This window comes from Algibacter sp. (assembly GCF_039977455.1).
In the GTDB taxonomy this organism is placed as follows: domain Bacteria; phylum Bacteroidota; class Bacteroidia; order Flavobacteriales; family Flavobacteriaceae; genus Algibacter_B.
The window spans coordinates 1-57,671 of sequence record NZ_JBDWDG010000011.1 but is presented as its reverse complement, the minus strand read 5'-3'; the positions used below and the strand labels follow the sequence as shown (position 1 = coordinate 57,671).

The following is a 57,671-nucleotide window of genomic DNA, read 5'->3' as shown; positions in this document are numbered from 1 at the left end:
CATAACCTTGATGAAATTGAGTTATCCGCTTCGTTTTATAGTCAATATTAAAGGTAGGCTTTAAATATCTTGGAATCGATTTTAAAGAATAATAAACCTTATTACTAGTTAATTTATTAAAATCCGCATTACTTAAAAGCACTTGTTCCGGCTGCTCCACAGAAACTATAAAATCTATAGGTTCTGGAATTACCTGGCTTTCAAAAAGATCAAAAAAGAAATCTCTACTTATTTTAAAACTCATAGAAATTAAACAATTATTAAATATTTAGGTTATTAATAAAACTAAGGACATTGCTTATTATATACAATACATATTACTAATACACAATAGTAAGATAAATATACATTACAAACCCGAACAAACTTCCGTTTTTATTTACCCGATATCAAAAAAATTATTCAAACGGTATATTATTGTCTGTTATCTGTAAATAATATTATTTAATAACCTCTTGTAACAAGCAGAACTCTAATGTTTAAAACTTGTATTTCATCGTTTTTATCTCCTTAATGAACTAGTATTTTTGAAAAGCTAATGTATATGTCCAATATTGCACCTCGCTATTAATTAACTAATATTAAATACAAAAAACATGAAAAAAATTATTTTTAGTATGTTAGGGATAAGTTTATTATTCCTATCGTGTGAACAAGAACTAGTTGAACGCCAAGAAGTTGACTCGTTATCCTTCTCAACTAGTTCTTCCTTGGTATCAACAAATTGCGAACCCGATTTGGAGGCATTAGATTTAAGCTTACCAGAAACTGTAACTGTAAAAACTAAATTTGCTGCTTGTAGCGATACAGGTGGAGCTTTTCTTTCATTGGATATTGCTGAAGGTGAATTAGCAAGTCTTAATAACGATGCCTACTGTGCCGATTTAGAAGGTACCATAAGCATTCCAGCTACTTACACTTATGATGTGTATTCAAGCTATGAAGACTTAAGCGGTTTAGAGCAAAGCGCTGGAGTTCCTTTATTTGAAAACGCTAGTGATTTTGATAAAATTAACTGGCTATTAAACCAAGATATAATTGGTACTGAAAGTCCGTTAGGTGGAACTTACACTTTCGGACATATTCAATGGGCAATATGGGAAATTATTGAAGGCGAAGGGAACAACTGTACTAATGATTGCGACTACTTGTCTTGCGACCCTATTGATCAATGGGATCTTAATAAAGCATATAACGAAAGTTTAGGCTTAGAGTTAGTTGCTGCTGCTGAGGCGGGAGAAGGTTTTGTTCCGCAATGTGGACAACAAATCGCTATTGTTCTAGCTTCTACAACCTCTCAATCTCTTATAATTACAGTTGATGTTCCTGAAAAAGAGATAGAAGAGGAATGTTTAGAATGTGAAGGTAATGTTACCGAATTAGAACTACAATATAATGGTGACGAGACTGCTACTATAAAAGTTGAAACTAAGGATAAAGGTGAAAACGGTAGTAAAGTTGTTTTTGAAGGAAACGTTGCTCCAGGTGATTCATTTACTATTTATGGTAATGATGAAAACGGAACTTTCGGAAAAGAAATAAAAGTATATGTAGACGGAGACGATGTGAAAATTAAAACGGACTGTTCTAAAGACATAGGTCCTGGTTTAATAATTGATGACATTGAAGTTATTAGTGGTAAGAGTTCGAATGGCGCTTATTTATGCCCAATTCCTTGTCAAGAATGTGATGGTAAAATTACACGATTAGATCTTGAATATAACGGAACAGCAACTGCTTTCATAGAAGTCGTTCAAAAGAAAGATGGTTTAGTTGCTTTTTCTGGACAAGTAAACGCTGGTGAAACATTTACCTTTTCTGGTAAAGATGATAAAGGAACTTTAGGAACCGAGATTTATATTTCTGTTGATGGTACTTTAGCGCAAAAAATACACACTAGTTGTTCTGTTGAAATTGGTGCAGGATCTGTATTTGGAGATTTCACTGTTATTGGTGGTGCAAGTCGTAATGGTGGCGAATTATGCCCTGTAGATACTCCTCCTAATGGTGGAGATGATTGTAATGAATGTGATGGTAAAATTACTCGATTAGATCTTCAATATAATGGAGCAGGCACTGATTTTATAGAAGTGGTTCAAAAGAAAGACGGCTTAGTTGCTTTTTCTGGACATGTTAGCAATGGTGACACATTTACCTTTACTGGTAAAGATGATAAAGGAACTTTAGGTACTGAGATTTATATTTCTGTTAATGGTGCTTTATCGCAAAAAATACATACAAGCTGTTCTGTAGAAATTGGTGCAGGATCTGTATTTGGAGATTTTACTGTTATGGGAGGTGCAAGTCGTAATGGTGGTGAATTATGCCCTGTCGACACCCCTCCTAATGGTGGAGATGATTGTAGTGAATGTGATGGTAAAGTTACAAGATTAGATCTTCAATATAATGGTGGCTCTGCGTTTATAGAAGTTGTTCAAAAGAAAGATGGTTTAATGGCTTTTTCTGGACAAGTTAACGCTGGTGAAACATTTACCTTTTCTGGTAAAGATGACAAAGGAACTTTAGGAACAGAAATTCATATTTATATTAATGGTGCTTTAGTGCAAAAAATACACACGAGTTGTTCAGTCGAAATTGGTGCAGGAGCTGTGTTTGGAGATTTTACTGTAATTGGCGGTGCAAGTCGTAATGGTGGCGAATTATGCCCTGTGGATACACCTCCAGTAAGCACTGAATGTGACTGTGATGGTAAAATCGTTAAGATGTCTGTTGTTTATGATGGTCCCTCTGGAGCCGAAGTAGTTGTTACAGGAGACAAAGGCGGATCTCAAACCTTTACAAACGTTCCTAATGGAGCGGTTTTAACACCAACTTTAGGTGAAGTTGGAAATTGGTGGTATTACACCGTAAACGGAACCTTGCAAGCTAGTATTCACACAAGTTGTTCTGATGATATTTTAGGTAACGTAGATGCTGAAAAAAGTATTTTTGGAAGTTTAGGAAATTTCCCTGATCCTGCAGATGACGATGGAAACAAAAATGATGGAACGTTTTACGTTACTAGTCATACTGATGATAAAGGAAACACATGTAACCTAGGTTATGTAGAAGGTCGTCCAGCCAATTCTAAAAGCTACTTAACTTTTTAAGTACTAAATATTAACAAAGATTTAGTGTATCGACACAAACCTAAAAAGCCTGAGACTTATCTCAGGCTTTTTTTTATTTATATGCGTACAAAACAACTTACAAAATCTATCCCACTCCAACAATCTAACATTTATTTATTTTTTCACCAACCACTTTTTAAGCCTTACCCCTAATACTTCAAATAATTCGTTTTATCCTTTTGCGAAATATTACAAACAAACATATCTAAAATTCCAGAACAACGTATCCTAATTACTAGAACAACAAGTAAACCTTTGAACTACTTAAGTTAAAACTTCAATAAATAAATTTGGGTATATAAAAATTAGCAGAAACCAAAACAATCGATAATTAAATTACTAAAGAGATTTTTTAACCTACCCTTTAACGGATTTATAAACAAATCAACTTAAATATACTAATTTAAAAGCAATTTAATTTAACTTTAATTCAATTGCTTTTAAACAACATTAAATTCATATATTATGAAAAAAAATATTTTAATTATTATAGGAATAGGCCTGCTATTCATTTCTTGTGAAAATGAATTAGTCGAGTTACAAGAAGAGAGTTCTGATTTATTCACGACAACTTCATCTTCATTATCAGGAACTTGCGAACCCGATCTATGGGCTCTGGAATTAAGTTTACCAGAGACAGTAACGGTGAGTACCAAATTTGCTGCTTGTAGCGAGACAGGTGGAGCTTTTATTTCAATAGATATTACTGAAGGTGAATTGGCAAGTATTAATAACGATGCCTACTGTGTGGATTTAGAAGGATCTATAAGCATTCCTGCTACTTACACTTATGATGTGTACTCTAGTTATGATAATTTAAGTGGGTTAGAGCAAAGTCCTGGTATTCCTTTATTTGAAAATGCTAGTGATTTTGATCAAATTAACTACTTATTAAATCAAGATGTTATCGGTACCGATAGCCCACTTGGAGGGAAATATACTTTTGGTCATATTCAATGGGCTATATGGGAAATAATTGAAGGAGCAGGAAATAACTGCACTAACGACTGTGATTATCTTTCTTGTAACCCAATTAATCAATGGGATACTGACAAAGCGTATAACGAAAGTTTAGGATTAGAATTAGTTGCCCTTGCTGCTGCTGGAGAAGGTTTTGTACCACAATGTGGAGATAAAATAGCAATAGTTCTTGCCTCTACAACAGCTCAATCTCTTATTATTACTATAGATGTTCCAGAAAAAGAAGTAGAAAAGGAATGTGATACTGCTTTCGCAATAGGAAATAATAATGATGGTGGAGCAAATGATGACACTACTTGTTTCATAGAAGACGGAATTAATAGATGGGGATGGACAATTGGTCCACTTTCAGTTGGAGAATACACTTATGACGTTTTTGCTGGTGCTGGCCAATGTGACACAAATAAAGGTGAATTAGTTGGTACTGCAACTGTAAATTATAGTAGTGATGGTAATGTTAATGTTACCTATGATATTAGCGCTGACTATGAAGTGAGCGAAACTCACACTTATGCAGGTAAAGCTATGTATCCTACTACTAAAAAAGGGAAAACCAACGTTGCTCCTGGTCAATTCACAATAGAGTCTAACTTATCTGGCGACATATATGTTATATTACATTCTGTAGTATGTAAATAGATAAAACTCAATGTAAATAATAATAATCTTCTTTATCTTCAAGATTAAGAACTACATTTAAATTATAATAAGGTCTGGGATAAAATTCTCAGGCCTTTTTTAATTCATTTAAATCAATAACAATTCAATTTATGTTCTTGAACTTTAATTTAGGTACGTTATTAAATTACTTTTTATTATTTAAAATTCTATATTTAAATCTTTTCTGAAGCTTTTTTTAACCCTATTTTTGTTTAAAATAACAAATCCATGATAACAACAGATCAAATTAAAGATCTAAACACCCGCCTCGACAAACTTAGGCACTATCTTTGACATAGATGCCAAACTTATAGAAATACAAAACGAAGAAGAACAAACCTTCGACCCAAATTTTTGGAATGATTCTAAAGCTGCAGAGACTATTATGAAATCACTTCGTGTAAAGAAGAAATGGGTTCAAGATTACAAAGACTTAAAAACGTTTATTGAAGACCTTGAAGTCATCTACGAGTTTTTCAAAGAAGAGGAAGCAACCTTAGCAGACGTTGAAAAGCGATACAATAAAGCCTTAGAGCTACTTGAGGATATCGAATTTAGAAACATGCTTTCTGAAGAAGGTGATAGCTTAAGTGCCGTTTTGCAAATTACTGCTGGTGCTGGTGGAACCGAAAGTTGCGATTGGGCAAGTATGCTCATGCGTATGTATTTAATGTACGCCGAAAAAAGTGGCTTTAAAGTAAAAGAATTAAACTTTCAAGAAGGTGATGTTGCCGGCATAAAAACAGTAACCTTAGAAATTGAAGGTGATTTTGCCTTTGGTTGGCTAAAAGGAGAAAATGGTGTGCATCGTTTGGTGCGTATCTCTCCTTTTGACAGTAATGCAAAAAGACACACAAGTTTTGCATCAGTTTATGTTTATCCATTAGTTGATGATACTATCGAAATTGAAATTAACCCTGCCGATATTGAGATTACAACAGCCCGTTCTAGTGGCGCAGGTGGACAAAATGTAAACAAAGTAGAAACCAAAGTACAGCTAACTCATAAGCCTTCTGGTATTCAAATTTCATGTTCCGAAACCCGCTCACAGCACGATAATAGATCTAGAGCAATGCAAATGCTTAAATCGCAGTTGTATGAAATTGAGCTACAAAAACAACTATCACAACGAGAAGATATTGAAGCAGGTAAAATGAAAATTGAATGGGGAAGTCAAATTAGAAATTACGTCATGCATCCTTATAAATTAGTTAAAGATGTGCGTACAGCTCATGAAACAGGAAATGTTGATGCTGTAATGGATGGTAATATAGATGCTTTCTTAAAAGCTTATCTTATGGCTATGGGCCAACAAGTTGAAGACGATAACCAATTATGAATAAAATAGATACTATTATTTTCGATCTTGGCGGTGTTTTAATCGACTGGAATCCTGAATATGTTTTTTTAGATGTTTTTAATAACAATAAAGAAAAAACAAAATGGTTTCTAGATCATATTTGTACTAGCGATTGGAATGAAAATCAAGATGCTGGCTACCCTATTGCTCAAGCTACTGAAGATAGGGTTGCTCTTTTTCCTGAATACGAAAAAGAAATTCGATTATTTTATGGCCAATGGACAGACATGTTAGGCGGTGCCATTGAAGGAACTGTTAACATTTTAAAAAAGTGCATAGAATCTAAAAATTATAAAGTTGTTGCATTAACTAATTGGAGTGCCGAAACTTTCCCGATTGCCTTAAATCGTTTTGAATTTTTAAATTGGTTTGAAGGCATTTTAGTTTCTGGTGAAGAAAACACTAGAAAACCTTTTGAAGATATATATAATTTAACTCTAGAACGGTTTAATATTAACCCTGAACATGCTGTTTTTATTGACGATAATCTCAGGAATATTGAAGCCGCTAATAAATTAGGAATTGATGGTATTCACTTTGAAACATCAGAAAAACTAATTCACCAATTAAAAACATTTAATATTAATTTATAATGATTACAATATATCACAATAACCGATGTAGTAAATCGCGTAAGGGATTAGCGCTTATTGAAGATTCTGGAAAACCTTTTGAGGTTGTTAAGTATCTTGACAATGTTCCTACAGCTACAGAGCTAAAAAGTATTATTAAATTACTAAATATCAAACCCATAGAACTCGTTCGAAAAAACGAGGCTATCTGGAAAGAAAATTTTAAAAATAAAGAGTTAAGTGATGCCGACATAATTACAGCTATGGTAGAATATCCTAAACTCATTGAACGTCCTATAGTTATAAATGGAAATAAAGCTGTTATAGGTAGACCAACAGAATTAATTTCTACCATTTTATAGTATCATATTCTAATAGCATTAACATAACTTTAACCTAATACCATTGCAGCTTAAGTTAAATTTGTAGTCAAATTTTTTAAAGGTTACTTATGCTTAAAAACTATGTGCTGCTAATAGCTGTATTACTATTTACTGAGTTTTCATTTGCTCAAAATTCAGAAAGAAAAGAGGTTAATATCTCTGGGTTCGCTCAAAAATCAGAAGGAAAAGAAGTTAATATCACTGGAGTTGTTTTAGACAAAGAAACAAACCTCCCGTTAGAATATGCTACTATAGCATTTTATAGTAAAACTCAAAACAAAATTATAACAGGCGGTATTACAGATGCTAAAGGAAACTTTAAAATCTCTGTTCCTTCTGGAGTTTATGATATTTCTATTGAGTATATTTCTTTTAAAACAATTACCTTAACCAATAAACAAATAACAAAACCTGAAAATATTGGCCGTTTTTTTCTTGAAATTGATGCAGAGTCTTTAGGTGAAGTGGAAATTATAGCCGAACGTACAACGGTTGAAATTAAACTTGATAAAAAAATATACAACATTGGTAAAGACCTTACAACTGCCGGTGGAACCGTTAGCGATGCTTTAAATAATGTACCTTCAGTTGCTGTTGATATTGAGGGTTCTATTAGTTTAAGAGGAAACGAAAATGTAAGAGTTTTAATTAATGGCAAGCCTTCAGCTATGGCAGGTTTTGGAGACACAAACGTTTTAAGCCAATTACCAGCCGAAGCCATAGAACGCGTTGAAGTGATTACTTCACCATCGGCCAGATATGATGCCGAAGGTACCGCAGGAATATTAAATATTATACTAAGACAAAAAGAAACCTTGGGTTTTAACGGCTCTTTAAATTTAACAGCGGGTTCTCCTGAATCTGTTGGAGTTTCAGCAAATATTAACTACCGTACAGAAAAGTTTAATCTTTTCTCTAACTTGGGCTACAGATATTTTGATTCGCCTAGAAATAGCTTTAATGATACCGAATATTTTGATAAATTAGTTGATGGTGTTACTGAATCTCCAGAATTTGAAAGAATAATAGAGGATCAAGATGTTACTCGTATAAACCGAAACTATAATGCAAGTTTAGGTATGGAATATTTTCTATCTAAAAAAACATCGTTAACTGGTAGTGTTTTTTATAGGTATGGAGAGGATGCCGATTTATCTGAAAATTATAGTGACAGATATAATAACGAAAATCTTGTAGAGCAAACTCTCAGAAAAGAGAATCAAGATGAAGCCGGCCACAACTACCAATTTGCTTTAAACTACATTACTAAATTTAATGATGCAGGTCACGAATTAACAGCCGATTTGCAATACGAAAAAGGTTCCGAAGAACAATTAATAAGCATAACTGAAGATTATCTTTTTACTAACCAAACAAATCCTGACGATATACAGAAGGAAATAGTAAATGAGATTGAAGATGAAAAAGAATATTTATTACAATTAGATTACGTACTACCATTAGGAGAAAACGCAAGATTTGAAGCTGGATATCGAGGAAACTTTAAAAACGAAATCAAAGATTATATTTTAGAACAAGAAGATATTAACGATGGTAGCTATTTTGTAAACGATACCATTACAAATGTTTTTGATTACTCCGAAAATATTAATGCTTTATATACCCAGTATGGTACTAAATATGGTAAGTTTTCTTTTCTCCTTGGCTTACGTTTAGAAAACACACAACTTAAGGGGGTCATTAATTCGAGATTAAGTGATACCGAATTACAAGAAGCATTTGGTTTCCCTATAGATACCGATTTTAACAATAATTATTTTGGCCTATTCCCTACCCTAAACTTAATATATAATATAGGAGAAAGCGAGTCTGAATCCGAAGAAAGCATAACTTTAGGTTACAACAGACGTATTAATAGACCAAGAGGATACTTTATAAACCCATTTCCTTCTCGTTCAAGTAGAACTAATGTATTTCAAGGAAACCCTAACCTACGTCCAGCCTATGCAAGTGCCTTTGATATTGGTTACCTAAAACGATGGGATAAATTAACCTTAACATCATCTATATATTATCAATATGAAACCGATTCTTTTGAACGTGTAGAAGAAAACACGGGACAACAAACCACCGACGGCATTGACATAATAAGAACAATTCCTGTTAATTTATCTTCTAATGCAAGAACTGGAGGAGAATTCGGAATTTTATACAACCCAAATAAATGGTTAAGATTAAATAGCAGCTTTAATGTTTTTCAATTTAAAACTATTGGAACATTTAATGGTGTAGATTATGGTGCAAAAAATACAAGTTGGTTTGCTCGTTTTAGTAGCAAGGTAGCATTACCTGCAAAAATCGATTGGCAAACAAATGCTAATTATCGCGGCGCTAGTCAAGATGCACAGTCCTATAATAAAGGTATTTTTAGCTTAGACTTGGCGTTTAGTAAAGAAATACTAAATGATAATGCTACTATTTCTTTAAACGTAAGAGATGTGTTTAATTCAAGAAAAAGAAAAACCCTAACCACTACAGAGTTTTTTGAGCGATATAACGAAACTCAATATAGACAACGCCAAATTAACCTATCATTTAGATACAGGTTTAATCAGCAAAAAATGCGTAACGAGCGCAGAAATAACAACCTAGATGACGATATGGATTTCGAGGGATAGAACTTCTAACGCATAAAAAAAGGGGAAACTAAATTAGTTTCCCCTTTTTTTATATAATATTTTATGTTTTAAGCTTGACGCTTAGCTTTCTTTTCTTCTCTAATTTCTTTCAATCTTTCAATTAAAGAACCTCCTATCCAATAAGGAATAACAAAAGTTAATAAAAAAATCATTAACCAAAATCCTATGGTAAGTATGGTTAAAAATGCTAAAAAGCCTAAATATTGGTCAAAATCAAACATAATTGTAAGTATCTATTTAAAATCTTACGCAAAGATAATGCAAAGTCATTTCTTATACAATATCAAAATAAGATTTATTAACAGAGTTATTCACTAATCTAAATTAGGTTGAGGAGTCATACGTAAATACGGTTTAATTTCATTAACTCCTTTAGTAAATATCTCTTTAGCATCAGCCGTTGAAATTGCTGGACTAATTACCACATTTTCACCGTTTTTCCAATTAGCAGGTGTTGCTACTTTATGATAAGCTGTTAATTGTAAAGAGTCAATAACACGTAATAATTCATCAAAATTTCTTCCAGTCGATGCTGGATAAGTAATAATTAATTTAACTTTTTTATCATCACCTATTACAAAAACCGATCGCACAGTAAGTTTACTATCAGCATTCGGATGAATCATGTCGTAAAGCTCAGATACTTTTCTATCTTCATCGGCAATAATTGGGAAGTTAACACTCGTATTTTGTGTTTCGTTAATATCCTTAATCCACCCATGATGAGATTCCAAACCATCAACGCTTAAAGCAACCACTTTAACGTTTCGCTTATTAAATTCCTCGGTATATTTTGCCACCGTACCTAATTCTGTTGTACAAACAGGTGTGTAATCTGCCGGGTGAGAAAATAAAATCCCCCAACTATCCCCTAGCCATTCATGGAAATTAATTTCACCTTCAGAAGTCTGTGCTGTAAAATTTGGAGCTTCATCTCCTAATCTAATTGTTGCCATAATTTATATATTTTATATTGAACTTTAATTTAACCCTACTAATTTAATAGAATTAAAACTCCTAATCGATACCATAAGCGTTATTTTAATGTTAAAAAGAAATTGTAATTACGTATTAAATGAATGGCTTTATGATTTTTAATAATAGTATTATTCGATATGTTTTAAAACATTGAAAATAAAAGCTTAAATGCTGTTATTTATAATAGTAAAACTCTTAAAAATGTTAAAAACAGTGCGTTATTGAAGTGATTAGTCTTTAAAGCTAGGAATAAGAGGATTAAAATAAATTATAAACGTACTCATTTTAGCATTTGAATATTCAAGTTTTCCCTGAAGCTGCTCTGTTAATATCAGAATAAGTTGCATTCCTAACGAATTTGAATTTTCAAAATTGTAATTTTCAGGCATACCCGGACCACTATCCTCATAAATTAACACGTAATAATCTAGCTCTTGTAAAATTGAAATACTTAATGAGTTGATCCTATCATTTTTAAAGGCATATTTAAAGGAGTTAGTTATTAATTCATTAATAATTAAACCTAGGTTTGAAGTAGTGTCTCCATCAAAATTTAATTCTTTGTCAATGGTAATAGTCTTCTTTAAATTTAAATCTTCTGACTTAACAGTTCGCTCAACAAAATCTATTAATTGCTCCAAATATTCTTTTGCACGTATATCCTTAAGTGATATACTACCATATAGTTTTTCATGAACTAAAGCCATAGAATTAATTCTGTTTTTACTTTGTTCTAATGCTGTTTTTACTTTCGTGTCATTACTTTCATCCTGCTGCAATGTCAAAATCCCCGAAATCATTTGCATATTATTTTTCACCCTATGGTGTATCTCTTTTATTAGGGTTTGTACTTTAGATAAATTAGTCGCTAATTCTGAATTTTGATTGCTTATTTCTTCATTTGCGATTTTTAAATTTTCATTTAGCGCTATGTTTTTTGAAAATTGATTATATATTATTATGATTAAAAAAGAAATTATAACATACCATAAATAAGCCAAAAACGCAAGGGTGTTGTTTACTTTAGGTTTATTTTTATAGGCACTACCTACCTTTAATTTTAAGTTAAAAACATTAATATCTGAATAAATATAATCGTCCTCCTTGACGTCAAAATTTTTATAATACTCTAAATCCTTATCTACATTATATATTGAAGACCCGTCGTAATAGGTTTCTCTAGTTAAATCAAAAGAATCTTCCACCCTAAATTTGTGTACAAATTCCTTACTACTATTTCCTTCATAGAAATAATCTAATAAATACTTTGCATTTATAATAGGTGTAAAATAACCTAATAAATTATTGTTTTTATCTCTTGCAGAAAAATTAAATGGAAACCCCACCCAACCTTCTCTTAAATTTATTGGAGTAAATAAGCTAATATCTTCTGTAAGCATGAGATTATTTAATTGATCAATCCTATCCTTATCCACAAAATCTTTTACCGAAACTCCTTTTAGTCGAAGAGGATCAATTTCATTTGGAGTAATAATGTATCTAAAAACATGAGTTGTATCGATATAGTTAACAATAATGGAGTTATTGAATTTAATTTCATCTAATAAATCCTTCAAAAAGGTTTGCAGTTCAATATCTGTTGGTAAAGAAGCATTGTTTTTAGTATAACTTTTTAAAGAGGAAACTAAGGTTGCATAAACATCAATACCAGCTCGAGCTCGAATCAGGGCATCGGAGTGAGTTTTCTTTAGCGTATCTTCAATTTTTTTATTCTCTGATGCATAATAGGATGAAATAAATTGATTTAAAAACAACAAACCAATTAATAAAATTGTTGTGATAACAATTTGATACTTATTTATTTTCATGTGATAAGAATACTATAAGTGCGATAAGTTAATAAAAATTTAATTGATCTTATACAAATGATTCTTTTAATTTAAATGTTGTTTTAAATTGCTAATACCTACCAAAAATTGTAATTTTGTTTTAGCATTTAATCTTCAAAAACATCATGAAATACAGAATTGAAAAAGACACTATGGGCGAGGTTAAAGTGCCTTCCGATAAACTTTGGGGAGCACAGACTGAACGCTCTAGAAATAATTTTAAAATAGGACCTTCAGCATCCATGCCACTAGAAATAGTTTATGGCTTTGCATACCTTAAAAAAGCTGCTGCTTATACCAATTGCGAATTGGGTGCATTAGCAATCGAAAAAAGGGATTTAATTGCGCAAGTATGCGATGAAATTTTAGATGGGAAGCATGACGACCAATTTCCTTTAGTGATTTGGCAAACAGGTTCGGGAACGCAAAGTAACATGAATGTTAATGAAGTTGTTGCTAATAGAGCGCATCAAATAGCGGGAAAAGTTATAGGTGAAGGCGAAAAAACAATTCAACCTAATGATGATGTGAATAAATCGCAATCCTCAAATGATACGTTTCCAACAGGAATGCATATTGCAGCCTATAAGAAAATTGTTGAGACCACCATTCCTGGTGTAAAGAAACTACGAGATACTTTAAAAAATAAATCTGAAGACTTTAAAAATGTTGTAAAAATTGGTAGAACGCATCTTATGGATGCCACGCCTCTTACACTTGGCCAAGAGCTATCAGGTTATGTAGCCCAATTAGATCATGGCTTAAAAGCCCTAGAAAACACCTTGTCTCATTTAAGCGAATTAGCGCTTGGGGGAACAGCTGTTGGAACAGGTTTAAATACACCTAAAGGCTATAGCAAACGTGTTGCAGAATACATTGCTAAATTTACAGGATTACCATTTGTTACGGCGCCTAATAAGTTTGAAGCTTTGGCTGCTCACGACGCCTTAGTAGAAACCCATGGTGCATTAAAGCAATTGGCTGTTTCCTTAAATAAAATAGCAAATGATATTAGAATGATGGCTTCTGGCCCGCGATCTGGTATTGGTGAAATTATTATACCTGCTAACGAACCAGGAAGTTCAATTATGCCTGGAAAAGTAAATCCAACACAATGTGAAGCCTTAACTATGGTTTGTGCTCAGGTTATGGGTAACGATGTTGCTGTTTCGGTTGGTGGTATGCAAGGACATTACGAACTTAACGTTTTTAAACCTGTTATGGCTGCTAATGTTTTACAATCTGCACAACTACTTGGTGATGCTTGTGCTAGTTTTGAAGAACATTGCGCTATTGGTATAGAGCCAAACCAAGAAGTGATTACCAAACTTTTAAACAACTCTTTAATGCTTGTTACCGCATTAAACACAAAAATTGGGTATTATAAAGCTGCAGAAATAGCTAATACTGCACATAAAAATGGAACAACTTTAAAAGAAGAAGCTGTTAATTTAGGATATGTATCAGCTGAAGATTATGATGCTTGGGTAAAGCCAGAAGACATGGTTGGAGGACTTAAGTAATTAAAATACTAATTGCTATAAAAAAAGACAGGCGAATTCATTCTCCTGTCTTTTTTGGTTGGTTAGTTCTATCTTTTTCTAAAATAGAAAATTTAGCCAAATATATATAAACATTATTAAATAAAAAAAGCCTCAAACTTTACGCTTGAGGCTTTTCAACTTTATAGGGATACAATGGATTATTTTAAAGTAAACTCTGAGCTAGAAACTAAATCTTTTTCATTAAAAACGTTTACTATGTAACGTCCTTTTTCAAAATCTGTGTTAGAAGTAACAAACTCACAAACATTAAGACTAGCATTTTCATAATTAAACTTACTTATTATGCTGTAGTTTAATGTTTTCTCACCAAAAGTAACTTGTTCGTTTAAGCCTAAAATATTGCTTTTAGGATCTATAACTTGCACATATAACTCTTCGTCTCCAGCTTGTACTAAAGTATTTTTAGCTACTGTAAAACAAACTCTAATTTTATCTGCTCTTCTTGCTCTTTCAGTTGGTATTAATTTTCCTGAAGTTCTTTCTATAACTCCAAAACCTTTTAAACCTATAGTATTTAGTATAGCCGCGTTAGATACAACTTCGGCCAATGCATTGTTTTGAACTAATAATGAATCTGTAAAAATAGTACGCTCTTCTAAACGAACTCGTGTACTGTCTAATGATGTTGCCAAGTATGAATTCTCAACTCTTAAAGAATCATTCTGAGCAAGTAATACATCCATTTCTTTCTGTAATGATGCATATTTACTTTTATACCTCCATAAACTCTTTACGTTAGTTTCAGAAATTTTTAAAGAATCTATTAAACCTTGAATTCGAGCTCTTGCTTCAATTAAGTTGCTATTCGAAATTTCATTCTCACCAATAGCATCATCATATTGTTTAGCCATAGCATTTAAATCATTCATAACTAACTGCTTTTCTTCAGTTAATTCATTCTGAACTTTTTTACTATTACTATATAGATTCATTGTATAAAATCCTGTTGCTAAAAATAAAACTAGCGCTATTCCTAAACCTACTTTAAGTCCTGTATTACTTTTGTTATTTTCCATAAATTCTTGTTTTAATGTTTTTAAGTCTATTTTAATTTGTGTTTAAATGCCTAAAACAAATAATGATGCACATTTAATATTCAAAATTTATTTTTTAGGATAATCTAGATTTATTTAACAAAACTACTCTAATTATGTTATTAAACAAATCCAATTAATTATCCAAATTAAGCTAGCATATTGGTATGTTAACCTGCATTTGTTAGATATACGAATAACTAGTTGGTTTAGATGTTACATAAATTTAATGGAAATAAATAAAACAATTTTTATAGGTTTTTAAAGAAGTTAAATCCTTATATTAAAAGGCCTAAACATATACACTTAAAATTTTGTTAAACTATTAATTCACGTAAATACAATTAAAGCACATGATTAATACGTTTGAAAATATTACAACTTTTAATGTATTTTCATATTCGGCTATAAGAAATAGTTTTCAAGCAAAGCTTAATACTAGATTAAAGTGAATGATACAAAGCAATTACTAAATGTGAAAGATTAAAGCAAAACAAGATGTAATGAAAACTATTATTCAATTTAAAAACCAATATGCTACACATTTTTATGCGCTTAATATTGAATGGCTACAAACTTTTTTTTATGTTGAACCTTATGATGAAGATGTATTAAGTCATCCAGAAAAGCACATAATTAACAAAGGCGGTCATATTTTTTTTGCTAAAGCTTATGAGGATATTGTGGGAACGGTTGCCTTAATGCCAACAGGAAATAAAGGCGCCTTCGAATTAACTAAAATGGCAGTATCTCCAGACCAACGTGGGCAAAAAATTGGTCAGAAACTCATGCAACATTGTATTGATTTTGCAAAACAAAACGATATCCCTAAACTTATCATTTATTCTAATAGAAAGCTTGAAAATGCTATTTATATCTACAAAAAGTATGGATTTAACGAAATTCCTGTAGAAGCTAATTGTCCTTATAAACGATGTGATATTAAAATGGAATTGGTGTTTAATAATTTGTAGGAATAACAAAATTAATTCCGTTATCAAATCTAGTACTCCCTCTACTATATAAACTATACCTAATTGTATTATTAAACTCTAAAACCTCCCTTATTCTCCGTCTTAACTGTGCATATTGCACATTACCTTTTAGAGACATTTTTTGAAACTCCTTAACATCCTTAAATTGCATATTTAATTTTGGAATGTATATTGGTTCAATTTCTATTTTATATGTACAAAGTGGTCCAAACATATTAAACCCCTCTTTAAATGTTAACCAATCATATTTATTGGTATAAAGATTTAAAATTTGAAGTAACATGTTTTTGTCTGGTTTTAAATACTTTTCATATTGACCAACAAAATCATTAAACACCCCGGTTATAAGCTCATGAAAAAGCACTTCTTCTTTAGGTCTTTTTAATAATTTATGTAACGTATTTAAAATTGCTTTTGAAAAAAGATCATCCTGGTTACTCTCTACACCTTTTTTTACTAAAAATTTTCTTTTTTTATGCTTATAAATGCCAGACCAGAATATTTCATCATAGTTAACAACCTCTATGATAATTTCTTTTTTTGATAATAATGTGAGCAGGGTTAAGTCAAATGTTTCATATAACAAATTTCCCCAAGACACTTTATCTGTTAGCGATACATGGTTATATTCAAAATTGTGATATTTGGTAAACGTATAAAGTCCTATATCATCACAATGAAAATTAATAGAATCAATTTCTAATAATGCCCTAGAACGGGTATGCTTGGAATAGAAAAAAGAATAAATTAACATTCTAATTAGAGGACTTCAAAGAATCAATCTGTCTTTGTAACCTTGCAATTTCCTCAGCTTTTTTATCCACTTGAGGAATTAAATTTATGGTGTCTTTTGCCTGCTCAACCATATCGATGGTTTTAGATTCTTCAACAAAATAATATCCTATTTTTTCGCTAGAACGCCATGCTTCATTTAATTGATCGTAAACCGTTTTATCCCATTCACTCGGGTGTTTAACATCAATCCAAACCACATCACGATATTCGCTATCTACTAATGCTAAATCTGGAGTTGCAGAACCATCAAAGTTACCTGAATCTTCGCGAACTGCAGAAATTGTTCCTAGGAAAAATAAACGTTTTCTACCAGCAATCTCTTTTATGTAAGGCCTAAATTCTACAGGTTTATTAACCGACCAATCAAATTCCTTACGGGATTCTATAACTTTTAAAGGCATGGCAGAAACACCAGCATATCCTTCTTTTTTTGATGCATGATCGTAATAATAAAAATTTTTGCTTCCATCGGCAGGTACAAAAACGCTGTATGTTAAACTTGTTCTTTCATTACCTACTGGCTCTAGACCAAACCAGTGATACAATCCGCTATAAGCCCCTGTTTTAGTGTCTGTAAAATTAAAATCGGTTACAAAAGGCTGTTGGTTTTGGTCGTCTGCAAGATTTGGAATTTTAACGGCTGTTTCCATATTCCAAGGTAATGGGTCGCTAAATCCACCTAAAAATTTTAATGATTCGGCTTGTAATCTTGATACTTTTTCGGCGAGGGTATTTTGTCCTATTAAAAACGGATACTTACTCATTTCCTCCGGACTAACATATTTTCCTTTTCCTATTAAAATACGTTCGATATAATCGTTAAAATCGTGCTCGCCGCTATCAATCACCATAACACCACCAAAAGTAGGATAAGGAAAAAAGAAGCCTTTCCATTTTATTAAACTAACCACTTCTACCCATTTACCAGAATCGTTTATCATGTAATAGGTATCGCTTGGTTCCAAACAAAACAATTGAAAAAAGTTAAAACGTTGTACTACGGCGTTATACGTGTTTCTGCTAAACTTTAAAGATTCTCCTATAGAAAATGTTACCGGAATTCTATTCTCGCTAGAAAATCTAGGAAACGGTGTAGTACTTGAAACTGCAAAAACCTCCTCGGTATTATCAGTCATTCCTTGCCACATATATTTTTCTGTAGGCTGAATGGCCATAGTCCATTTATTCTCGTTTCCAATTCTAACTAAATGTGGTAAGGACACATCTTTAGTTTCTCCAACACTTTCATTAGCCATAGAAAACACATTACGAAGTGGTTGGATACGTTCATTTTGAGTTAATGGCAATTCGTTAATTTCGGTTTTATTAAGATTATTAAATACGTTATACGTTTTCATATAGTCGTACATTTTAAAATGCCAACCTACCACATACAACATGCCAAAAAATACGAGTAATACCACTAAAATACTTAATCTTCCTCCTGTTGTTGCCGATTTCCTAAATTTTCGTAAACCTAAAAACAAAACGATACCACTAAGTAAAATGATGAAAATAAATTTTCTAACAAACAATAAAGCAGGTTGATAATCGTCTCGTAAAACAAACAGCACAATTAGTAAAACTAATGCACCAATAATGGTAGTTGTTTTTTGTTTCTTTCCTTTATTCCAGTAGTTTTTAATCATCTGTAATTTTATTTTTCATTTCCCCGAAGACGGAATACTTTTTAATTTTTTTTTGAAATTGAATTCGACTTATAGCAATCCCTTATCCTTTAAACGTTGTCTAGCACTCTTCTCCTCTGTTTTAGGTTCTATAGCAATTTCTTTCTTCGTTTCCTTAATCACTTTAGGTTTTTCAGTTTTTAAATCTTCAATAAAGTCTTTTCCTTTCTCAAAAGTATCATGAACCATATCTTCAAGAGATTCGCTTTTTTCATCAATAACTTCGCTTGATTTAAAAATAAAATTTGCTAAATAGCTACCAATTATAGTTCCAACAATCATTGATGCAAAAATGGATATGGTAGCTATATCAATTGGAATTAAAAACCGAACTACTACAATTCCTATTAAAAATAAGAAACCAACAAAAACCAATCGTAATAAAAATGTTTGTTGATAAACAAAACCAGTTTTATCATGAGGCTTCATTTGAAGTTCTTTTGAATTCATTATTTTATTAAAAAAACGATACAATCCGTTACCTTTCGATTCTCTCCAATACAAAAAGATTCCGAATAGAATAGCGCCTATAAATACGATGAGTTCTAGTGTCATAATTTTAAGTTTACAGCATGATAAAAGTGTTTTTTATTTCCTTAAAATCATGCAATTAATTTTTATACTGAGTGTTTATTTAAACAATAGAGAACGTCCTTTTAACCTTATAAACTATTAGTCTAAATTAATTATATATTGTTACTAATCGTTTCAACCACCCAATCTTTAAACGAATCGTCCCAGTTTTTAAAATTGGTATAAAACGCTTCTTTATCATACCAATACCAAAATAAAATGTCTTTTGGTGAAATATTAACCAATAATTTCCAAATTAAATCTTGATGTTTAGCATCTAAAGAAGAATGTGGTTTATGTAAAGCTTCAAATAGCTTTTCATCAACAATATCGGCAATTTTATATTGATTACTTGTTTCCAATTTCTCCAAATAGCGTTCCACACTCATTACTTTTTTTCTTGCATTAATATCAAGTTTGTTTAGATAACTTTTAAATAATATGGGGTCGTTTAAAATATCTTTTACCGGGTGTTTCACGTTTTTTAAATGCTGAGCCATTTCAAATTTCTTGATACGCTCGTAACGTTTTGTGGTCATTACTTTTTCTAAATCGTATTCTATAATAACATGATCTCTAAGTTTATTCATAAGCTCAGGTTGCTCAATATGATAAATTAAAACATCGTAATTGGTATCCTTTATGGCTTCTTTATGCCATGTTTCATCTTCAAACACAACAATAGGTTTTATAAAATCTCTTAAAACATAAACACCTCCAAAAGCTCTTGTATAAAACGAATCAGTTGCAAATTGTAACTCGTGTAAATCTAAATTTCTAGTTCTTAAATCGCCATACGATTTAGCAGATTCTAAAATTTGCTGATGCAAGGTTTCATCAATAAAATTATTACCTCGCTTAAAGGTTTCTACAAGTTTTAATTGTTCTTTTTGAACATTTTTTAAATTATCGATAAGATGAAAATTGATGGTGACTTTATCATATTTTAAAACATCTAAGGGCTCATAAAAAGCATCGATTCCTTGATCAAAATCTAAACAAATAGCACAGTCTCTAGTGATGTCTTTAATCTTTTGGTCGTGAATTTTAAAGACAAACTTCATCATATCCCTATCAAACGTATGAAACGGTAAATACACCGGTTTCCCTTTTTGAAGCGGCGAAATGATGATGCCATGCGGGTTGGCTTCCCCGTTATTTAAGTAATAAAGTTCTTCTTTTTCTTTAGCAACTTCAGGACTCCAACCCATACCATCAATGTGAAAGGTGTTTAACTTGGTTTCAGAAAAACCAAGTTTTACTAAGCATTTGTTGTAACGCTCAATAAGCTTTCCGCTTACGGGAATGAGTTCGCTCCTGTATAGGTTTGATTGTTTTAGTTTGTCCATATTCCTAATCCCACGAAAGTGGAAATCTCATTATTTTTGCAACGAGGTCAAAATGTAAATCCAAATTGATTTTTACTTTATTAATTTTCCAAAATAGATTCCTGCATTGGCAGGAAAAACAAATTTAGCCCAACAACATATGAATAATAGCATATTGCAGTAATACAATAGTTCGTGTATCTACAATTTCTCCATTATTCAACATATTTACTGCATTTTTAAAAGGCATTTCTAATACTTCAATATCCTCATGTTCAGTTTCTACACCTCCGCCTTCATTCACCTTCATAGCATCAGTATATTCCCCAATAAAAAAGTGCATTTTCTCTGTCATAACTCCAGGTGAAGAATAAGCTTCATATACCTTTTTAACGGATTTTAAACGATAACCTACCTCTTCCTCGGTTTCTCTAATAATACAAGCTTCAGGATTGTCTTTATCCAGCATACCTGCAGCAACTTCCACTAAAAAACCATCTTTATTATCATTTAAAAACGTTGGCATTCTAAATTGTTTAGTTAAAATAACCGTTTGTTTTTCTATATTATAGAGTAGAATTCCAGCGCCATCACCTCTATCGTAAACTTCGCGCATTTGGTTTACCCATTCCCCACTTGACATTAAATAATCGAAAGTGACTCTATTAAGGATATAATAGTTATCTGAAAGTAACTTGGTTTCAATATTTTTTATGTGCTTATCGCTCATTTTCAAAAGTGTTTCTAGCTTTGGTTTCTATATTTATTTGGTTGACTCTTTCATCGACTTTACGTTTAAAATCGGTATCTGCAATGGTTGCCACATTATCTAAATAACGCACCACTTCCTGTCTTCTAATCTCAGAAAAATCTAATCCTTTCATATTTCCTCGCATTAATTCTTGCAGCATATTAAACTTGGTATCATAATCTTGTTTAAAATAGATTTCTGGATTTTCAAACCAATCTTCTTCCAAATCAAAATCGGTTAATCGCAATGAAATTGCCGATTGAATATTACGTACATCTCGGGAAGAAAAAAATGGAAATACAGCCTGCATTTCCTTATACAAATTAGCATAAAATAAATGCTGATTGGTTTTAAACTGCTTTTCTACCCTATCATAAACTTCGTGAACGCGAGCTTCTGTAGGCTTATCCACGTTGCTTAAAATATCCCCCATGTTTTTTGCTAAACCTTGATCTTGCAAATAGGCGTAGTTTTCTGGTCCTTGCATGTTCACAAAATCTGGCATAGTATCGTCTAATTTACGCCACCATATATGATCTTGATCTAAAAAATCATTCTCTGTTCTTGCACCATCAATCTTGAATCGACCTTGCACACGAGAAATTACCGCCTTATCCAACATTTCTGGAAGGTTAGTAAATAACCCAATGGAACTATTACCATAATTAACAGCATAAGCACCTTCGGTATATCTTAAAAACACGCCAATAACTTCTTTAACACCCGCTGAAACACCTTGATTTGTACGTTCTTGTAAATTGTTTTCGGCATCATCAATAGGTGCAAAAATTAATTTTGTTGGATCTTGCATAGGTTTCATCCATTCCACCATTTTTTCGGCAGATCCACCTTGAAATGTAGAAATCAAGGTATCTGGCATTGGGTGGAATAAAAACGGAATATCCAAAGTATCACAATGCTCTTTTAAACGCGTTGCAATAGCTGCAATTAACATACTTTTTCCTGTTCCTGGAATTCCATACCCCATAAACACTGGCATAAATCCACCAAGTTCTTGGAATGGATTCCTTTTTACTGCAAAATCGTAACTCAACATACGCTCCGTTAAACGACGTGCAAAATGTTTTGCATCTCGATTACCGACAATTTGTTCGAACTTAATTTTATTAAATTCAATGCTTTTTGCTGTGCCTTGAAACACATTATTCCAACCAGAAATTGCGAAGTCAGATTTTTCAAGCTTATAGGTTCTATCTTCAATCGTTTCTGTGTACTCTAAACTGCTTTTTCTTAACTGAATTTCATCAATTAAAGCTTCAAAATAAACCACTGTGAAATCAACAACATCTTTATCAGATTTTATAATTTCAGGATGGTCTAAGTATTTATCAAAATAAAATAAACTACATGAAATTCCTTTTAATGGCGACATTAAAGACAATTCTGGGATTCCAGCAAACTTCTGCTTCATAACACTTAAATCGTCCGAAGCATAAGGTTTTAAATCATTTAATATTTTATAGGCGGTGGCAAACAACATAAATGCCGTTGCGGTATGCAATTTACTTTCAAACTCGCGTTTTCCGTTATTATCCAGAGCCGATTTGTTCTCGCTTAAACTTGATAATCCGGATGCATCGTAATAACTATCTTTTATCCATATTCCTAAATTAATACCTTCTTGTACCGCATATAACGTTTGGTTTAAATATATAGGAAGCGCCACAGAATCTGGTAATAATCGCTTTTTTAAAGCTAAAATAGTTTTTGATACCGAAGTTATACTCGCCGAACTGCCATTGTTAGCCCTAGACAAATACAATAAGATAGATTCATCATTGGCATCTTTATCTCTATTTTTTGCACGCGCCCCTTGCTCCCACTGAATACTTTTTAAGTAAGAAGAAGCTTCATCGCGAAGCATATCAAGTTCTGTTAATTTTATTGGAAATGTCGAATTGTGTTCCATTTTCTTTTAGAATTCAGTCTCAGTTACAGTTTACAGTGCTTCTCAGCTCTGCTTACATAACCTTAAAATCTTTATTTTTTTTTATATTTTATATCGCAATACTGAAAACTAACATTGCGATTTTAAACTCAATTTATTTTATTTTTAATCCTGAAATTTCAATAGGCGCTTTCTCCAAATCATTCATTATTTCTGGTGTTTTGTTATACAGTAATTGAATAATACGGTGTGGTGCTAAAATGTATTTTTGTTTAAAAACCTCGTCCCAACGTTGCAAGATTTGCTTACTAAAAAAACTTCCTTCTTTAAATTCACTTTTTGAAACAACTTCATTGACTCGTAATGAAATAGCATACGACTCTAAAGGGATTTCTTTTTTACCTATACTCTCTAAAATGGTGTGTGTAACCTTATGTTCGTCTTTTGCAAAAACGTTGTGTATTGGACCTAAATCTATTCGTTTAATTAGTTTTGGCGAAATTTTTGGTAATTTTCTATCAATGGTATAAGCCATGGTATCTAGGGACATATCTCTATCGGCAACTGTTTTTAAAACCTCATAAATCTCATCACGATAATCGTTAACACGATTACCATCATAATTAAAATACATGAAGCAAATAAAAGGTCGGTTATGCGACACATCGTAAAAGCTCCAACTTATTAGTAAATCGGCATCTACATCCTCTGGTGCTGTTAAAATTTTACCTTGTACGAACTTATTAAAGATGTATTGCTTATTCACTGATGTATAATAAACGATAGACGAAGCTTGAAACAGTTTACTTTTACTAATAGGCTGCTTTTTTCGCATTAGTGTGTCTAAAAACTCATCTTTAAGTGTTGCTATTGGTGTTAATTTACCAAGATATTCATCACGTAATTCTAAATCGTTAAACAAATAACGGAATTCTAAATAATTAGGAAGTCCAGAATCTGTTAAATCCACCTTCATATTATCTTCGTCATCATACATGTATTTAACCCGCATAGCTTCAATGGAATATAACAGCAAATCGCAGTATTGCTTAAAAAGCTGAACTTCTATTTTGCTACATATATGCTCTCTTTGAACGGAAACTATTAATTCTTTAAAAGCGAAATCTACCATTTTATGGTAAAAGACATATTGCGATTTAGAATCTAGAATAGCAGAATCTAATGGTGTTACTATGTGGTTAATGGACATGTTTTAATTAACAATGAATAATTAAAAATTTACAATTCTTACTAAAAACCTAAACCTAGTTGGGTTTGCGTTAAGGATTAAACGGTATGTTTGAGCTCCTCGCAGAGAGCGAGTAGTGAAAGCCTGACCCCGATTTTTCGCGGGGTAACGCCCTTATCTTCTCGACACCATCTCAATAAAAATCGGAATTACTCGATGGAACAATTTAACTTAATAAATCGTCGTCGTTAGCTTCTGGTTTTGCTGCTGGCTCTCCTGCGGGTTCACCATCATCTCCTTTAGGTGTTGTGTTTTCGGCATTATAATAATCTTCAAAAATTTCTTTCATATCAATACCGTAACGCTCAGCAAAATTCTTTTGGATTTCACCATCTTTAGCACGAATTTCTTGTAAAGCCTCGGCATAACTGCTGTAAACGCCTTGCATAACTTTTTCGTGCACAGGAATGTTATCCATCATATCTTGACGTGCTTTAGCACTTGCTGTGTGCATAGATGCTAAAGTTTCTCCAATATGCTCGTCGGTTTTAACCCCTAAATGTTCTAAAATGGCTGCAAATTCTTGATCGGTACGTGCTTTTAAAGCCACTACGTAACCATCGTAATATTTAAGACGCTCTTCGGTATCACTCTTTAATTTTGCACGATGCGTTTGTAAATTACTGCGTAAAGATGTTAATACTTTAATGGTTAAATTGTGCTTGTGCACAAAACTATCTTTACTAGCCGCTAAAGTCGTGTAGGCATTTTTAAGACCTTCAAGTTCCTCCACTTTTTGCTCTAAAGCGGTCATTTTTCCAATGGCCTCGGAATACTCGGTAGATTGTTTATCGGCAATATCTTCCAGGGCTTGACGCGCCTGCTTTAATAAAGCATAGTTCTCTTCGAGCTTTGCTTCTACTTCTTTCTTTTTAGCTAAAGCTTTTGTATGATTTTTTGAAGCTTCTACAATAGCATCTTTTAGCTTTTCTTCCACCTCTTTAATTTCAACCTCACGGTTTTTTAAACGGGTAACCGCAGCTTGCGACTTATAAGATAACTCGCTTAAAAGCGTTTGTACATCGGCACTTTCAATACGCTCTTGAAACATGGCTTTTGCCTTATTATCGGCGCCCGCTCTAGTTTTTTCGGCTATAGCAAACTCTGCTTCCTCCTTTTTGATTTTACTTTTACGTCCCCAAAGGTTATTCCACCAGGTATCTGGTTTATTTTTTGCATCTTCTAATTCTATTCTTGCACGCTCTAATGCTTTTTGTGCATCGTCAATAACCTTCTGCTCAGTTGGATTTAGTGCAGAAAATTTTTCGAACATAATACCAACTTCGTCTTGATAATCAGTTAAATCTTTTATGGCATCTAAAAGGGTTGTTCTGTCTTTTTCTGCCATATGAACCACATCGTCCAAAGTGGCATTTAATATTTTCTGCCTAGATTCTGGATCGTCTTCTTGAGACAATTTAGATTTCATTGTGTCAATGGCTTTTCCCCAATCAACATCTACTTTCTCGGTTTTTTCGCTAGAATTGGTTTCTAATAAATCAAAATCATCAGACATCTTATATTTTGTGTTTAAAGTTGAACATTATTATTAAGTAAGCAATTTCGTTAAAAATTCTGAATTTAAAAGCTTAATTCACTATTTAAACCAGCTTCAATTAAAAAATAATTCCCCTTGCTCCTTTTATAGGTATCACAAATTATTAAAATGTTACAGTTAATAAAAAATATCTGACAATTTAATAGAATAGATTATATTTGTTAATAACCGAACTCTATTTATCCCTTAAAATGCTACTTAAAATTCAACTTTCCAATTTTACTACATTCTCTCTTATAAGTGAATCAAGTATACTTATTGTACTTGTTGTAATTACTGTGTTTTTTGGCGTTATACTACTTCTTGGTGTTAGAAAATCATATAAATTAAAAAAGGAAAATGAACGCCTAGAGGCTATGGATACAAAAATTCCTGAAACTGATGAAGATAGTTATAAGGATTTCACCGATGGCCATATGTACGGTGATAACTAAAACATTATGTATATTTTGTTAACACTTTACAGCAGAATTGGATCAACTTTATTTCCACAATTATAGGAAAATATTTCCGGGAGCGTTAATAACCTTTATGAAACCTTAATCCGTTAATAAAACCATGACGTAAGGAGGCCTTTTTTAAATTGAAAGATAATGTGTCAGTACATTTAAGAAATATGAAGAAAATAACCACTATAAATCCAGCTACAGAGGCTTCTATAAAAACATATAATCGTTTAACAGATTCTGAAGTTGAAGAACAACTCGAAAAAGCAAATGTTGCATTTCAATCATGGAAAAAAACGTCTTTTACAGAACGTACTACATTGATGAATAAACTTGCTGATGTATTCGATAAACGAAATGAAGCATATGCACGATTGGCAACCCAAGAAATGGGAAAACCCATCGTTCAAGCTAGAAAAGAAATAGAAAAATGTGCCAAAATTTGTCGATATTATGCTGAACACTCAGAAGCATTATTAGCCAGTGAACCTGTTAAAACTGAGGCTAGCAAAAGTTACGTGACTTTTCAGCCTATAGGTGTTATTTTAGCAATTATGCCTTGGAACTTCCCGTTTTATCAAGTTATTCGGTTTTTAGCTCCATCGTTAATGGCAGGAAACACTGCGGTTTTAAAACACGCTTCGAATGTACAAGGTTGCGCCTTTGCTTTGGAAGATGCATTAAACCAAGCTGGATTTCCGAAGGCTATTTTTAGCAATTTAAATGTAAGTTCCGATCGTGTTGAACCTATTATAGAAAATAATCATATTGTTGCAGTAACCTTAACAGGAAGCGCACCCGCAGGACAATCAGTAGCATCAATTGCTGGTAAACATTTAAAGAAATCCGTTTTAGAATTAGGTGGTAGCGATGCTTACGTTGTATTGGATGATGCCGATTTGGAAATAGCTACTGAACTAGCTACTTATGGCCGATTACAAAACAACGGACAAACCTGTATTGCCGCAAAACGAATTATAGTTTTGGATGCTATTTACAACGATTTTCTAAAATTATTCACAGAAAAAATGAAGGCTGCTAAAATGGGAGATCCTACAGACGAAGATACGTATTACGGTCCGTTGGCTAGAATAGATTTAAGAGATGAATTGCATAAACAAGTTGAAAAAACTATAAAACAAGGCGGAAAGCTAATTATTGGCGGAACTGTTCCAGACAGAAAAGGTGCCTATTACCCTGCTACTATTTTAGCAGATTTAGAACCAGGTATGGAAGCTTTTGATGAAGAATTATTTGGCCCTGTAGCATCTGTAATAAAAGCAAAAGACGAAAAGCATGCCATTGAATTGGCAAATAATTCAAAATTCGGTTTAGGTTCTGGTGTTATTACCAAGAATAAAATTCGTGGTGAAAAAGTAGCCTTACAACTAGAAGCTGGAAGCAGCTTTGTAAATAAATTAGTCGTTTCAGATCCTAGGATGCCATTTGGAGGTATAAAAACAAGTGGATATGGTAGAGAACTTTCCGGTTACGGAATTCGAGAATTTACCAATACTAAATCCATTTGGATAGATTAAACTATTTCATGTTTTAAAACAAAAAAGGCTCACGTTTAAGTGAGCCTTTTTTTATGTTCCGAATAAAATTATCTTACTAATTTTCTGTATTTAATACGCTTTGGCATTAAATCGCCACCAAGTCGTTTCTTCTTGTTTTCTTCATAATCAGAAAAACTACCTTCAAAGAAATAAACTTGACTATCCCCTTCAAAAGCTAAAATATGTGTACATATTCTATCTAAAAACCAACGGTCGTGACTAATTACTACCGCACAACCTGCAAAGTTTTCTAAACCTTCCTCTAAGGCTCTTAAGGTATTAACATCAAGATCATTTGTTGGCTCATCTAAAAGCAATACGTTACCTTCTTCTTTAAGCGTCATAGCTAAATGCAAACGGTTACGTTCACCACCAGAAAGTAATTTTACTTTTTTGTTTTGCTCGCCACCAGAAAAGTTAAATCGACTTAAATACGCTCTAGAGTTTACCTCTTTTCCTCCCATCATAACCAACTCTTGCTCATCACTAAAGTTTTGCCAAATGGTTTTCTCTGGATCTATGTTTGAATGTTTTTGATCCACATAAGCTAGTTTTGCTGTTTCACCAACAGTAAACTCACCTTTATCTGGTGTTTCCTCGCCCATTATCATTCTAAAAATTGTGGTTTTACCAGCACCATTTGGCCCAATAACACCAACAATTCCTGCTTGTGGTAAATTAAAGTTTAAATCGTCGTATAACAACTTATCACCATATCCTTTTGCAACCCCTTTGGCCTCAATAACATTGGTTCCTAAACGTGGTCCGTTTGGTATGTATATTTCAAGTTTTTCGTCAAGTTGTTTTTGATCTTGACTCATTAACTTATCGTAATTTTTTAAACGTGCTTTTTGTTTGGTTTGACGTCCTTTAGCTCCTTGACGTACCCAGTCTAGCTCACGCTCTAAAGTTTTTTGACGCTTAGATGCTGTTTTACTTTCTTGAGCCATGCGTTTAGATTTTTGGTCTAACCACGATGAGTAGTTCCCTTTCCATGGGATACCTTCACCTCTATCCAACTCTAAAATCCAACCGGCAACATTATCTAAAAAATATCTATCATGCGTTACTGCAATTACAGTTCCTTTATATTGTGCTAAATGATGCTCTAACCAATGTACAGATTCCGCATCTAAGTGGTTGGTAGGCTCATCCAAAAGTAATACATCTGGTTCTCTTAAAAGCAAACGACATAAAGCCACACGGCGCTTTTCACCTCCAGAAAGTACAGCTATTTTTTTATCACCATCTGGAGTACGCAAGGCGTCCATAGCAATTTCTAATTTAGTATCAAGCTCCCAAGCACCTGCAGCATCAATTTGATCTTGCAATTCTGCCTGTCTAGCCATTAACTTTTCCATTTTATCTGGGTTAGAATATACTTCTTCCAATCCAAACTGGTCGTTAATTTTATTGTATTCATCAAGTATAGCAACAGTTTCGGCAGCACCTTCACGAACTACTTCCATAACCGTTTTATCGTCATCAAGCTGCGGCTCTTGTTCTAAATACCCAACCGAGTAATCTTGTAAAAAGGTTACATCGCCTTGAAAATTTTTATCAACACCCGCAATAATTTTAAGCAAAGTTGATTTTCCAGAACCATTAAGACCTAAAATTCCAATTTTAGCTCCATAAAAAAAGCTTAAATAAATATTTTTTAAAACTGGTGTGTTAGCACCAGGGAATGTCTTGGTTAAACCAGACATTGAAAAAATTACTTTCTTATCGTCACTCATTGTAATTTGAAATAATTAATTAATTTAAGAACATCGTTATACACGACCTTTTAGTGCATTAAACACCCATGCCACAGCAAAAAAACCTAAACCTACAGCACCAAAGCCCCATCCTGCAACATCGTCGTATCTAAATGCGCCTAATCCCATAAGTAAAAGTCCCATTGAAATCATTATCCATGTAGCCCATGCTAGAACAGTATTTTTATTCATCGCCATAATCTTTTCGTTTTTAAAATTGGTTAGTTGAAAAGCAAATATCGTAGTTTTAAATAAAAAAAGCATCCAATTTGGATGCTTTTTAACTATTAATCGAATTTTATTAAATAAGCGGAACTTCAATAAATAAAAGTCCGGAGTTTTCTTTAGTTTTTATTTTAAAATTTGTAGTACTGGATATGCCAATAGCATCTCTACTATTTAGCTCATTTTCATTAACGATATGATTCCCGTAAATAGTCATAACATAGACACCATGGGTTTCACTTTTTAACTGATACTCGAAAGTTTCCCCCTTATCCAAATCTATCCTTGAAATTATAGCATCTTGATGAATTTTTAAACTTCCTTCATGATTTTCATCTATAGAACTCACTAAAGTTTGAAGTTTATTTTTTCTTCCTTCGGCATCGAAGGTTTTTTGATCGTATCGCGGTTTAACCTCCTCTTTATTAGGGATAACCCAAATTTGAAACAAACTTAAATGTTCGGTGTTCGACCCGTTAATTTCAGAGTGTTCTACACCCGTTCCTGCCGACATAACCTGCACCTCACCCGGTAAAACAGATTGCCATTCATTGTGCATAGAATCTCTATGTTTAAGCACACCAGATAACGGAATGGTGATAATTTCCATGTTAGCATGCGGATGTGTTCCAAACCCCATTTTAGGTGCAATAACGTCATCATTCAGTACACGTAAAGCACCAAATTGCACTTTTTCTTTATCAAAAAAATTAGCAAAACTAAATGAATGATTAGCTTGTAACCAGCCATGATTTGCAAAACCTCTGCTTTCTGCTTTATGAATTATTGTTTTCATTGTAATACTGTTTTAAATTATCTCATTTTATCTAGTAAATTACTTAACTGTTCGGCTTCTGCTTCGCTTAAATTCTTTAAAAGTGAATTATTAAAATTAATAGGAATAGTTTCTAAAAAATCTAATCCAGCTTTTGTAATTGTAATTTTTACTACACGCCTATCTTCTGCTGAAACGCAACGTTCTATATATGATTTTGCGCACAATTTATCCATTAACCTTGTGGCATTGGGAGAACGTTCCAGCATCCTTTCTTTAATGGTTTGAACCTTTAATGGGCCTTTAGCACCTTTTAAAATTCTTAAAATATTGTATTGCTGGGGTGAAATTCCAAAAGGTTTAAAAAACTCATTTTGATAATTCGATATAAAATTTGCTGTGTATATAATATTCAATAAAGCCTTCACCTTAATGTTGGCAAATTTCGAATTAATTTCTTTTGACAAATCTCCCATAATTTATGTTATAATGCGTTTTGAAACAATGTAACTTTACTCTTTAATTCTTTGAATAATTCATTATTCGTGATCGTTCCTGCAGAAAAATTAGCTCCAAAAGAAGGGAGACTAAAATCTGAAATAATATGACCTCCCATGAAAGGAAAACGTCCCTTAGCAATTTCTAAAACTGTAGCGCCTCCTCTAGCTCCTGGAGAAGTTGCCATTAACAGCATTGGTTTCTCGCTCCATAATTTACCATCTATCCTAGACATCCAGTCAAATAAATTTTTAAACGCCGTAGAGTAAGCGCCGTTATGCTCGGCCAAAGACAACACTATACCGTTTGAAGATTTAATAGCGTCCAAAAACTTTTGAGCATTTTCCGGAATGCCATTTTCGTTTTCTAAATCAACGCCAAACACTGGTAATTCATAATCGTTTAAATCTAAAACTGTAATTTTAACATCATCAACCAAACTCGCTGTAAATTCGGCTAATTGTTTGTTAATTGAGTTTTTGCTGTTACTTCCTGCAAATGCTAGTATATTTTTCATTAATTATTTGATTTTATTACTTGTTTATTTTTTAATCTATTAAATATATAGGACATGGCTAATGCTATTAATGCTACCAGTGCTGTTCCTTGCCCTCCATCTTCCACCATGGTATGTGCAAAAAAAGCTAAAGTAAAAGCATAAAAAAAACCTGCGTACGCCCATTCCTTAAGCACCTTAAATCCTGGAGTCCAAATCGCTACCAACCCAAGTAATTTTAATATAGCGTAAGGATAAATTAAGTATGTTGGATACCCTAACCCTGTAAAAGCGCCCTTAATCATTTCATGTTTAAAAAAGTACATATTTGCTGAAAACAGCACCACAATAGATAGCACTACTGTTGCTATGTAATAGATAATTTTATTTTTATTCATTCTTCAATTTGTTAATTATAGTACAAATATAGGTTTAAAATATTTATTTTCCTAGGAATATATTTCCATGTAATATTATTTAACAAAATATTCACTTTAAATACCAAAATAGGTTTTGTAAATTCGTACTAAATTAATCAACCTATGGATATCAACTTCAATAAAAACGAAGATCATAATAAACTATTAGTATCAGAATTAAAAAAAAGACTTGCAAAAGTAAGTCTAGGTGGTGGCACTTCGCGTATTGAAAAACATAAAAGCAAGGGTAAAATGACTGCTAGAGAACGTGTTGATTATTTACTAGATCCCAAGACTAAATCCATAGAAATTGGTGCCTTTGCAGGAGAAGACATGTATAAGGAACATGGCGGTTGCCCTTCTGGAGGCGTAGTAGTGAAAATTGGATATGTAAAAGGCAAACAATGTATTGTTGTTGCCAATGATGCCACGGTTAAAGCCGGTGCTTGGTTTCCAATAACCGGTAAAAAGAATTTACGCGCACAAGAACTAGCCATTGAAAACAAATTACCTATTATTTACCTAGTTGATTCCGCTGGAGTATATCTGCCTCTACAAGATGAAATTTTTCCTGACAAAGAACATTTTGGCCGTATTTTTAGAAATAATGCTATTATGAGTAGTATGGGCATCACTCAAATAGCTGCTGTAATGGGTAGTTGTGTTGCTGGTGGGGCCTACCTTCCTATTATGAGTGACGAAGCTTTAATTGTTGATAAAACAGGAAGTATATTTTTAGCTGGAAGCTATTTGGTAAAAGCTGCCATAGGAGAATCTATTGATAATGAAACTTTAGGAGGTGCCACAACACATTGCGAAGTTTCTGGCGTAACCGATTATAAGGCCAAAGATGATGCTGATGCCTTAGATACCATTAAGAATATTATTGATAAAATTGGTGATTATGATAAAGCAGGTTTTAACCGAAATGCTTCTAAAAAACCAAAAGAAAATCCAGAAGATATTTATGGAATTCTTCCAAAAAGTCGTGCCGATCAATATGATATGTATGACATTATTAAGCGTTTGGTTGATAACTCGGAATACGATGAATATAAAGCTGGTTACGGACAAACCATAATAACTTGTTATGCTAGAATTGATGGTTGGGCAGTTGGTATTGTAGCTAACCAACGTAAACTAGTAAAAACTACAGGCTCTAAAACTAAACCAAAAGAAATGCAATTTGGAGGTGTGATTTATAATGATTCTGCCGATAAGGCGACACGTTTTATTGCTAACTGCAATCAAAAGAAAATTCCGTTAGTCTTTTTACAAGATGTCACCGGGTTTATGGTTGGTAGTAAAAGTGAGCATTCTGGAATTATAAAAGATGGTGCTAAAATGGTAAATGCTGTTAGTAATTCTGTGGTTCCAAAATTCACCGTTATTATAGGTAATAGTTATGGTGCTGGTAATTATGCTATGTGCGGAAAAGCTTATGATCCAAGATTAATTTTTGCGTGGCCAAGTGCAGAACTTGCTGTAATGAGCGGTAATTCTGCTGCCAAAGTATTACTACAAATTGAAAAAGCATCACTTGAAAAACAAGGTGAAAAATTTACTAAAGAAAAGGAAGAAGCACTTTATAATAAAATAAAAGAACGCTATGACAACCAAGTGTCTCCGTATTATGCTGCGGCAAGACTATGGACCGATGCCATTATTGATCCTTTAGACACAAGAACTTGGATTAGCATGGGCATAGAAGCTGCAAACCACGCTCCTATAGAAAAGCCTTTTAACCTAGGTATACTTCAAGTTTAATTTCTAAATCCAATTAAAATTTCGTATCTTAATGATTGAAAATCAATAGATTCAGTCATGATAACCATAAAAACACTTAATAAGTGGGCAAACAACCACACCTATTTGCCTATTAACATGCTACGTATTGCATTAGGTATCTTTTTATTTTTTAAAGGCATTGATTTCATGACCAATAGTGCAATGCTTGTTGAGCTTTTTAAACCCATGCAAAATATGGCTGGCGGTATGCTAATAATTCATTATGTGGCTCCTGCGCACCTTATTGGTGGAATTTTAATTGCTACTGGACTTTTAACACGTTGGGCAATAATGGCACAAATACCCATTATAATTGGTGCTGTAGTGATTAATTTTAAAGGCGAAATGAATTCAATGAATTTAACTCTAGCTTTAATTACACTTTTTGCTTGTGCTTTTTTTCTATTTTATGGATCTGGAAAAAGTTCATTAGATTATTATTTTAAAATGCAACAGTAAAAAAAGGTAAGTGTCCAGTTATCATTTAAACTAATTAATTTCAGATCTAAAAGGGAATACCAATTGAACACCCTTTTTCTGTGACATGGATTTTATCTCTTTTAAAATTTTATAATGTTCCTCTCCTAGTTCTTCTTTCAAGATGGTTTCTTTGGCTTTTATTAAGCCAAAATCCTCAAGCATTTTATCTAAGTCTTTTTCAAAAACAGGAAACTCTCTAATGGAATAGTCCTGAATTTCTGCTGCCTCTGCTGCATATTTTAAAGCTAAATCTAAACCTCCTAATTCATCAACCAAACCTACTTTTAAAGCATCTGCACCTGTCCAAACTCGACCTTGAGCAATGTCTTCAACTTGGGCTTTTGATAAATTTCTGCCTTGAGCCACTCTATTAGTAAACAAATCATAAACGTTTATAACCCCCTCTTTAATGTACATTTTTTGCTGTTCGCTTAAAGGCTCAAAAAAACTATAAGTTAATGCATTTTGATTTGTAACCACTTGCTCTGCGTTTATTCCTATATTTTCTGCTAGTTCTCTTCCGTTAGGCAACATACCAAAAACACCAATACTTCCAGTAATAGTTGTTGGTTCTGCTATTATTTTATTTGCATTACTAGCTATATAATAACCTCCAGAAGCGGCATAATTACCCATAGATACTATAACGGGTTTTACTTTTTTAGTCAATTCTATTTCTCTCCAAATAAGTTCGCTTGCTAAAGCGCTTCCACCAGGAGAATTAACACGTAGTACAATGGCTTTAATATTTGGGTTGCTTCTGGCTTCTTGTAACGACTTACTCATAGTACCTTGACCCACCGATTCTTCATCGCCTTCTCCATAAATGATATCACCTTCGGCATAAATAACTGCAATCTTATTTTTGTTATATTTTCCGCCTATATGTTTTGCTGCGTACTCCGAATAATCTCCTATTTCAATTCTATTTAATTCCTTATCGGCATCAATACCTATAGCATATTTCATGGCATTAATATACTCATCATGATAGGCTACCCTGTCTATTAAATTAGACGATTTTGCTAAACTTGGGTTTCTTGCTAATAAACTATCTGCAATAGTATTTAACCGTTCTACAGGAATGTTCCGGCTAGAAGAGATATCCTTTTTCATTTCATACCAAAGTGAATTTAAATAAGCCTCGATTTGAGCTCTATTATTATCACTCATCTTGTTTGCTATAAAAGGTTCTACAGCACTTTTAAATTTCCCTATTCTAACGATTTCCATTTTAAAACCTGTTTTTTCTTGAAAATCTTTGAAATATAACTGTTCGGTAGACAAACCTTTAAATTCCATCATGCCCACAGGGTTAATATACACCGTATCGGCAACTGAGCTTAGGTAATAGTCTTTTTGAGAATAAATATCGCCATAGGCAACCACAAATTTCCCTGATTCCTTAAATTTTAATAAGGCACCTCTAAGCGCTTTTGTTTGCGAAATTCCAGCATTAATAAAATTATTATCTATAGAAATACCTTTAATATTTTGGTCTATGGCAGCATAATTAATGGCATCGATAATATTAAAAAGCCCTCTTTTGCTACTTTCATTCAAAAAGGGGTAATCAGCAAATTCAATTTTCCCTTCATAATCTTTAATAGGAAAATCTAGGGTTAATTCTAAAACGGAATTAGGCTTTACCCGAATTAAATCATCAGATCCTGAACCTAATATAACTCCTAAAATTATTAAACCTAAAAAACAAATAGCTAGAAATACAAAAATGCCGGTAACAGTGGACAATACACGTTTAATAAAACTCATGGGTTTAATTTTCAATAATTAGAATAAGGCAATAGGTTTACTTAATTCAAGTTTAAAGTTTCTAACGTTTTATTACGATTAATTTTACCCGATTTAGTTTCTTTAAAATGGGGTACAAAATGAATTTCTTTTGGCTTTTCGTATTTATCTAACTCAATAAAGATGGAAGGATCAATGGCTCTTTTTTGACCTTCAACAACTAGAATAAGCTTATCTCCTAAAGTATCATCTTCCCTTGAAGCTATAAAGAATTCTCCTGGTATTTTATCCTGTAGTTTGCTTTCTATCTGTTCTGGGTACAACTTAATTCCTCCAGAATTAATAACATTATCAAAACGTCCTAACCACTCAAAACTAGTATCTGAAATTATATCAACCATATCATTGGTAATAATTTCTTCATCTGATAGTTTAGGCGCTTTAATGGTTAAACACCCTCTATCATCTTTAGACACTTTTATTCCTGGAAGCGTAGTGAAAAATGCTTCATCTTTAGCGCCAGTAAAATTATTTAATTTTTTTACAGCAATATGAGACACAGTTTCTGTCATTCCGTAAGTTTCATACACATTTGGTTTTTTGTCTTTTATAAGCTCTACAATAGCCTGAGACACGCGACCGCCACCAACAATTACTGTTTTTATCTTTTTTAAATACTTTGCGAAATTTTTAAGTTGCATTGGGGTAAATGCACAAAATGTATAATCCTTTTCATAATCAATTAACGGTAAGGCTGCAGGTTGTACCATATCTAATTCTAGACCTAAAACAATTGCTCTTACAATGGTCATTTTTCCAGCAATAAAGTTTGATGGTAAACAATGTAAAATTTTATCGCCGGGTTTTAAATTAAAATAATCGCCCGTTGCTATTGCAGAATTTACCATAGCCTGCTTTTTAATTTCAATTTTTTTAGGCTTTCCAGTCGATCCAGATGTTTTTACAATAACATGATCTTTCTCGTCTAACCAATCTAATAAAAAATTACCTAGTTCTTGTTGGTAGGGTAATCCTTCCTTAACATAGCTATAAGCTACTTCCATAAGGTCGTCATACTTATAATTTAAATTATCTAACTTAAATTTTAAATGTACATTCTTGTAATTCGGTGTCATATTTTTTAATCTAAAATTTTATAATCTTCTTTTGGTGGTTCTACCACTTGGCCTAAAAGTTTATCCTTCCAATTAGTCCAATTATATTTTTTGGAAAGTACAAAAAGTAATATAGGAAACACAACAAAAACAGGAACAAATATTTCTGCTAATGCCATTTCTGATGGGTCTGACAAATCTTTTAATATAGAATGTGTTTGAAACGCTGTCCAATCGGCAGTAACCAATAAAGCGGTAAACAAGTTATTAGCGGCATGAAACCCTAAAGCCAGCTCTAAACCGTCGTCCATAAGTGTTATAATCCCTAAAAACAATCCTGTACCAATATAATATACCATAATAACAGGTCCTAATTTTTCGACTTCTGGGTTTGCAATGTGCATGAATCCAAAACCGATAGAAGTAATTAATAAAGGCGCCCATTTGTTTTTAAAAAGCACCCCTAAACCTTGCATTAAGTACCCTCTAAAAAAATACTCTTCAAAACTAGTTTGCAACGGAATAAATAAAATGGCAATTACAGCAAGAATTAAGAAAGGTTGCAAATTAAGGTTAAATTGATAATCCTCTGGACTCAAATAATAGTCAATTAACACCATGACTGTCGATACCACACCCCAAATTATAAAGATGAACCAAAAGCGTTTCCAGTCCATTTTTTTCCGCGCTGTAGTTAAACTTAGTATAGGTTGATTATGTAAAAACTTTGAAGTTAAAAACACCCCTACAAGACCAAATGCAAAAGATAATAGCATAAGCAAAAGGAATAAATTACTTCCTAAAACTTGACTCATTTGAGGAATATCGGTAGGCATACTCACAGATGCATCACCAAATATTTTTACCGCTAAAGCCACTCCTAATGGTACCATTCCTATTAATTGCCACGCAAAAAATATTATAATTACACCTATAAAATAACGCCAAAAATCATGTAAACCTTTATAGGCTTGTTGTATGTAATCCATATTATAAATTAAATTCCCAAGGTATTAAATTATTGTACTGCAATGTACCATTTTTTACTTGTAAAGGGCTATCAAAATTATTAGTAAATAAACCACCAGTACCCAAACCTTGTGGCATACTATTGTTTTTTGAATAGGTGTATTGAGCAATCGCATTTAAGCCTATATTACTCTCTAACGCACTAGTTATCCACCATCCAATATGGTGTTTTTCGGCCAGTTTAATCCAATCGTTACTACCCGAAAAACCACCAACCAAACTAGGCTTTAAAATAATGAATTGTGGCTTAATTATTTGTAGCAACTCTTGCTTTTTTGTTACAGAAAACACACCAATCAACTCTTCATCTAGAGCAATTGGTAACGGTGTTTTATCGCAAAGCATAGCCATAGATTCTATTTGTCCTTGTTTTATAGGCTGCTCAATAGAATGTAAATCTAGATCTGATAAAATTTTTAATTTCTCTAAAGCTTCAGAAGGATGAAAAGCGCCGTTGGCATCCACTCGTAATTCAATATCTTTTGAAGAAAATTGTTTTCGAATAGATTTTAAAAGATTTATTTCAGAATGAAAATCAATGGCTCCAATTTTCATTTTAATACACCTAAAACCAGCTTCAATTTTATCTTTAATTTGCTGTTTCATAAACGCTTCAGATCCCATCCAAATTAAACCATTTATAGGAATGGCATCTTTACTTCTAGTAAAACCTGAAGGTATTAAATTAAATGCATCTTCACTTTCCAAAGATTTGAAAGCGGTTTCTAAGCCAAATTGAATGCTGGGATATTCCTTTAAATGAATTAATAACGCGTCTAAGCCTAAAGTTATATTATTACAAACCCATTTTAGTTTATCTTCATAATCGGCAGTATCATCAATGGATAATCCTCTGAATAATCCGCACTCACCTATACCCTTTTTATGTCCAGATTTTAAAAATACAAACCACGTTTCTTTAGTTTTTAAAACACCTCGAGACGTACCACTAGCCTGTTTAAACTTTAAAATATATGGGCTGTAGGTTGCTTTTATCATTTATAGTTCAATAAATTCTCCAATTTCTAACAACATTAAATCTTTATCCCTTTCGAAGAATTTTCGTTTTGCTACTTCATGATCTATTTCAATATAGCCAAATGTATCATAATGATAGCCTAAAACTTTATCACAAGCTATAAAATCGCTCGCTAAAATAGCATCATCAATACCCATAGTAAAATTATCGCCTATTGGTAAAACCGCTAAATCTAACTTGGTTTGAAGCGGAATTAATTTCATATCGAAAGTTAAGGCTGTATCGCCAGCTATATAAATATTTTTATGTTCACCTTCAATTACAAATCCACCAGGTTGCCCGCCATAACTACCATCTGGAAAGGAGGAAGTATGTATCGCGTTTACGTATTTAACGGTACCAAACTCAAAATCCCATTTACCACCATGATTCATAGGATGTCCATCTATACCAAGCGTACCAAAATAATTAACTATTTCGAAATTAGAAACAATAACCGCTCCTGTGCGTTTTGCTATAGCTTCAACATCAACAATATGATCTTGATGTGCATGTGTAATCAAAATATAATCCGCCTTAAGCGTATTGATATTTATATGAGATGCTTTTTCATTAGGACTAATAAAAGGATCGACTAAAATATGAATGTCCTTTATTTGTATTCCTAAACTAGCATGACCGTAAAAAGTGATTTTCATTAAAAATAAATTATTAGTTTATGAGTACTAAATATACTAAAATGGTAATACATGTCCTATTCCTAACAAAATGGCTAATAGCACTGTAGTTAACGCCAATTTTTTTAATTCTGGATCTAAAAGTTTGGGTTCCTTATTGGCATTAACTCTTTTTAAATGCAGTAATAAAGGTACATAACTAATCATGAACATTACGTTATAAGGCGATGTAAAATATATTATCCCGAATAATCCAGATAAAACAATAGCTCCTAAAATTAAAAAATTATGATAACGTTTTACGTTTTTCTCTCCTAATTTAACAGCTAGGGTAATTTTGTTAGCCTTAGTATCAGACAACCTATCGCGCATATTATTTAGATTTAATACACCCGTACTTAAAAAGCCTATTGTAATGGCAGGAAGAATGGTAATAAAATCAATTTGTTTTGCAAATAAAACATAGCCTCCTATAACGCTAACTAATCCAAAAAAAACAAATACAAAAATATCTCCTAAGCCTTTATAGCCGTAAGCGCTATTACCTACAGTATAACGAATTGCAGCAACAACAGAGCCAGCTGCAAGCACTAAAAAGAATAGACCTAGCAAAAAATGCTTCACTCCAAAGGCCGAATAAATTAGCAAAAGAGCAAAAATAATAGATATTAAAATATTCAATTTAATACCATTATGAAGTGCTTTAGGTGATATTTTTCCAGATTGAATGGCGCGAACAGGACCAATTCTATCTTCATTATCCGTACCCTTAACACCATCACCATAATCATTGGCTAGATTAGATAAAATTTGAAAACTCAGGGTTGTTAGAATTGCAAGTATAAAAATATCCCATTTAAAAACACCATTAGAATATGCTAAACAACCTGCTATTATGATACCGGCAATAGAAAGAGGCAACGTCCTTAAGCGCATTGCGGAAATCCAAGTCGAAAAACTACCCATTTAAGGAATCCATTTTTTATCAAAATTAGGCTTACGTTTTTCTAAAAAGGCATTTCGTCCTTCTTTAGCCTCATCGGTCATATAAGCTAAACGGGTGGCTTCACCAGCAAAAACTTGTTGCCCAACCATACCATCGTCGGTTAAATTCATGGCGAACTTAAGCATTTTAATAGAGGTTGGCGATTTTTCTAAAATCTCTTGAGCCCATTGGTATGCTGTAGATTCAAGTTCATCATGAGTAATTACTGCATTAACCATGCCCATATCAAAAGCCTCTTGAGCAGAATAATTGCGCCCTAAGAAAAATATTTCTCTAGCCCTTTTTTGACCAACCATTTTTGCTAAATATGCAGAACCATAACCACCATCAAAACTTGTAACATCGGCATCGGTTTGTTTAAAAATAGCATGTTCTTTACTAGCAAGCGTTAAATCGCAAACTACATGTAAACTATGTCCGCCACCAACAGCCCAACCAGGAACTACAGCAATAACGGCCTTAGGCATAAAACGAATTAAACGTTGTACTTCCAATATATTTAAACGATGATAACCATCTTCGCCTACATAACCTTGTTTACCTCTAGCCTTTTGATCGCCTCCACTACAAAACGAATACACGCCATCTTTTGTTGACGGTCCTTCGGCAGACAACAATACTACACCAATATTAACGTCTTCGTTTGCATCATAAAACGCATCATATAGTTCACTTGTCGTTTTTGGTCGAAATGCATTTCGAACATTTGGTCTATTAAAAGCAATTCTAGCAACACCATGACACTTTTTATAAGTGATATCTTGATATTCCTTAGCTACGACCCATTCAGGTTGATTCATTTTAATTATAATTTTACCCAAAAATAAATTTATTTCAGCAAAATTACCCTTGATTTAAAAAAAATAGCTTAAAAATAATTAAACAACTGGTTTAAAGACGGTTACGCAATTTGTTATAATTTTGTGTTGTAAGTAAAAAAACATGCATCAAAATACTAAAACCTCATTTTTTTACTTAACAAATTGCGTATATCCTAAAAATTCTAAAATACATATTTACACCTATTGTGCAATGCTAAACATTTATTAATTTTGTATCGTAGAAGAATTAAATTATTATTTTACTGACAAATGCTTGCTGTTTAACGAATTAAAGAGTAAATTGTCGGACTCTAAATCTTGAATGCCTATGTTATTAACAATTACTCTAATTTTTTCTGGACTTGTAATCTTTAATCTTTTATTACTTAAATTTAGTTGTAACAAGACTCTAAAGGCACAAAAAACAGACAAAAAACCAGTTGTATTAAGAACGCGTTTAACAGTTGCTCCAACAAGACAAACGCTTGCTGCTACAGGTAGTTAATCCCTTACGTTTTTAAACTAATTTATTACCTTCATCAAATTAGTACTTTTTAAATGTTTTTTAACGCCAATGTGTAAGCATTGCGTATAGAGACTTGCTATATTTTAACGGCTGTAAGATTAGCACTCTTGAAAAGTAAATATCGTTTTCCTATTTTTTTTTGGATTTAAACATTCAAAATAAAAACAATTTCACAATAGCTTTTAACTTAAGCATGGTCGTTGAGTATTTAAGTATTCTATAGTATAGATAAAACTTGAATATTAATCTTCCGCTTTTCTACTATTTTAATAGAGCCATTTCCATTCAATTATAAATACACAACACGTATCAGTTCATTTATAATTTCAATAAGTGACCAAATACACATTTTGAGGTCTAAACTATAAGACTCAAAAAAATGTTATATACCTTATCCGTAGTTGTTTTATTTGCCTGTATCATATTGGCTTTCTTTTTCCTTTTACACATTTTATATAAAAACAAAATAGAAAACAACAGTTAATTATTTACCACTCAACCGGAGCTACTCCATTATTTTTTAAACACCTATTTGCATAATAAAAATGTTTATTACCAAACCAATAGCCCCTATTAGCACTTAACGGCGAAGGGTGTCCAGAGGTTAAAACCTCATGTTTTTCAACATCAATTAATTTAATTTTCTTTTTCGCATATCCGCCCCAAAGTAAAAACACAACATTTTCCTTATTTTCACTTATCGCTTTAATTACAAAATCGGTAAAAACTTCCCAGCCTTTTTTCTGATGACTTCCCGCTTCATGAGCTCTAACAGTTAAAGTGGCATTTAATAACAAAACCCCTTGATTTGCCCAACGCACTAAGTTACCACTTTCAGGGTATGGGATTTTTAGATTGGTTTCAAGTTCTTTAAAAATATTTTTTAAAGACGGTGGGTGCGCCATACCATCATTTACAGAAAAACATAATCCGTTGGCTTGTCCTGGTCCATGATAAGGATCTTGACCTAGTATAACCACCTTTACATCCTCAAAGTGGCAATAATTAAAGGCATTAAAAATTTGTTCCTCTGTGGGATAACATATATGCTTGTTATATTCCGTTTTAACAAAATTCAATAAGTCCAAATAATAAGACTTAGTAAATTCTTCTTTTAAATAAGGCTGCCAACTTTTATGGATTTCCAGGTTCATTTCTAATTAAAGATTTAATAAAAACTAAAATAGTACTATCTTTCGTTTTATTAAAAAATTATAGCATTGAAAACACTTAAATTCCCAACCGCTCAAACCATATTAATAATTATAGCTGGATTAGTTGCTATTTTAACTTGGTTCGTTCCTTCTGGAAAATATGATTCCTTAGCTTATAACAAATCAGACCATACCTTTACCCAATTCAGTTTAGAAAAAACTAAACAACATGAGGCGACACAAGAGACTTTAAATGGCCTTGGAATTAAAATACCATTAGAAAAATTTACATCAGGTGATATTTGGAAACCTATAAGTATACCTAATACCTATAAACAGGTTGAAGCCCAACCCCAGGGTATCATTCCTTTTATAAAATCGCCCATAAAAGGTATTATTGAAGGTGCAGATATTATTTTTCTAGTACTTATTATTGGTGGCCTTATTGGCATTATTAATTACACCAATGCATTTGATGCCGGCATATCATGGCTTGCAAACACCTTAAAAGGCTATGAATTTATCCTTATAATATTGGTAACTAGTTTAATTGCTGTTGGTGGCACTACTTTTGGTTTGGCCGAAGAAACCATTGCTTTCTACCCCATTCTAATTCCTATATTTTTAGCTGCAAAATACGATGCTATGGTACCTTTAGCATGCATTTATATTGGCTCATCCATTGGCTCCATGTGTTCCACCACAAACCCATTTAGCTCTATTATAGCGTCAGATGCGGCAGGAATTAATTGGACTACTGGTATTACTGGTCGGTTTGTTATGCTCTTTTCAGGAACCTTAATTTGTATTTTATATATTTTAAGGTATGCCCAACGTGTTAAAAAAGACCCTACAAAATCTGTTATCTACAATCAAAAAGAAGCTATAGAAAAGCACTTTGGAAACACTACAAATGCGTCTTTAAAATTAACCTTCCGTTTACGCCTAATCCTATTCATTTTTATTTCTTGTTTTATAGTTATGATTTATGGCGTTTCTCAATTAGATTGGTGGTTTGTAGAAATGACGGTTACCTTTTTAATTGGTGCAATTGCTATTGGAATTATAGGAAAAATAAAAGAGCACACCTTTGTTGATGTTTTTATAAAAGGCGCAGGCGATTTATTGGGTGTTGCTATTATTATTGGTATAGCACGAGGCATTACTATTATCATGAATGATGGCCAAATTAGCGATACACTTTTATATTATGCTAGTAACACCACAAACAGTATGAATAAAGGCGTGTTTATTAACGCTATGCTTTATATTTATGGCGGATTATCCTTTTTTATACCGTCATCTTCAGGAATGGCCGTTTTAACCATGCCCATACTTTCTCCGCTAGCCGATGGCGTTGGATTAGGTAGAGAAATGATAGTAAACGCTTACCAATACGGTATGGGATTATTTGCTTTTATTAACCCAACAGGGCTTATTTTAGCATCTTTAGCTATTGTAAAAGTAGGTTATAACAAATGGCTTAAATTTGTTATGCCCTTAGTAATTATTTTACTTGTTTTTACAATGCTTGTTTTAACAATATCGGTTTATCTGTAATCGTTTAGGAAAGAATTTTAACCAACAACTCTTTTAGTAAATCACCTTGAGGAACGGCATTCAATCCTACACCCTTACCTTTTACATCAAATTCTCTTAGTGTTGAAACCACTATACTCACTTTTCGCATAGGAAAATTTCTAGCAGCTGTTATATAGTCGTTTACAAAATAAGGATTTACCTTTAATGCAGAAGCTACACTTCTGGGCGACTTATCTTTTAAACCATGAAAATGAAGCAATTGCGAAAAATAACTAAACAATAACGAAACGGTTACCACCATAGGGTTATCCTTGGGGTTTTCGCCAAAATAATTAACTATTTTATGGGCTTTAAGCGCATTACGTTCGCCAATAGCCTTTCGTAATTCGAAATTATTATAGTCTTTACTAATTCCTATATTTTCTTCAATATGCTCTGGCGAAATTTGAGTGCCTTTAGGTAAAATAATTTGAAGCTTTTCTAATTCATTATTAATTTTACTTAAATCTGTACCAATAAATTCCACAAGCATTTGCGCTGCTTTCGGCGAAATGGTATAGTTTTTTGGTGATAAAACACGACGAATCCAATCGCCAACTTGATTGTCATAAAGCTTTTTACTTTCATAAACCACACAATCAGGTTTCAGGGCTTTATACAAGGCTTTACGCTTATCAATTTTTTTGTACTTATAATTAATAACAAGCACTGTTGTAGGTTGTGGGTTTTTAGCATAAGCAGCTAATTTTTCAATGCTACGCGATAAGTCTTGAGCTTCCTTTACAATAACCACTTGGTACTCTGCCATCATTGGAAAACGCTTTGCTTGTCCAACAATATCGTCTATAGTCACATCTCTACCATACAAAGTCATTTGATTAAAACCACGCTCCTCTTCAGACAATACCGAGCTTTCAATAAAATCGGATATTTTATCTATATAATAAGCTTCTTCACCCATTAAAAAATAAATAGGTTTTAATTTTCTGTTTTTTATGTCGGTAACTAATTGTTTGACTTCGTCCAAGGTGTCCTTAAAATTTTCGGTTAAAATCACAATAAGTGACCTTAATAATGATAAATTTGTGGGGTGCAAAATTTAAATTTCCCCACATATAAGTTTCGATTCAAAAATAGCGAAAATAAAGTTTCTATTTTTGATCCTATACGCAAAAAATTTATCGTTTTACAGCCCGAAGAATGGGTTCGTCAACATTGTATTCAATTTTTAGTACAAGAAAAAGGCTATCCTTTATCCTTAATAAATGTTGAAAAAGAAATAATAATTAACGATTTAAAAAAACGATATGATATTGTAGTTTATAACCCCGACGGCACCATTCATTTAATTGTAGAATGTAAAGCACCCAAAATAACGATTAACCAAGCTACTTTCGACCAAATTGCACGTTATAATTTAGAGTTAAATGCTACTTTTTTAATGGTAACCAATGGATTAAATCATTATTATTGTCAAATGGATTTTGAAAATGAACGCTATCAATTTTTAAAGCATATGCCAGAGTTCAGTCGCCAGTAGGCCGTGTTCAATTAATAGACCAAGTCGAATTAAAAAATAATTATTAAAGTATCTAAATAAAAATTGAAAATAGCCATCGTCATATTAAACTGGAACGGAAAAGCGCTATTAAAGCAGTTCTTACCATCGGTAATACAACACAGCCAGGGTGCCGAAATTTATGTGGCTGATAATGCCTCCACAGATGATTCTGTAGCCTTTGTAAAAACCAATTATCCAAACATAAACATAATTAAAAATCAAACCAATGGCGGCTATGCCAAAGGCTATAACGATGCTTTAAAAGAAGTACAGGCCGATGTTTACTGCCTGCTTAATAGCGATATTGAGGTCACTTCTAATTGGCTCCCCCCTATTATTAACACCTTTAAAAACGAAGCTAACACAAGTATTATTCAGCCTAAATTATTGGACTACAATAAAAAAGACCATTTTGAATACGCCGGTGCTGCAGGAGGCTTTATAGATAAATATGGATACCCCTATTGTAGAGGTCGTATTTTCGATACCATCGAAAAAGACCAAGGCCAATACAATGATACTACCGAAATATTTTGGGCCACAGGCGCCTGTTTATTTATTAGAAGCCTTGTATTTAAACAATTACAGGGCTTTGACGAGCACTTTTTTGCACACATGGAAGAAATCGATTTGTGCTGGCGTGCCAAAAATTTAGGACATACCATTAAATATGTTGGGCAATCCAAAATATATCATGTAGGCGGAGCCACCCTAAAATCTACAAACCCTAAAAAAACCTTTTTAAACTTCAGGAACAGTTTAATCACCCTAACAAAAAATGCCAATGGCTTTATATTTAGTAAAATACTGGTGCGACTTTTATTAGATGGTATTGCTGCACTAAAATTTTTATTTCAATTAAAACCCTTGCATGCTGTGGCCATTTTAAAAGCACATTTTAGCTATTACGCTCATTTAAGCCGAATTACAAAGCAACGACAAGCTATAAAAACGAAAATAAAGTACTATAATACAACATCTATTGTGTACGATTACTTCGTGCGTAAAAAAACAGAATACCCTAGTTTATAAGCCTATTAGCAAAAGTTTTGTTAAAATGTTAAAAACCACCGATTTTTGTATATTTTTGTATCAAATAATAGAAAATTAATCCTTAAAATAATCATGAGAAAAATTTTATTACTAAGTGCATCTGCAATGCTTTTATTAAGTTCATGTGTATCAAAAAAATTATTCACAGACCTTGAAGCAAAACAAAAAGAAACTCAAGACTTACTTAACTCGGCAACTGTAAAGCTTAATTCTTGTTTAGAAGACAGAGCATCAGCTACAGCACGTGTTGAAGCTATGAAAGATCAGCTTAACGATTTAAAAAAGAACAACGCTGCTTTAATTAAAAGTTCTCAAGATTTAACAGAATTAACATCTAAAGGCGCAACAAACCTTGAAAAATCTTTAGAATCTTTACAAGAAAGAGATCTAAAAATAACACGTTTACAAGACGCTATCTCTAGAAAAGACAGTGTAACTTTAGCTTTAGTAACAAGCTTAAAGCGTGAAGTTGGAATTAACGATCCAGATATCGAAGTAAATGTTGAAAAAGGTGTGGTATTTATTTCTATCGCCGATAAATTATTATTCCAATCAGGAAGCTATAATGTAACATCTCAAGCTAAAGGTGTTTTAGCTAAAGTAGCTAAAGTAATTAACAGCAAACCAGATTTCGAAGCTATGATCGAAGGTCATACAGACAGCCAATCATACAGTAAAGGTGTGTTATTAGATAACTGGGATTTAAGTGTAAAACGTTCTACATCTATTATTAGAGTATTACAAGAGTTAGATGTTAACCCAGGACAACTTATTGCTGCCGGTCGTAGTTCTTACGTGCCATTAGCCGATAACTTAACTGCCGCTAACCGAGCAAAAAACAGACGTACACGTGTAGTAATTTTACCTAAAATCGATCAATTCTATGATATGATTGAAAAGGAAATGAAAAACCTAGAGGCAGGTAACTAATACCGCTTTAACATAAATACTAAAAGCTCAATCGAAAGGTTGGGCTTTTTTATTGCAATTTAATTGGGCGCTCCCCTAAAGGGTCAGGCTTTCAGCAGTCGCTCTCTATGAGGAGCTCCAACAAATGCCTCAATCCTTAACGCGGGCTTTAGTACTTCATATATAAAGTAAAGGGGAAATGTATAACCAGTATTCAGGGTATCCCTTCGTTTCAAGGCCATCCACATACGGTCAATACAAAAGTATAAACTAAAGGCCTAATTCTATTTAAGTTGTTTTAGTTTTAAAACTAAAATGGCGTTTTTATATAAGGTTTATTTTTAAGCATATATTAAAACATGATTGTAAGCCTTTGGTAATCAATTACAAATTGTATTTTTACGTAAGCATCCACAAGTTTAAAAAATTAAACCTTATGGATGTTGGCATTCATGGCGTGGAACCGTTAAAATTTACAATTATGAGTAATTTAAAAGACATTAAATCTGAGATTGAAAATTATGCGAATAACTCAAACCTTACTGAATTACAAATCGTTGAGAAACTCGAAATTCACTTCTTTAATAAAAAAGTAAACCAGAATTTAAAGTTGTATAAGAAAGGCTTGAAAAAAGTGAGCGATATAACCAAAGACCTGAAAATCTCACCAAGAAAATTTTATGCTATTTTGGAAAAGAAAAAAATTGAACATAAAAAATATAACAAAAAGTAATTTACATTAAAACTTAAGACTTATAGCTCTTTTGCGGTATAAACAGTTATACGAATTCACTCAAACTTTTAAAATTGGAATTAAATGGTCCAAATTAAATCAGAAAATCAAAATGAATTAAACGGAATTAAGTAAATAGAAAAGTAACGAATTACTTTTATATGGATGTTGGCAACAAGCTAAAAAAATAAAAACTCATGAAATATAAATTTAATCGGAAAACAAAATTTGAATCCCAAAATGTCATGGTCGTTTCAATCATTTTTATTGTTCTATTATGCTTTTCTTGTAAGGAAGATTCCAACTCGTTAAAAAACACAGAAAGTGATTTAATAATTAAAATAAATGCTGTTCAGGAACAAGTTATGGCACAAGGAAATATGACAGAAATAGAGGAACAGGCTTTATTAAGTTTATGTAGCATTGTGTCACATGATGACGGTTTAGCAACTTATACTACCGACAATAGTATGATATTAAAAGATGTAGAAATTGCCCCAGTTTATAATGGTTGTGAAGAACTATCGATAGAAGAAACAAGAGCTTGTTTTGATACTAAAGTATCGACATTTATTAAACAAGAGTTTAACTTGAATGTATCTAAAGATTTAAACCTTTCAGAACCAAAACTTGTAGAAGCATTTTTTATAATCAACGAAGACGGAAATTTAACTGGCATGAAAGTGAGAGATTCAGAAGTAACCGTTCAGGCAGAAATCTTAAGAGTGCTTAGAAAAATGCCTGTAATGAAACCTGCTACTCACAATAGTAAAAGTGTTTCTGTATTATGTTCTATCATAATAAAATATGGAAATAATGTAGAAGTTAATGTTGTTTATATTCCTGAAAGACCCAATTAATCGTTAATACTAACTAAAAAAGCCAGTTGCCAACACGGTTTATAATTAGTTCCTTTGGGCCTCGCCTATTTGTAAAATTCCTCTAGAATTTTATACCTTTTACTAAATTACCTACTTAATCATTCAGCTATTCTTACAAAAACACGTAGAAAATTAGTTGTGAATTGATTTCAAATTGTATTTTTACTTGAGCATTCACAAGTTTATTAAATTACTGTTATAAGGGTGTTGGCAAACATTACTCACTCAAATCCTGAAAACGAAATAAAATGAATATCGAGCAAATTAAATCAATAATTATTGGAAAATGGAAATATCAGGATGGAAGAATGTTGGAATTTATAACAAACGAAGATTTTATTTTTACTGATAAACACGGGGTTTCAAATACCGAAAAACAAAAGTTTTTTATTTCAGAACAAAAAGATGGTACCTTACAATTAAGTATTCCTTTTTTATTTGAAGCTATTGGAATTATAAAATCAGTTTCTAATAATGAAATTATTTATGACAGTTTTGAGATAGATGGACCCAATATTGAAATAAAACTTATTAGAAGTTAAATTCATTCTTTTAAAATAAAATAAATGAGAAATATTAGTGAGTATGAAAAAAAAATAGTCAAACGATTTTGTGCTTTAGAAAAAGAAAACAAAGAGAAAAATAATGCTTTAAGAAACTATACTTTTGATTATTTAATAAATGAAATATGCAATAAATATAATAGTCATATAATTCTCAAAAAAGATAGCGAAAATGGAAAAGAAATTGTTTTTAACACGAAAAATACAGCTGGAATAGATTTAGCAAATCAAAGATGTGAGAAAGAATTAATTGATATGCTATTCTTCTTAAAATATCTACAAGAAAATAGATGGATTTACACTTCAAAGAATAAACCTAAATATGACAAATTTATTGAAGAAAAAATTTTTGGTGTCGAAAGTGATTATATAATAACAAGAAGTATAATAGATGAAAATCTATACCAAATATTGTCTGATTCAAAATATCTAAAAATATACCCAACACAATCATTAATTGAATTTTACAATTCTGGCTATAAAACAATTGATAACTTAAGGCATATTGAAAATATAGCAATTGCCAAAAAATCTTTGAAAAAAGCAAATTGGGCAATAATAATATCAATTCTATTAGCTATCATATCTTTAACAGCTTCAGTATTTATTTGACACCAAAATAGCTGAATAAAAAACGATTTGCCAACAACGTATATAATTTATTACTAGTTCTAGCCTACTTACGAAAATCCTCGCGGATTTTCTATTCGGTTTTTATTTGTTAACTTAGTTGCTTAACCACGCAACAAACCATATACAAACACGTTGTTCCTAATCTAAAAAAATCGTAACTAATTGAACAATCTCACCAAATTCGACCAATTATACCTGAAAATAAAAGCAAACAGATGGTATTGGTACTTTTCAATTTTTTGCCGATTGACTTTAGCCTTTGGATTTATAGTTGCGGGAATGATAAAAGTTATGGACGAACGATTTGCCAGTGGATTGTCTGAAATTCATCCCATGGGAGCATATCTCACTGCTTTACATCATACTGGATATTATTATCCCTTTATTGGCTACGCCCAAATTCTTGCTGCTACTTTACTAGTAATCCCTCGAACTGTAACATTAGGTGCACTACTCTATTTTCCGATAATCGTAAATATCTGTATACTTTCTTTCGCTGTAAGGTTTGAAGGTTCATTTGTTTCTGCACCATTAATGGTTTTAGCTAATTTGTATATTCTTGTTTGGAATTATGACAAATTGAAATACATTTTGCCATTTAAAAATATTCCAAATTTTGGTATTGTAAAGCGACCAAAGAAATGGAACAATAAATTCCCATTTTCATTTTTTGGTGGAGTTGCTGTAACCTTTGCCCTTATAATTTTAATATTTCTAAAGGGATTTGATATAATGCCTAGAAATTCATTACCCGATTGCAAAAATCAATATGCTAATACTAAATTTGAGAATATTATTAATGAATTTTGTGAGTGTATTCACTCAAAAGGTAATCCGCTGGATGATTGTTTGGAAGCGTTTTCGGAAAATAAAAAACGATTAGAAAAGAATTAAACAGTGGAAAAAACGTCGCACAACACCGCAAAAATTAATTACTGGTTTTTGCCCATTTACGAAAGTCCTCGCGGATTCGCTATTCGGTTTTTATTTACTAAATTACCTGCTTAACCATTCAACTATTCTTACATAATCACGTAGAAAATTAGTTGTGAATTGATTTCAAATTGTATTTTTACCTGAGCATTCACAAGTTTAAAAAATTATAGTTATTTGGATGTTGGCAGTAATTTGAGAAAAATGAGAAACGACAAATATTTAGCAATTTTTTTAAGTTTATTTTTCTTTGCAAGTTGCACTCAAACAGAAAATACTCTGACTTTAATTCCAGAAGGTTATACTGGAACAATTAAAATATGGTTTAATCAAAATAACGGAACTGAAAAAAAGTACGAAGGAGAAAAAAGAGTTTATGAAATCCAAAAAAACGGAATTCTAAAAACAAAGTTCAGTTCACAATCCGGATATCATTTTCCAGAATATTATTATGTTTCACAAAATGGAAAACGGACTAAAATTCAACCGATTTTAAACTTGGACAAAAATGTTCTTGATACGATTGACAAGAATAAAGTTTACGCTTACCACTTTATGTTTCCTGGAGAAGTCGTGAAAATTGACTCACTTGGAAATGTAACCGACAAAAAAGAATCGGGAATTATATTTAATGTGGGAAATCCATTAAATTGAATATATAAAAGCTACCAATAATGTTTGAAACAGAATTAGATAATTACAAAGTACAATCGACTGGAGCAGATGGCGGACATCATTACGTTTTAGCTCAAATAGAATATAATGGAATTAAAAGAAGACTTTTTGCTACTTTTCTCAATAAATCAGACGAAAAAAATCTAAAAGAAAACACACCAATTAAAGTAAAAGGAGAACTTGTAGATGAAGGAGAAAATTTAGATTTGTTATTACTAAATACGACAATTGAAAATTAAAAACTACTGCCAACACCGTATATAATCCATTGCTAGTGCTGGCTTACTTACGAAAATCCTCGCGGATTTTCTATCTGGTTTTTATTTGCTAACTTTCGTGCTAACACACGCAACGTATCATATACAAACACGTTAACTACCATGAAAAAAAAACCGATAACCAGTTATGAATGACATAGTTGTAAGTATACTCATGATTATCATTTTGAGTTGCCATTTAGCAGCCTTTATCATTGGGTATAAAACGCAAAAAATGACTTTAATACTATCTTATTTGAACGCCGTTTTTGTAATTGGCATGTTTGTTTTCTGGGCTATTAATAGTTTGAATAAAAAACAATATCACTTCGAGATAACCGAAGTATTCGTCATATGTCTAGAAGCTTGTATTTTAATATGCGCTCTTTACTCCATTATAGGATTTCATAATAAAACCCATGTAAAAGTTATAAACAGTATAGGCTTTGCAATTCATTTATTGGCTACAGCAGGAATGCTTTATTATATATCGATATTCAAATTTGATAGCCTTTTTTAACCATAAAATGCTCTTACTAACTAGTAGTTTAGAACTCTCGTGCAGTACAATAAAATACATCTAATATTGAAGGTTTTTATAATTAAAATACTGATTCTAATATTTATATTCATGCCATGGCAAGGATATGCTCAATCAGAAAAGAATATGATTTTAATACCTCTAAAAACAGGAAAGAATCCTAGTACTCTATTTGAGAATTTAATCATAGAACCGGCCAATCTCTTCATTCAATCAAAACCAATAAATAATAATTCGCCACATATTCAACTACAATTAAATGTTGTTAAAAACACCATAAAATATTCTACTTTTCTATGGTATTATTATGAGTCTGGTGATTATCAAAAAACAAACTATCCAAAAGCATATCAAAACTATTCTTTTTATTTAAAAATCAATAAAAAGGACGTTAAGTTGGTTGTTGAAGAATTAGACTTTGAAAAAACAATGTTTATAGGTTTAAGTCAAACAGCCATTATTGGAAATCTTGAAATTTTGTATAAAGAATGTATTAGTGAGTCGTCTATAGATATAAATGGTAATCAGGAAGAGGCTTTTAACACCTATAATATTTCATTATCTGACCACAATTCTCAGAAAACCATTTTATTTACATCACTGAAAAAACAAACAGACAAGCCCCTATTGATAGAATGGAAGAATTATACCATTTTTATTTTGGAAGATTCTGAAAAAGCATTAAAGTTAAAGGTGCGTAAAAACGATCCCTAAAAAAATAACTGCAGGTAACATGGTGTATAATTAATTTCTTAATTCTAACTTAACTTACAAAAGTCCTCACGGATTTGCTATTCGGTTTTTATTTAGTAAATTACCTGCTTAACCATTCAACTATTCTTACATAAACACGTGCAAAATTAGTTGTGAATTGATTTCAAATGGTATTTTTACCTGAGCATTCACAAGTTTAATGAATTACAGTTATAAGGGAGTTGGCAGTAATACAAAAACAGACGAACTAAATTGAACAAATACGACTTTTCAACTTTAAATGATAAAGAATTTGAACAGATTTCAAAGGACTTATTGAATGCAAAATTCGACTTAAAATTGCAAAGTTTTAGAGTTGGTAAAGATAAAGGAGTTGATTTAAGATACTCTACAGAGAAAAACAACAATTCCATTGTCGTACAAGCTAAACATTATTCAAAATCAACTTATTCGAATTTAAAATCAGTAATAAAGAACAAAGAATTCGAAAAAGTAGAAAACCTAAAACCTGACAGATACATTTTAGTGACTTCAATGGATTTATCTGCTACTCAAAAAGACGAATTGAAATCTTTATTAAACCCATATGTCAAAACTTCAAATGACATTATTGGACAACAAGAACTAAACGACTACTTGTTTGAATTTCAATTAATTGAAAAAAAATATTACAAACTATGGCTTTCTAGTACAGCTATAATTACTGAAATTTTAAATAATGCAATAGAATCTAGAACTAGATATTTTTTAAAAAGATTAAAAGACAAAATAAAATATTATGTTGTAACTGATAAACTAGATTTAGCATACAAAATTCTTAAAGAGGAAAAAATTCTACTAATTACTGGACAACCAGGAATTGGCAAAACTTCTTTGGCAGAAATGATTTTATTTGATAGAGCAAAAAACAATTTTAAAATACATAAAGTCGAAAACATATCTGAAGCTGAAGATGTAATTTCGGATGATGATAATATTAAACAGATTTTTTATTTTGATGATTTTTTAGGAGCAAATTATGCAGAAATAATTAATTCTCATAAAACAGAAACGCAATTAACAAGCTTTGTAGATAGAATAAGAAATTCACCAAATAAATATCTTATTCTCACCACTCGAACTGTAGTTTTAAGTTTGGCAAGTGATAAATATGAAAAAATCAATCATTCTAGTTTAAATGAAAGACAATTCGAGTTAAAATTATCTGATTATGATAAATACGAAAAGGCATTAATCCTTTATAATCATTTTTTTCATAAAAACGTAGATGAGAGATTCTATAATGTAATTTTGGAGAAAAAATTTTATTGGGATATTATTAAACACGATAATTATACGCCACGAATAATTGAATTTATTACAGACGAATACAAGATTCAAAACTTTTCAATATCAGAATACAAACAATTCGTAATAAATAATTTATCGAATCCGAAAGAGATTTGGCGATTCTCATATAATAACCAAATCAGTTATTTAGAAAGATGTTTATTAATGACTTTATTTTCCTTTGGTAATTATGTTACTGAACGAAGACTCACAAAAGCATTTGAACAACGACTTCAATATGAGATAATTGAACATAATCAAATTATTGATGGTAATCAATTTAATAAATCCGTAAAACTTTTATTAAATGGTTTCATTTCATCGACCCTTTATACTTCTACTGATAGAAATAGACGTTCATATAATTTTATAAATCCATCATTAGCTGATTTTTTAATTGGTCAAATTTCAGAATCCTTTTCTGATAGAAAAGCTATCATCAAAAACGTTATTTATTTAGACCAACTTAATCGATTTAATCCTAAAAAATCAATTATTCCTCTCGACAAAGAACTACAAAGTGTAATTAGAGATTTAATAACAAACGACAAATTTATTATTGATAGAAAAGTGGCAATTGCAGAGAAAAAAGAAAACAATTTTAATTCAAAAATTCTATCAATCCTCTCAACGTATTGTACAGAAGTTAATATTGATAATGTGTATTTAAAACATCTCAAGCTTATAGATTATATAGAAAGTTGGGATTATTTCGTTTTTTCAGAAGTTTTAGGCTCTTTACTTAAAATAAAAGACTGTCCACAATCGGAAACCTATATCAAGAAAAATTTCATTAAAATAGTAGACAAATTAATGTCAAGAGCTGATTCAGATTATGAATCAGAACAGATAATTAACTTGTTTGAAAAATATGAACAAGACTATGATTCTTTTTCAAAATCTGAAGATGGACAAGATTCTATTATACATATGATTGAAAATATTATTGAAACTATGGAATATGAACTTTCAGACCAAATTAAAGATGAAGTTACTGACTTTAGCAAAGTAGAAGGAATATATGATGAAATATTTGGAACTAGAGAACAATTAATTGAAGATTTATTTCCTGATTTAAAGCACAAATTAATATTAGAAGTAGAACTAGACAAAAATCATTGGGAAGGCATCATAGAAGAAAATCAGGTCAGAGAAAGTATGAGAGATTATGAATCTTGGGAAGAAAATGAGTTTAATAAAGAGAGTTCTAATAATAACGAATATTCAGAAACCGATAGAATTGATGACTTATTTAATTAAAAAAGTACTACTGCCAACACCGTATATAATCCATTGCTAGTGCTGGCTTACTTACGAAAATCCTTACGGATTTTCTATCTGGTTTTTATTTGCTAACTTTCGTGTTAACACACGCAACGTATCATATACAAACACGTTGATTTCAAATTGTATTCTTACATGAGCATTCAGAAGTTTAATAAATTAGCGTTATATGGGGGTTGTAGTTCATTTAAAAAAACCGAATTTTAAAATGAAAACACTATAGAAACACCTGTATAGTTTAACTTATTATCAAATCCAACCGTCCTATTTTCTAATTGAATTTTGGCCTTTTCTTTGTGTTTACCTTTTGCTATAAATAGAGGAATACTACTTAAAGTAGTGGCTCCTCCTAAATAAGACAACCAAAGACCTTTGTTGTTATTTGTAGAATCACCATCTAAGATTCCTCCGCTCATATTAATTCCAAGTCCGCCAACAATCATAGCTATTCCACCACTTAAAGTTATCCATGCAGCTCGATTATTTACTTTCTTTTTACTAATATGAAAATCATATCGTTCTTGAGGCGATTGATCTT

At 32.0% G+C, this 57,671-nt stretch carries 55 protein-coding genes (1 of these 55 running past the window's edge); 26 read left to right on the top strand and 29 right to left on the bottom strand.

Annotation, left to right across the window (positions count from 1 at the left end):
- Positions 1-244, bottom strand: partial view of a GNAT family N-acetyltransferase gene (locus ABJM36_RS02740; RefSeq protein ID WP_348448926.1) — the 5' end (the start) only. It extends 920 nt beyond the left edge of the window; the window shows 244 of its 1,164 coding nt (coding positions 1-244); its start codon is at positions 242-244; its stop codon lies beyond the left edge, outside the window.
- A 352-nt stretch (positions 245-596) separates the two neighbouring features.
- Here ABJM36_RS02740 and ABJM36_RS02735 point away from each other — a divergent pair, with 352 nt between their 5' ends.
- The 6 genes from ABJM36_RS02735 (at position 597) to ABJM36_RS02710 (ending at position 9,726) form a co-directional block, all read left to right on the top strand.
- Positions 597-3,110, top strand: a complete 2,514-nt coding sequence (locus ABJM36_RS02735) for a hypothetical protein (RefSeq protein ID WP_348448924.1) — start codon at positions 597-599, stop codon at positions 3,108-3,110.
- Between the two features lie 666 nt (positions 3,111-3,776).
- Complete coding sequence (locus ABJM36_RS02730) at positions 3,777-4,751, top strand: hypothetical protein (protein WP_348448922.1); 975 nt, start codon at positions 3,777-3,779, stop codon at positions 4,749-4,751.
- 249 nt (positions 4,752-5,000) lie between these two features.
- Positions 5,001-6,111 (top strand): peptide chain release factor 2 gene (gene prfB, locus ABJM36_RS02725; protein ID WP_348448920.1). Its coding sequence is split into 2 segments (ribosomal slippage): positions 5,001-5,063 and positions 5,065-6,111, totalling 1,110 coding nucleotides; the frame shifts between segments, so codons are not numbered across the junction.
- Positions 6,108-6,725 (top strand): HAD family phosphatase, encoded by a 618-nt coding sequence (locus ABJM36_RS02720; RefSeq protein WP_348448918.1) that lies wholly within the window; start codon positions 6,108-6,110, stop codon positions 6,723-6,725. Before prfB ends, ABJM36_RS02720 begins: the two co-directional genes overlap by 4 nt.
- Positions 6,725-7,066: an arsenate reductase (glutaredoxin) gene (gene arsC, locus ABJM36_RS02715; protein ID WP_348448916.1), complete on the top strand. Its 342-nt coding sequence runs from the start codon at positions 6,725-6,727 to the stop codon at positions 7,064-7,066. Before ABJM36_RS02720 ends, arsC begins: the two co-directional genes overlap by 1 nt.
- 89 nt (positions 7,067-7,155) lie before the next feature.
- Complete coding sequence (locus tag ABJM36_RS02710) at positions 7,156-9,726, top strand: outer membrane beta-barrel family protein (protein ID WP_348448914.1); 2,571 nt, start codon at positions 7,156-7,158, stop codon at positions 9,724-9,726.
- A 68-nt stretch (positions 9,727-9,794) separates the two neighbouring features.
- On the opposite strand, the gene ABJM36_RS02705 is transcribed toward ABJM36_RS02710, so the two are convergent.
- The 3 genes from ABJM36_RS02705 to ABJM36_RS02695 form a co-directional block, all read right to left on the bottom strand.
- The gene (locus ABJM36_RS02705) at positions 9,795-9,968 is read right to left on the bottom strand and encodes a hypothetical protein (RefSeq protein WP_326283304.1); all 174 of its coding nucleotides are present in this window, start codon (positions 9,966-9,968) and stop codon (positions 9,795-9,797) included.
- A gap of 93 nt (positions 9,969-10,061) precedes the next feature.
- Positions 10,062-10,703 carry a peroxiredoxin gene (locus tag ABJM36_RS02700; RefSeq protein ID WP_348448912.1) on the bottom strand — a complete coding sequence of 214 codons (642 nt, stop codon included), beginning with the start codon at positions 10,701-10,703 and terminating at the stop codon, positions 10,062-10,064.
- 252 nt (positions 10,704-10,955) lie between these two features.
- The gene (locus ABJM36_RS02695; RefSeq protein WP_348448910.1) at positions 10,956-12,554 is read right to left on the bottom strand and encodes a sensor histidine kinase; all 1,599 of its coding nucleotides are present in this window, start codon (positions 12,552-12,554) and stop codon (positions 10,956-10,958) included.
- 146 nt (positions 12,555-12,700) lie between these two features.
- Between ABJM36_RS02695 and fumC the strand changes: the two genes are divergently transcribed.
- Complete coding sequence (fumC, locus tag ABJM36_RS02690; RefSeq protein ID WP_348448908.1) at positions 12,701-14,098, top strand: class II fumarate hydratase; 1,398 nt, start codon at positions 12,701-12,703, stop codon at positions 14,096-14,098.
- A gap of 179 nt (positions 14,099-14,277) precedes the next feature.
- Here fumC and ABJM36_RS02685 read toward each other — a convergent pair whose 3' ends face one another.
- Positions 14,278-15,156, bottom strand: coding sequence for a chromosome partitioning protein ParA (locus ABJM36_RS02685; protein WP_348448906.1), 879 nt, complete (start codon positions 15,154-15,156; stop codon positions 14,278-14,280).
- Positions 15,157-15,677: 521 nt separating this feature from the next.
- On the opposite strand from ABJM36_RS02685, the gene ABJM36_RS02680 reads away from it, so the two are divergent.
- A complete protein-coding gene (locus ABJM36_RS02680) occupies positions 15,678-16,148 on the top strand; it encodes a GNAT family N-acetyltransferase (RefSeq protein ID WP_348448904.1) in 471 nt (156 codons plus the stop codon).
- On the opposite strand, the gene ABJM36_RS02675 is transcribed toward ABJM36_RS02680, so the two are convergent.
- The 8 genes from ABJM36_RS02675 to ABJM36_RS02640 form a co-directional block, all read right to left on the bottom strand.
- Positions 16,135-16,923: a hypothetical protein gene (locus tag ABJM36_RS02675; protein ID WP_348448902.1), complete on the bottom strand. Its 789-nt coding sequence runs from the start codon at positions 16,921-16,923 to the stop codon at positions 16,135-16,137. The genes ABJM36_RS02680 and ABJM36_RS02675 overlap by 14 nt on opposite strands.
- A 1-nt stretch (position 16,924) precedes the next feature.
- Positions 16,925-18,613 carry a hypothetical protein gene (locus ABJM36_RS02670; protein WP_348448900.1) on the bottom strand — a complete coding sequence of 563 codons (1,689 nt, stop codon included), beginning with the start codon at positions 18,611-18,613 and terminating at the stop codon, positions 16,925-16,927.
- Between the two features lie 69 nt (positions 18,614-18,682).
- The gene (locus ABJM36_RS02665; protein ID WP_348448898.1) at positions 18,683-19,207 is read right to left on the bottom strand and encodes a hypothetical protein; all 525 of its coding nucleotides are present in this window, start codon (positions 19,205-19,207) and stop codon (positions 18,683-18,685) included.
- Between the two features lie 131 nt (positions 19,208-19,338).
- The gene (locus tag ABJM36_RS02660) at positions 19,339-20,574 is read right to left on the bottom strand and encodes a DUF6638 family protein (RefSeq protein WP_348448896.1); all 1,236 of its coding nucleotides are present in this window, start codon (positions 20,572-20,574) and stop codon (positions 19,339-19,341) included.
- A 124-nt stretch (positions 20,575-20,698) separates the two neighbouring features.
- Positions 20,699-21,283, bottom strand: a complete 585-nt coding sequence (locus tag ABJM36_RS02655) for an NUDIX domain-containing protein (RefSeq protein ID WP_348448894.1) — start codon at positions 21,281-21,283, stop codon at positions 20,699-20,701.
- Positions 21,273-23,234 carry an AAA family ATPase gene (locus ABJM36_RS02650; protein WP_348448892.1) on the bottom strand — a complete coding sequence of 654 codons (1,962 nt, stop codon included), beginning with the start codon at positions 23,232-23,234 and terminating at the stop codon, positions 21,273-21,275. The genes ABJM36_RS02655 and ABJM36_RS02650 overlap by 11 nt, the downstream gene beginning before the upstream one ends.
- A gap of 133 nt (positions 23,235-23,367) precedes the next feature.
- Complete coding sequence (locus ABJM36_RS02645; protein ID WP_348448890.1) at positions 23,368-24,423, bottom strand: hypothetical protein; 1,056 nt, start codon at positions 24,421-24,423, stop codon at positions 23,368-23,370.
- A 205-nt stretch (positions 24,424-24,628) separates the two neighbouring features.
- Positions 24,629-25,978 (bottom strand): microtubule-binding protein, encoded by a 1,350-nt coding sequence (locus ABJM36_RS02640; RefSeq protein WP_348448888.1) that lies wholly within the window; start codon positions 25,976-25,978, stop codon positions 24,629-24,631.
- Between the two features lie 233 nt (positions 25,979-26,211).
- Between ABJM36_RS02640 and ABJM36_RS02635 the strand changes: the two genes are divergently transcribed.
- Entirely contained in the window at positions 26,212-26,454 is a 243-nt protein-coding gene (locus tag ABJM36_RS02635) for a hypothetical protein (protein WP_348448886.1), read from the top strand.
- 182 nt (positions 26,455-26,636) lie between these two features.
- Positions 26,637-28,004 carry an NAD-dependent succinate-semialdehyde dehydrogenase gene (locus tag ABJM36_RS02630; RefSeq protein ID WP_348448884.1) on the top strand — a complete coding sequence of 456 codons (1,368 nt, stop codon included), beginning with the start codon at positions 26,637-26,639 and terminating at the stop codon, positions 28,002-28,004.
- A 68-nt stretch (positions 28,005-28,072) separates the two neighbouring features.
- Here the strand turns inward: ABJM36_RS02630 and ettA are convergent, their stop codons facing one another.
- The 6 genes from ettA to ABJM36_RS02600 all read right to left on the bottom strand — a co-directional run bounded on the left by ettA (position 28,073) and on the right by ABJM36_RS02600 (position 32,177).
- On the bottom strand, positions 28,073-29,764 hold the full coding sequence (gene ettA / locus ABJM36_RS02625) for an energy-dependent translational throttle protein EttA (protein ID WP_348448882.1): 1,692 nt from the start codon (positions 29,762-29,764) through the stop codon (positions 28,073-28,075).
- Between the two features lie 36 nt (positions 29,765-29,800).
- A complete protein-coding gene (locus ABJM36_RS02620; protein ID WP_241678341.1) occupies positions 29,801-29,977 on the bottom strand; it encodes a CAL67264 family membrane protein in 177 nt (58 codons plus the stop codon).
- 109 nt (positions 29,978-30,086) lie between these two features.
- A complete protein-coding gene (locus ABJM36_RS02615) occupies positions 30,087-30,806 on the bottom strand; it encodes a pirin family protein (RefSeq protein WP_348448879.1) in 720 nt (239 codons plus the stop codon).
- Between the two features lie 17 nt (positions 30,807-30,823).
- The gene (locus ABJM36_RS02610) at positions 30,824-31,261 is read right to left on the bottom strand and encodes a MarR family transcriptional regulator (protein WP_348448877.1); all 438 of its coding nucleotides are present in this window, start codon (positions 31,259-31,261) and stop codon (positions 30,824-30,826) included.
- An 8-nt stretch (positions 31,262-31,269) separates the two neighbouring features.
- Positions 31,270-31,800: an NAD(P)H-dependent oxidoreductase gene (locus ABJM36_RS02605; protein ID WP_348448875.1), complete on the bottom strand. Its 531-nt coding sequence runs from the start codon at positions 31,798-31,800 to the stop codon at positions 31,270-31,272.
- Positions 31,800-32,177 carry a DoxX family protein gene (locus tag ABJM36_RS02600; protein ID WP_348448873.1) on the bottom strand — a complete coding sequence of 126 codons (378 nt, stop codon included), beginning with the start codon at positions 32,175-32,177 and terminating at the stop codon, positions 31,800-31,802. Before ABJM36_RS02600 ends, ABJM36_RS02605 begins: the two co-directional genes overlap by 1 nt.
- Positions 32,178-32,321: 144 nt before the next feature.
- Between ABJM36_RS02600 and ABJM36_RS02595 the strand changes: the two genes are divergently transcribed.
- Both ABJM36_RS02595 and ABJM36_RS02590 read left to right on the top strand, forming a co-directional pair.
- A complete protein-coding gene (locus ABJM36_RS02595; protein ID WP_348448871.1) occupies positions 32,322-33,965 on the top strand; it encodes a carboxyl transferase domain-containing protein in 1,644 nt (547 codons plus the stop codon).
- Between the two features lie 57 nt (positions 33,966-34,022).
- The gene (locus tag ABJM36_RS02590) at positions 34,023-34,445 is read left to right on the top strand and encodes a DoxX family protein (protein ID WP_348448869.1); all 423 of its coding nucleotides are present in this window, start codon (positions 34,023-34,025) and stop codon (positions 34,443-34,445) included.
- A gap of 30 nt (positions 34,446-34,475) precedes the next feature.
- Here the strand turns inward: ABJM36_RS02590 and sppA are convergent, their stop codons facing one another.
- The 8 genes from sppA to ABJM36_RS02550 form a co-directional block, all read right to left on the bottom strand.
- A complete protein-coding gene (sppA, locus tag ABJM36_RS02585; protein ID WP_348448867.1) occupies positions 34,476-36,239 on the bottom strand; it encodes a signal peptide peptidase SppA in 1,764 nt (587 codons plus the stop codon).
- 41 nt (positions 36,240-36,280) lie between these two features.
- Positions 36,281-37,354 carry an AMP-binding protein gene (locus tag ABJM36_RS02580; RefSeq protein ID WP_348448865.1) on the bottom strand — a complete coding sequence of 358 codons (1,074 nt, stop codon included), beginning with the start codon at positions 37,352-37,354 and terminating at the stop codon, positions 36,281-36,283.
- 5 nt (positions 37,355-37,359) lie between these two features.
- The gene (locus tag ABJM36_RS02575; protein ID WP_348448863.1) at positions 37,360-38,322 is read right to left on the bottom strand and encodes a CPBP family intramembrane glutamic endopeptidase; all 963 of its coding nucleotides are present in this window, start codon (positions 38,320-38,322) and stop codon (positions 37,360-37,362) included.
- A 1-nt stretch (position 38,323) separates the two neighbouring features.
- Positions 38,324-39,361, bottom strand: coding sequence for an o-succinylbenzoate synthase (locus ABJM36_RS02570; RefSeq protein WP_348448861.1), 1,038 nt, complete (start codon positions 39,359-39,361; stop codon positions 38,324-38,326).
- Positions 39,362-40,039 (bottom strand): metal-dependent hydrolase, encoded by a 678-nt coding sequence (locus ABJM36_RS02565; protein ID WP_348448859.1) that lies wholly within the window; start codon positions 40,037-40,039, stop codon positions 39,362-39,364.
- Positions 40,040-40,075: 36 nt separating this feature from the next.
- Positions 40,076-40,984, bottom strand: coding sequence for a 1,4-dihydroxy-2-naphthoate octaprenyltransferase (menA, locus tag ABJM36_RS02560; RefSeq protein ID WP_348448857.1), 909 nt, complete (start codon positions 40,982-40,984; stop codon positions 40,076-40,078).
- Positions 40,985-41,824: a 1,4-dihydroxy-2-naphthoyl-CoA synthase gene (locus tag ABJM36_RS02555; RefSeq protein WP_348448855.1), complete on the bottom strand. Its 840-nt coding sequence runs from the start codon at positions 41,822-41,824 to the stop codon at positions 40,985-40,987.
- Positions 41,825-42,859: 1,035 nt separating this feature from the next.
- A complete protein-coding gene (locus ABJM36_RS02550; RefSeq protein WP_348448853.1) occupies positions 42,860-43,525 on the bottom strand; it encodes a uracil-DNA glycosylase in 666 nt (221 codons plus the stop codon).
- A 66-nt stretch (positions 43,526-43,591) separates the two neighbouring features.
- Here ABJM36_RS02550 and ABJM36_RS02545 point away from each other — a divergent pair, with 66 nt between their 5' ends.
- Positions 43,592-45,085 carry a YfcC family protein gene (locus tag ABJM36_RS02545; protein ID WP_348448851.1) on the top strand — a complete coding sequence of 498 codons (1,494 nt, stop codon included), beginning with the start codon at positions 43,592-43,594 and terminating at the stop codon, positions 45,083-45,085.
- 4 nt (positions 45,086-45,089) lie between these two features.
- Here the strand turns inward: ABJM36_RS02545 and holA are convergent, their stop codons facing one another.
- On the bottom strand, positions 45,090-46,094 hold the full coding sequence (gene holA, locus ABJM36_RS02540) for a DNA polymerase III subunit delta (RefSeq protein ID WP_348449040.1): 1,005 nt from the start codon (positions 46,092-46,094) through the stop codon (positions 45,090-45,092).
- Positions 46,095-46,157: 63 nt separating this feature from the next.
- Between holA and ABJM36_RS02535 the strand changes: the two genes are divergently transcribed.
- From ABJM36_RS02535 to ABJM36_RS02475, 13 genes are all read left to right on the top strand, one after another.
- Entirely contained in the window at positions 46,158-46,607 is a 450-nt protein-coding gene (locus tag ABJM36_RS02535; protein ID WP_348448849.1) for a type I restriction enzyme HsdR N-terminal domain-containing protein, read from the top strand.
- A 63-nt stretch (positions 46,608-46,670) separates the two neighbouring features.
- On the top strand, positions 46,671-47,660 hold the full coding sequence (locus ABJM36_RS02530) for a glycosyltransferase family 2 protein (protein WP_348448847.1): 990 nt from the start codon (positions 46,671-46,673) through the stop codon (positions 47,658-47,660).
- A 93-nt stretch (positions 47,661-47,753) separates the two neighbouring features.
- Positions 47,754-48,611, top strand: coding sequence for an OmpA family protein (locus ABJM36_RS02525; RefSeq protein ID WP_348448845.1), 858 nt, complete (start codon positions 47,754-47,756; stop codon positions 48,609-48,611).
- A gap of 460 nt (positions 48,612-49,071) precedes the next feature.
- On the top strand, positions 49,072-49,323 hold the full coding sequence (locus ABJM36_RS02520; protein ID WP_348448843.1) for a hypothetical protein: 252 nt from the start codon (positions 49,072-49,074) through the stop codon (positions 49,321-49,323).
- 245 nt (positions 49,324-49,568) lie between these two features.
- Positions 49,569-50,183: a hypothetical protein gene (locus ABJM36_RS02515; protein WP_348448841.1), complete on the top strand. Its 615-nt coding sequence runs from the start codon at positions 49,569-49,571 to the stop codon at positions 50,181-50,183.
- A gap of 269 nt (positions 50,184-50,452) precedes the next feature.
- Complete coding sequence (locus ABJM36_RS02510; protein WP_348448839.1) at positions 50,453-50,746, top strand: hypothetical protein; 294 nt, start codon at positions 50,453-50,455, stop codon at positions 50,744-50,746.
- A gap of 24 nt (positions 50,747-50,770) precedes the next feature.
- Entirely contained in the window at positions 50,771-51,379 is a 609-nt protein-coding gene (locus ABJM36_RS02505) for a hypothetical protein (protein WP_348448837.1), read from the top strand.
- A 183-nt stretch (positions 51,380-51,562) separates the two neighbouring features.
- Positions 51,563-52,294 (top strand): DoxX family protein, encoded by a 732-nt coding sequence (locus ABJM36_RS02500; protein WP_348448836.1) that lies wholly within the window; start codon positions 51,563-51,565, stop codon positions 52,292-52,294.
- 243 nt (positions 52,295-52,537) lie between these two features.
- Positions 52,538-52,987 carry a hypothetical protein gene (locus tag ABJM36_RS02495; RefSeq protein WP_348448834.1) on the top strand — a complete coding sequence of 150 codons (450 nt, stop codon included), beginning with the start codon at positions 52,538-52,540 and terminating at the stop codon, positions 52,985-52,987.
- 20 nt (positions 52,988-53,007) lie between these two features.
- Entirely contained in the window at positions 53,008-53,247 is a 240-nt protein-coding gene (locus ABJM36_RS02490; RefSeq protein ID WP_348448832.1) for a hypothetical protein, read from the top strand.
- 166 nt (positions 53,248-53,413) lie between these two features.
- Positions 53,414-53,785, top strand: coding sequence for a hypothetical protein (locus ABJM36_RS02485; RefSeq protein WP_348448830.1), 372 nt, complete (start codon positions 53,414-53,416; stop codon positions 53,783-53,785).
- A 111-nt stretch (positions 53,786-53,896) separates the two neighbouring features.
- Positions 53,897-54,520 (top strand): hypothetical protein, encoded by a 624-nt coding sequence (locus tag ABJM36_RS02480; protein ID WP_348448828.1) that lies wholly within the window; start codon positions 53,897-53,899, stop codon positions 54,518-54,520.
- A gap of 252 nt (positions 54,521-54,772) precedes the next feature.
- Positions 54,773-57,109: a restriction endonuclease gene (locus ABJM36_RS02475; RefSeq protein ID WP_348448826.1), complete on the top strand. Its 2,337-nt coding sequence runs from the start codon at positions 54,773-54,775 to the stop codon at positions 57,107-57,109.
- A 227-nt stretch (positions 57,110-57,336) separates the two neighbouring features.
- On the opposite strand, the gene ABJM36_RS02470 is transcribed toward ABJM36_RS02475, so the two are convergent.
- Positions 57,337-57,671 (bottom strand): hypothetical protein (locus ABJM36_RS02470; RefSeq protein WP_348448823.1); only part of this gene is annotated, 335 nt, incomplete at its 5' end.

Excerpts from the sequence above, each read along its gene's own strand:
- ABJM36_RS02520 (WP_348448843.1), top strand. The coding sequence starts at position 49,072 with ATGAGTAATTTAAAAGACATTAAATCTGAGATTGAAAATTATGCGAAT.
- ABJM36_RS02675 (WP_348448902.1), bottom strand. The coding sequence starts at position 16,923 with ATGTTAATTTATTCTTTTTTCTATTCCAAGCATACCCGTTCTAGGGCA.
- ABJM36_RS02615 (WP_348448879.1), bottom strand. The coding sequence starts at position 30,806 with ATGAAAACAATAATTCATAAAGCAGAAAGCAGAGGTTTTGCAAATCAT.
- ABJM36_RS02515 (WP_348448841.1), top strand. The coding sequence starts at position 49,569 with ATGGTCGTTTCAATCATTTTTATTGTTCTATTATGCTTTTCTTGTAAG.
- ABJM36_RS02735 (WP_348448924.1), top strand. The coding sequence starts at position 597 with ATGAAAAAAATTATTTTTAGTATGTTAGGGATAAGTTTATTATTCCTA.
- ABJM36_RS02580 (WP_348448865.1), bottom strand. The coding sequence starts at position 37,354 with ATGACACCGAATTACAAGAATGTACATTTAAAATTTAAGTTAGATAAT.
- arsC (WP_348448916.1), top strand. The coding sequence starts at position 6,725 with ATGATTACAATATATCACAATAACCGATGTAGTAAATCGCGTAAGGGA.
- ettA (WP_348448882.1), bottom strand. The coding sequence starts at position 29,764 with ATGAGTGACGATAAGAAAGTAATTTTTTCAATGTCTGGTTTAACCAAG.
- ABJM36_RS02710 (WP_348448914.1), top strand. The coding sequence starts at position 7,156 with ATGCTTAAAAACTATGTGCTGCTAATAGCTGTATTACTATTTACTGAG.
- ABJM36_RS02660 (WP_348448896.1), bottom strand. The coding sequence starts at position 20,574 with ATGGACAAACTAAAACAATCAAACCTATACAGGAGCGAACTCATTCCC.
- ABJM36_RS02655 (WP_348448894.1), bottom strand. The coding sequence starts at position 21,283 with ATGAGCGATAAGCACATAAAAAATATTGAAACCAAGTTACTTTCAGAT.
- ABJM36_RS02670 (WP_348448900.1), bottom strand. The coding sequence starts at position 18,613 with ATGATTAAAAACTACTGGAATAAAGGAAAGAAACAAAAAACAACTACC.
- ABJM36_RS02630 (WP_348448884.1), top strand. The coding sequence starts at position 26,637 with ATGAAGAAAATAACCACTATAAATCCAGCTACAGAGGCTTCTATAAAA.
- ABJM36_RS02575 (WP_348448863.1), bottom strand. The coding sequence starts at position 38,322 with ATGGATTACATACAACAAGCCTATAAAGGTTTACATGATTTTTGGCGT.
- ABJM36_RS02595 (WP_348448871.1), top strand. The coding sequence starts at position 32,322 with ATGGATATCAACTTCAATAAAAACGAAGATCATAATAAACTATTAGTA.
- sppA (WP_348448867.1), bottom strand. The coding sequence starts at position 36,239 with ATGAGTTTTATTAAACGTGTATTGTCCACTGTTACCGGCATTTTTGTA.
- ABJM36_RS02565 (WP_348448859.1), bottom strand. The coding sequence starts at position 40,039 with ATGAAAATCACTTTTTACGGTCATGCTAGTTTAGGAATACAAATAAAG.
- ABJM36_RS02570 (WP_348448861.1), bottom strand. The coding sequence starts at position 39,361 with ATGATAAAAGCAACCTACAGCCCATATATTTTAAAGTTTAAACAGGCT.
- ABJM36_RS02485 (WP_348448830.1), top strand. The coding sequence starts at position 53,414 with ATGAATGACATAGTTGTAAGTATACTCATGATTATCATTTTGAGTTGC.
- ABJM36_RS02700 (WP_348448912.1), bottom strand. The coding sequence starts at position 10,703 with ATGGCAACAATTAGATTAGGAGATGAAGCTCCAAATTTTACAGCACAG.
- ABJM36_RS02590 (WP_348448869.1), top strand. The coding sequence starts at position 34,023 with ATGATAACCATAAAAACACTTAATAAGTGGGCAAACAACCACACCTAT.
- ABJM36_RS02495 (WP_348448834.1), top strand. The coding sequence starts at position 52,538 with ATGAGAAACGACAAATATTTAGCAATTTTTTTAAGTTTATTTTTCTTT.
- ABJM36_RS02505 (WP_348448837.1), top strand. The coding sequence starts at position 50,771 with ATGAGAAATATTAGTGAGTATGAAAAAAAAATAGTCAAACGATTTTGT.
- ABJM36_RS02635 (WP_348448886.1), top strand. The coding sequence starts at position 26,212 with ATGCTACTTAAAATTCAACTTTCCAATTTTACTACATTCTCTCTTATA.
- ABJM36_RS02680 (WP_348448904.1), top strand. The coding sequence starts at position 15,678 with ATGAAAACTATTATTCAATTTAAAAACCAATATGCTACACATTTTTAT.
- ABJM36_RS02645 (WP_348448890.1), bottom strand. The coding sequence starts at position 24,423 with ATGTCCATTAACCACATAGTAACACCATTAGATTCTGCTATTCTAGAT.
- ABJM36_RS02510 (WP_348448839.1), top strand. The coding sequence starts at position 50,453 with ATGAATATCGAGCAAATTAAATCAATAATTATTGGAAAATGGAAATAT.
- ABJM36_RS02555 (WP_348448855.1), bottom strand. The coding sequence starts at position 41,824 with ATGAATCAACCTGAATGGGTCGTAGCTAAGGAATATCAAGATATCACT.
- ABJM36_RS02610 (WP_348448877.1), bottom strand. The coding sequence starts at position 31,261 with ATGGGAGATTTGTCAAAAGAAATTAATTCGAAATTTGCCAACATTAAG.
- ABJM36_RS02525 (WP_348448845.1), top strand. The coding sequence starts at position 47,754 with ATGAGAAAAATTTTATTACTAAGTGCATCTGCAATGCTTTTATTAAGT.
- ABJM36_RS02685 (WP_348448906.1), bottom strand. The coding sequence starts at position 15,156 with ATGGAAAATAACAAAAGTAATACAGGACTTAAAGTAGGTTTAGGAATA.
- menA (WP_348448857.1), bottom strand. The coding sequence starts at position 40,984 with ATGGGTAGTTTTTCGACTTGGATTTCCGCAATGCGCTTAAGGACGTTG.
- ABJM36_RS02600 (WP_348448873.1), bottom strand. The coding sequence starts at position 32,177 with ATGAATAAAAATAAAATTATCTATTACATAGCAACAGTAGTGCTATCT.
- ABJM36_RS02665 (WP_348448898.1), bottom strand. The coding sequence starts at position 19,207 with ATGACACTAGAACTCATCGTATTTATAGGCGCTATTCTATTCGGAATC.
- ABJM36_RS02650 (WP_348448892.1), bottom strand. The coding sequence starts at position 23,234 with ATGGAACACAATTCGACATTTCCAATAAAATTAACAGAACTTGATATG.
- ABJM36_RS02550 (WP_348448853.1), bottom strand. The coding sequence starts at position 43,525 with ATGAACCTGGAAATCCATAAAAGTTGGCAGCCTTATTTAAAAGAAGAA.
- fumC (WP_348448908.1), top strand. The coding sequence starts at position 12,701 with ATGAAATACAGAATTGAAAAAGACACTATGGGCGAGGTTAAAGTGCCT.
- ABJM36_RS02480 (WP_348448828.1), top strand. The coding sequence starts at position 53,897 with ATGCCATGGCAAGGATATGCTCAATCAGAAAAGAATATGATTTTAATA.
- ABJM36_RS02640 (WP_348448888.1), bottom strand. The coding sequence starts at position 25,978 with ATGTCTGATGATTTTGATTTATTAGAAACCAATTCTAGCGAAAAAACC.
- ABJM36_RS02695 (WP_348448910.1), bottom strand. The coding sequence starts at position 12,554 with ATGAAAATAAATAAGTATCAAATTGTTATCACAACAATTTTATTAATT.
- ABJM36_RS02705 (WP_326283304.1), bottom strand. The coding sequence starts at position 9,968 with ATGTTTGATTTTGACCAATATTTAGGCTTTTTAGCATTTTTAACCATA.
- ABJM36_RS02605 (WP_348448875.1), bottom strand. The coding sequence starts at position 31,800 with ATGAAAAATATACTAGCATTTGCAGGAAGTAACAGCAAAAACTCAATT.
- ABJM36_RS02720 (WP_348448918.1), top strand. The coding sequence starts at position 6,108 with ATGAATAAAATAGATACTATTATTTTCGATCTTGGCGGTGTTTTAATC.
- ABJM36_RS02490 (WP_348448832.1), top strand. The coding sequence starts at position 53,008 with ATGTTTGAAACAGAATTAGATAATTACAAAGTACAATCGACTGGAGCA.
- ABJM36_RS02620 (WP_241678341.1), bottom strand. The coding sequence starts at position 29,977 with ATGAATAAAAATACTGTTCTAGCATGGGCTACATGGATAATGATTTCA.